The following is a 57,476-nucleotide window of genomic DNA, read 5'->3' as shown; positions in this document are numbered from 1 at the left end:
GTCGGGCGTGATCAGCCCGGCGCCCCCGGCCGAGGCCAGGTCGGCCGCGAAGCGCTCCACCCCGCTGGACCCGCCGCTCCGGGCATTGGCGCGACCGTAGTGCTCGACCGGGTTCCAGTAGGTCATCACCAGCGTGGGCACGCCGGTGGCGGCGACCGCCTCGACCACGCGCAGCACGTCGGTGGCGCGCACCCCCTGCTCGAGGGCCTGCTGGGCGGCGGCCTGCACGGTCGGACCGTCCATCACCGGGTCGGTGTAGGGGAAACCGATCTCGATCACGTCGCAACCAGCGTCGACCATGACCTTGAGGGCCTCGATCGAGCCGTCGACATCGGGGAACCCGGCCGGCAGGTAGCCGACCAACGCTCCGCGGTCCTCACTGCGCGCCTTCTCGAAGGCGGATGCCACGCTCACTGGTCTTCTCCTTCGTCGGCACCCAGCTGGAACCACTCGACGGCGGTCTCCATGTCCTTGTCACCACGACCCGACAGGTTGACCAGGATGGTGGCCGTGGGACCCTTCTCGGCCTTGAGCTCCTCCGCCACCATCAACGCACCGGCCAAGGCATGGGCGGACTCGACGGCGGGGATGATGCCCTCGGTGCGGGAGAGCAGGGCCAACGCGTCCATCGCCTCCGCATCGGTGACCGGCAGGTAGGACGCCCGGCCGACCTCCGCGAGGTGGGAGTGCTGCGGCCCGACACCCGGGTAGTCGAGCCCGGCCGAGATCGAGTGTGACTCGATGGTCTGACCGTCCTCGTCCTGGAGCACGTAGGTGCGGGCACCGTGGAGCACGCCACTGTCGGCGGCGCCGATGGTGGCCGCGTGGCGGCCGGTCTCGACACCTTCTCCCCCGGCCTCGAACCCATAGATCTTCACGTCGTCGTCGAGGAAGGCGGTGAACAGGCCGATGGCGTTGGACCCACCACCGACACACGCGGCAATCGCGTCCGGGAGGACGCCGAACTGGTCGAGGCTCTGCTGCCGGGCCTCGTCGCCGATGCCGCGGCAGAAGTCGCGGACCATGCTCGGGAACGGGTGCGGACCGGCCGCCGTGCCGAAGAGGTACGCCGTGTCGTCGACGCTGGCCACCCAGTCGCGCAGGGCTTCGTTGATGGCGTCCTTGAGCGTCGCCGACCCGGAGTCGACCGGGATCACCTTGGCCCCCAGCAGCTGCATGCGCGCGACGTTGAGTGCCTGGCGACGGGTGTCGACGGCGCCCATGTAGACGGTGCAGTCGAGACCGAAGTAGGCCGCGGCCGTCGCGCTGGCGACACCGTGCTGGCCCGCGCCGGTCTCGGCAATCACCCGACTCTTGCCCATCCGTTTGGTGAGCATCGCCTGGCCGAGCACGTTGCGGATCTTGTGGGCCCCGGTGTGGTTGAGGTCCTCGCGCTTGAGCAGCACGCGTACGCCGACCTGTTCCGAGAGCCGTTCCGCGTGGTAGAGCGGGCTGGGCGTGTTGGCGTAGTCGCGCAGGATCGCCTCGAAGTCGCTGGTGAACTGCGGGTCGGCCATCGCGTCCTGCCAGGCAACGGTCAGCTCGTCCAGGGCGGCGACCAGCGCCTCGGGCATGAAACGCCCACCGAAGTTGCCGAAAAAGCCGCGTTCGTCGGCCTCGAATGACATCAGACTCCTGCTTCCTGCCCGGGCTCGGTGCCCGACGTGTGCGTTGTGGTGCGGACCGCTGACATGGTTCGGACGGCGGCCTCCGGGTCGCCGTCCCTGACCAGCGCCTCGCCGACGAGCACGACTCGGGCCCCCTCGCTGGCGAATCGCTCGACGTCGGCGACGCCGGTGATGCCGGACTCGGCGACCTTCACCCGGTCGTCCGGGATCAGGGCGGCCAGCTTGCCGAAGGTGTCGTCGTGGACCTCGAGCGTCTTGAGGTTGCGCGCGTTCACACCGATCAGCTCTGCGCCAAGGTCGACCGCGCGGCGGGTCTCCTCCTCGTCGTGCACCTCCACCAGCACGGTCAGGCCGAGGCTGCGCGCCTCGGCGTACAGGCGCTCGAGCTCCGGCTGTGGCAGGGCGGCCACGATGAGCAGGGCCAGGTCGGCGCCGGCAGCGCGGGCTTCGTGCAGCTGGTAGCTGGTGACGATGAAGTCCTTGCGCAGGATCGGCGTGTCGACCGCGGCACGCACGGCCACCAGGTCGTCGAGACTGCCGTTGAACCGGCGCTTCTCGGTGAGCACGCTGATCGCGGCGGCCCCTCCGCGCTGGTAGGCGGCCGCGAGGACCGTCGGGTCGGGGATGTCGGCCAGGTCGCCCTTGCTCGGGCTCTTGCGCTTGACCTCTGAGATCACGCTGATCGACTCCGACCGGAAGGCCGGCATCGGGTCACGCGGCGCCGGGGCCTGCTCGGCCAGGCTGCGCACCGCGGCGAAGGGAGTGCGTTCCTCGCGCTCGGCAAGGTCGATGCGGACACCGGCCACGATGTCATCGAGCACGGACATGCAAACACACCTCCAGATAGGGACGGCCCAAGTTTGTCACCCCTGCGGTCAGCGGCCGGAGGGGCCTCTCAGGGAGCGAGCCAGGAGCCTGCTGGAATGTTGCGCAGCACGACGAAGACCAGCATGGCACCGAGGGCAACGGCCAGCACCGGCGCGGAGAGGGACAGTCCCCGCCCCCTGGCCGGGATGCCGGTCCACGCGTCGCGCACCCAGCGGAGCCAGAGCACGACGGCCACCGGGATCGCGAGCACCACCATCAGGTTGCTCGACAACGCACCGACGACGTCGAGGTGGGTGAGGTCGTTGACGGCCCGCAACCCGCCGCACCCCGGGCACTCGAGCCCGAAGAGGTAGTTGAAGGGGCACAGTCCCCAGGAGCCACCGACGTGCGGATCGCGCAGGTGCAGCGCGAGGGTTGCTGCAGTGACTCCGGCAGCCACCAGGAGGGGGCTGCGAAGTCGGGAGGCGCGGTCGGCCTCGCGGGGCTCAGTGAGCGTCGCCAAGGCCCATCTTCGTCATCACCACGAACACCACCGCCGCGATCGGAAGCAGGATGAGGCCAATCCAGAAGATCACCAGGTTCACCGGGGACATCATCAGGCCGATGGATCCGACGAGGAAGCCCACGAGGCCGACGATCACCGCAGTCCAGGCTGCCGGGGTGTTGCCGTGGTTGTCAGACATGCATGCTCCTCTTGTGCCGGGTTCTCGAGGATCAGTGTAGGGACTCGGTCAGAGCGTCGGGTCGTGGCCCTCGTCGATCGCCTTCCAGAGATCGGATTCGCGCGCCCGCTCGACATCGACCGGTCCGGACTTCGCGGCCCCCGGGGCGTCGTACCTGCTGCCCATGGTCGGCCACGAGGGCACGTCGCGTACGGCGACCGCGGCGGCGACCACGGACAGGAGCGTGGCCACGGCGGCGGCCCAGAACCAACCCGTCAGACCGGCGTCGAGCGAGTCGACCGGTGTGGCCACACCCGCCTCCTTGAGACGGTCCTGCAGGCTGTCGGGCAGCGTCCGCGCGCCCTGGACGACCGTGACAGCCAGTCCGAGCGAGCTCGCCAGGGCGAGCCCGGCCACGGCCCGACGTACCCAGCCGCGAGTCACCAGCACGACTCCCCAGCTGGCCAGCAGGACGAGGGACAAGGCTCCGGCCAGAGGCATGTCGAGGGCGAACTGCTCGTTGCTGGCGATCGGTATGTCGAGGGCCTCGGCCGCGTCGGGGAGGACGTACCAGGCCTTGGCGCCGGAAACCGCAGCGAGGGCCGCACTGGCCAGGCCGAGCAGCACGACCGGTCCGAAGGTGGAGCGCTTCCCGCGCCCTGGTCCCGCTCCGCTCACGGCTCCTTCGGGCTCAGTCATCCGACGCTCCCAGCAGGTCGGCGTCGAAGCAGGTGCGATCGCCGGTGTGGCAGGCGGCCCCCACCTGGTCGACCTTCACCAGCAGCGTGTCCCCGTCGCAGTCCAGGCGGACCTCCTTCACCTGCTGGGTGTGGCCCGAGGTGTCGCCCTTGACCCAGTACTCCCGGCGGGAGCGGCTCCAGTAGGTCGCTCGGCCCGTGGAAAGGGTGCGGGCCAGTGCCTCGTCGTCCATCCACCCGAGCATCAACACCTCACCGGTGTCGTGCTGCTGGGCCACGGCGGGCACCAGTCCGTCGGCGGTGCGCTTCAGACGAGCAGCGATGGCAGGGTCGAGGTCGGTCACAACAGAAGAGCCTATCCGTCCCGGTGGGCTCGGACCCTGTCGGTTCGCCGACCTGGTGCCCGTTCGACGTCGCCGGACCCGAGCGGTCGCCACTCCCGCCTGAGGAGGCCGAAGACCCAGGAGTCCGACACGTCGCCGTCGACGACGCAGTCCTCCCGCAACGTGCCTTCCTGAACGAACCCGAGCTTCTCGAGCACCCGTCGCGACGCCAGGTTCCGGGTGTCCGCCTCTGCCTGGACCCGGTTCAGGTCAAGCGTGTCGAACGCCCAGCGCAGCAGGGCAAAGGCTGCTTCAGTGGCGTGGCCGTGGCCCCACGCCGACCGGTTGAGGCAGTAGCCGAGCGAAGCGCTGCGAAATTCAGGGTTCCAGCTGCTCAGGCCGCACCACCCGAGGAACGTGCCGTCACCGGCTGCCTCGATGGCCACCCGTGCGCCCGTGCCCTCGTCCGCCATGCGTCGGCACACCGCGATGAAGTGCTCGGCCCGCGATGGCTCGGTCCACGGCGGTGAGTCCCAGTAGCGCAGCACCAAGGCATCGCTGTGCAACGTGAACAGTGCGCCGGCATCCGTGTCGACGAAGGGACGCAGGGTCAGTCGTCTCGTGCTCAGTGTCGGTGTCGGCAGGCCCATGCCTCCCATCCTGCCCCTTCCGGCCCGACGACCGGCCCCGGCAGGCGTGCTGCTCTAGGGTCGGTGCATGGACGACATCGATCGGTTCAACGAGGATGCGGCGACCTGGGACGACGATCCGGACCATGTCGAGCGCGCACGTTCGGTGGCGGGTCTGGTGCGGCAGACGATCGCCCTCGGCGAGGACACCCATGCCCTCGAGATCGGCGGCGGCACTGGTCTGCTTGCCCGTGCCCTCGTCGATGACCTCGGCACCGTCGTGGTCACCGACGTTGCTCCGGGCATGGTCGAAGCGGCACGAGGGGCGCTCGACGACCCGGCGTACGCAGGGTGGGAGGCACGGGTCTACGACATCGAGCACGACCCCCTGCCCGACGAGCGCTTCGACCTGGTGCTGGGCCAGCTCGCACTGCACCACATGGGTGACGTGGCAACCGTCGTACGCCGGTGTGCCGAGCTGCTGCGCCCGGAGGGGTGGGTCGCCCTGGTGGACCTGGACCACGACCCGAGGGGTGACTTCCACGCGAGCGTGCACGACTTCCACGGACACGACGGATTCGACCGAGGGTCCGTCCTCCAGTGGCTCGAGGAGGCCGGCCTCACGGACGTGGCGGTGATCGACGCGGGCACGGTGACCAAGGAGGTCGGCTCGAGCGAGCAGGAGTTCCCGCTGTTCCTCGCCATCGGTCGGCTCCCCGCGACGTGAGCACAGCCGCACCCAGCCGATGATCGGGGCCCCGGTGGTCGAGGCCCTCGCGACGGTGCCACCGGGAGCGACGACCCTCGGCGCCTACATCAACTTCCCTGCTGGGCCACCCAGGAGGCGTGCAGGCCGGCGTACACCCCGTCGGGATCGAGCAGGAGGGCTGCGTGGGGCCCCCGCTGGACGATGTGCCCGGCGTCGACGACCACCACCTCATCCGCATTCTCTGCGGTGCTCATGCGGTGGGCGATCGTGACCGAGGTGCGCCCCGACATCAGTCTCTCGAGAGCCCGACCGATCTGCATCTCGAGCTGCGGGTCCACGGCACTGGTCGCTTCGTCGAGCACGAGCAGGTCGGGGTCGGCCAGGTGCGCGCGGAGCAGCGCGACGAGTTGGCGCTCACCCGCTGACAGCGACTCACCGCGCTGACCGACCCGTGTGTCGAGCCCGTGGGGCAGGCCGTCGAGCCAGTCGACGAGACCCAGCTCGGACGCCGAGGCCCGGATCTCGGCGTCGGTCGCGTCGAGCCGGCCGTAGCGCGCGTTGGCCCGCAGTGTGTCGTCGAAGAGGAACCCCTCCTGCGGAACCAGCACGACCGAGCTGCGCAGGGACGACTGGCGAATCGAGCGCAGGTCGATGCCGTCGAGCAGGACCTCTCCCCCGGTCGGGTCCATCAACCGGGTGAGCAGCTTGGCGAAGGTGGACTTGCCCGAGCCGGTCTCGCCGACGATCGCGATGCGGGTGCCGGCCTCGATGTGCAGGTCGACCGCATGCAGCACGTCGGGCCCACCCGGGTAGGCGAACGTGACGGCGCGGAACTCCGCGTCGATGGGACCGCGAGGGAGCACGTCACCCTGCTCTCCCGGGTCCACCAGGTCAGCGGGGGTGTCGAGGATGCCGATCACCCGTCGCCAGCCGGCAATGGCGTTCTGGGCGTCGGTGAGGATCTGGGTGCCCATCTGGATCGGCGAGACGAACAACGTGACCAGGAACGCGAAGGCAACCACCTCACCGGCCGTGATGTCTCCGGCAAAGCCCAACCAGATGCCGCCGATGATCACGCCCGCGTTGGCCAGCCCGCCCGAGAGCCCGCCGAGGGAGAACGAGAAGGCGGTGAAGCCCTGCGCCTTGGTGGCCGCCTCCTGGTTGACCCTGATCGCCGTGTCGATGCGCTCCTGGGTGCGGTCCTCGATGGCGTAGGACTTCACCACGGCGGCACCCACGACGGGCTCGCTGATCGCCGAGAGCATCACGCCCACCTGGCGGCGTACGACGCCGTAGGCGTCGGAGAGCTTCTGCTGGAAGAAGCGCAGGGACATCAGCAGCGGCGCGAAGCAGACCCACACCACGATGGTCAGCTGCCACGAGTAGTAGGCCATCAGGATCGTGGCCACGAAGACCTGGCCGAGGGAGACGATCATCATCACGCCACCGAAGACCAGGAACTGGCTCACCGTGTCGACGTCACCGGTCACCCGGGAGACGAGCGATCCGCGACGCTCCGTGTTCTGGGTCAGCAACGGCAGGTCGTGCACGTGGCGGAACGCCTTGGTCCGCAGGGTGGCGAGGCCGCCTTCGGCGGAACGGAAGAGCCGCGTGGTCATCAGGTAGGAGCAGTAGCTGGTCACCGCGATGGCCACCGCTGCGACCAGGCCCATCCGCAGCATGAAGCCGGTGTCAGGACCGTCGGGACCGTTGAGTCCTCGGTCGAGGGTCTGCTGCACCACGATCGGCACGACCAGCTGGCCCACGGTGGACAGGACGGCGAGAAGGAGCGTGCCGGCCAGGCCCTGCTTGAGCTCGGGCGAGATCTGCATGCCGCGCCGGATGGTGGCCATCGCCTTGATGGACTCACCGGAGTCGACGGTGCTGCTCATGCGTCACCTCCGGTCGCGACAGGAGCGACCTCGGCCTCGTACGCGTTGACGAGTCGGGCGTAGTCGGCACTGCGGTCGAGGAGCTCGGCGTGGGTGCCCCGGTCGACCACTCGTCCCCGGTCGAGGTGGACCACCTCGTCTGCCAGGCCGATGGTCGCCTTGCGGTACGCGACCACCACCAAGGTGGTGTCCTGGCCGCCCTCGCGCAGTGCGCGGAGGATCCTGGCCTCGACCTCGGGGTCGACCGCCGACGTGGCGTCGTCGAGAATCATCAACCGAGGCTTGCGCACGAGCGCGCGGGCAAGGGAGAGCCGCTGGCGCTGCCCGCCCGACAGCGAGGTGCCGCGCTCGCCGAGGCGGGTGTCGATGCCGTCGGGGAGCGCAGCCACGAACCCGTCGGCCTGGGCGATCCGCAGGGCAGCCCACACCTCCTCGTCGCTGAGGTCGGCGCCGAGAGTGACGTTGCCACGCACGGTGTCGTCGAACAGGAAGGCGGTCTGTGGCACGACCGAGACAGCTCCGGCCAGCTCACCGGCCGGGAGATCGCGCAGGTCGACACCGTCGACCCTCACCGCACCGCCGTGCGGGTCGACGAGTCGGGTCAGGATGTTGGTCAACGTGCTCTTGCCCGAGGCCGTGGGACCGACCAGGGCCACGGTGCGTCCGGGCCAGACGTCGAAGGTGACGTCTCTCAGCAGGGCCTGCTCGGCGTCGTAGGAGTAGGCGACGGAGTCCACCTCGAGGTGGGCACCGGTGCGTACGTCGGGCAGCGGCGTCGCGCCGTAGACCATCTCGCCGGTGGCCTGCAGCACCGACTCGACCCGCCCGTGGCCCACCACGCTGCGTGGGAACTCCCCCAGCAACCAGCCGATCGAACGGATCGGGAAGGAGACGATGGTGAGCAGGTAGGCGACGGTGACGACCGAGCCCGGCTCGGTGGCGCCGCTCAGGACACGGGAGACCCCGACGCCCAGGACGACGAGCACCCCGATGTTGGGCAGGGCCGAGATGGTGGGGTCGAACATCGCGCGGATGCGTCCTGCCCTGACCAGCACGTCGCGCAGGTCGCGCACCTTGGTGGCGAATCGCTCGGTCTCCTCGCCCTCACGCCCGAGGGTCTTGACCACCATCGCGCCGTCGAACGACTCGTGGGCGATCTCGCTGACCTCGGCGCGCAGCTGTTGTGCGCGCGTCATCAACGGTGACGACGCGCGCTGGTAGGCGACGTTGGCCACGATCACGACCGGGAACACCAGGAGGCCCACCAGGGCGAGGACCAGGTCGGCGGCGAGCATCTGGGCGATCGCGATCGCCATCATCGCGAGGGTGCCGACGGCCATCGGCAGCGGCGCGATCGGGAACCACGCCGCCTCGACGTCGGAGTTGGCGTTGGAGAGGAGCTGCCCGGTCGGGTGGCGCTGGTGCCACTCCATGGGGAGCTTGAGGTACTGCCGGGTGACCGCGCGCCGCGAGTGGGCCTGCATCCGGTATTGCATGATGCCGGCGCCCAGCCGTCGGGCGACGATGCCGACCGCTCGCAGGATCGCGACACCCACGAACAGCGCCAGCACCGCCCACAGGATGCCGGCGTCGATCTCGCCGTTCTCGAACGCGGGGATGATGGCGTGCTCCGTGGACCAGCCGAGGACCCACGCGTCGGCGACCGTCAACGCCCCGAAGAGGATGCTGCCGAGGGTCGAGAGCGTGAAGATCCAGGGCTCGCGCCTGATGGCGACAGCCAGGACCGCGAACCCCTCGCGCATGGTCCCGCGCGGTGCACCCACTCGGCTCACGTCTCCTCACATCCATTCACCTGACAGCGAGGCCAACACTAGGAGGTGGTGCTGACATTCCCGCAGTCCTTCACGTCGAGCCGCCGGCCGACCTGTCACCCGCCCGCGTTGCCCTTCGCCCGGTCCGGTCAGCAGCCAGGTCAACGTATGCCTGCAGCGGCTCCTCGTCACCGAGGAGTGAACGCTGCAGGTCACTCGGGCGGAGGCAGGTCGGCCCTCTCCTTGTCACGGAACAGCGCCGGTGGAGCCTTCGACCGATAGACGTGACCTGTCGGAGTGGTGATCTCGACCTCGTGGTGCCCCGGGCGGGCGTCACTGACCCGGGTGGACCATCCGGGCGCCTCCTTGACCAGGTTGTGGGCCTCACAGAGCCCCTGCCCGTTGCCACGTGTCGAGGTGCCGCCGTCGGCGTAGCGCTCCGGGTGGTCGATGTCTTGAATCGGGCCGTCACACCCGGGGATGCGACAGGTCTGGTCTCGGAGCCGGAAGAACTCCTTGTCGATGGCGGAGTGCTTGCGCCGTCTCGGATCGAGTTCGCTGACCTGGCCGGTCACGGGGTCGGTGAGCAGTCGTCGTACGGTCACCGGCGTCCTCGGGTCGTGGACCCAGTCGCGGGCCAGCCCCGCAGGGATCGGGGTGCCGTCGTCGGTGCGCGCTGACTGGTCGGAGTCGCCGGCGAAGGTCTCCGCCGACATCACCAGGTTGACCTGCACCGGGACGTGCGGATCAGCGACGCGCCCATCCTCAGCTCGGCCAGCCTCGTCGGGCCGGCCAGCCTCGTCGGGCCGGCCAGTCTCGTCGGGCCGGCCGGCCTCGTCGTCACCGCGAGCGGGGTGGCCGGTGATGCGCTGCACGAACAGGTCGGCCATCAGTTGGGAGACCGTGCGCTCGTCACCACGTGCCTTGGCGCTCTCTGCGGCGCTGTTCAGGCTCGCGATCACCGCGACGCCGTCGCGGACGGGCAGCAGGCCGGTGACGTAGGACATCGTGGTCGGCGTGGGCCGGATGGTGACCCGGCGCTGCTGGGCGGCCTTGGCCGCCCTGCGCACCGCGGCCTCGGCGTCGAGCTCCTGGGCGAGGGCCCGGGCGCGGCCGGCAGCGCGGTGCGGGGTCAGCCCGAGCACCTCTGGGTCGTGGATCTGCCCTGTCTTCGTGTCGACCGTCATCGCGCAGAGTCGGCGGTCGACCTCGCCCCGGTCTTCGGCGGACAGGATCGCGGTCTCACGAACCAGCTCGTCGACCATCCACTCGCAGATGCGGCCGGCGCGGAAGAGGTCGTTGGCGTGGGGCATCTCGCGCAGGGCGCGGGCTTGGGCGAGCTGTCGCTGGCCCTGGGAGATCGGGCATCCACGCGCCAGGGCGACCTGGTCACTGATGCCCTTGCCCCTGCTCCTCGACAGCCGCGCGGCACGACCCTCGCGGCCCGCGGCCCGTGCTTCTTCGATCGCGGCATCCTGCTGGGAGAGCTGCGAGCGCTCGAACACGTCGGTGATGCGTGTCTGCGCCGCTGCGGCGGCGGACTTGACCCGCTCGAGCAGGGTGAGCTGGTCGACCCGAGCGGCGTCGTTGCCGGGAATCTCGAGGAGGGTGGGGTCACCGTCGATCTGAGCGAGCAGCTCGACGGTCTGCTGCAGCATCGCGATGGCCGCGTGCTCGCTCACACCGACGACGCCCGGGGCGACGGGTGTGAGGAGAGGAGCGGTCGTCAGCTGCATGGAAATCAGTCAAGCAGGGACCACCGACAACGCGGGTTGAGGCGGGACCTGGGCGGCGACCTGCCCGCATCAGCGAGCGAAGAACGACCCCAGGTCGATCTCGACGCAACCGTGCTCACCGACCACCACATGTCCGGTGCCTCGACGTTCATCCAGCTCCATCGCGATGTCCCAACTGTCACCGGTGTTCTCGAGCACGGTGAAGCTGCGGTTGTCACGGACGACGGTCCACTGGTGCGCGAGGCCAGCAACGGCGTACTCGTGAGACTTGCGCACCGTGTCCTCCGTGCGGGTGCCGGGCGAGAGGACCTCGACCACGATCACCGGGAGACGTCGGGGTCAGCGGACGGGGTGGCCGGCCTCGGCCAGGGAGCCCTTCACGTCGGAGATGCGCAGGGTGCCGAAGTGGAACACGGTGGCCGCGAGGACGGCGTCGGCACCGGCATCCACCGCCGGCGGGAAGTGCTCGACCGCGCCGGCTCCGCCCGAGGCGATCACCGGGATGCTGACCTCACGGCGTACGGCGCGGATCAGCTCGAGGTCGAAGCCGTCCTGGGTTCCGTCGGCATCCATCGCGTTGAGGAGGATCTCACCGGCCCCCAGCTCGGCTCCCCGGGCCGCCCACTCGATCGCGTCGAGGCCGGCGGACTTGCGGCCACCGTGGGTGGTCACCTCGAAGCCTGAGTCGGTTCCCGCTGCCCGGCGAGCGTCCACCGACAGGACCAGGACCTGGTTGCCGAACCGGTCGGCGACCTCGGCGATCAGCTCAGGACGGTGGATGGCAGCGGTGTTCATCGCGACCTTGTCCGCACCGGCGCGCAGCAGCCGGTCGACGTCCTCGACGCTGGAGACGCCCCCACCGACGGTGAGCGGGATGAACACCTCCTCGGCCGTGCGAGAGACGATCTCCATCGTGGTCGCCCGACCCTCGTGGGAGGCGGAGATGTCGAGGAAGGTCAGCTCGTCGGCACCCTCGGCGTCATAGGTGCGTGCCAGCTCCACCGGGTCACCGGCGTCGCGCAGCTCCTTGAAGTTGATGCCCTTCACCACGCGCCCCGCGTCGACGTCGAGGCACGGAATGACGCGTACGGCGAGGGTCACGAGGCGCCCTTGGTGAGGGCGAGGGCCTCCTCGATCGTGAACCGCCCCTCGTAGAGCGCCGTACCGGCGATGGCGCCCTCGACCCCGAGGGGCACCAGGTCCATCAACGCCCGGATGTCGTCGAGGGTGGTCACGCCACCGGAGGCGATCACCGGTCGGTCGGTGCGGGAGCAGACGTCGCGGAGCAGGTCCAGGTTGGGCCCCTGGAGCATGCCGTCCTTGTTGACGTCGGTGACCACGTAGCGCGCGCATCCTTCCGCGTCGAGGCGGGTCAGCGTCTCGTGGAGGTCGCCTCCCTCGCGGGTCCATCCCCGGGCAGCGAGGGTGGTGCCGCGGACGTCGAGCCCGATGGCGACGCGGTCGCCGTACTCCCCGATGGCGCGGGCACACCACTCCGGGCTCTCGAGCGCAGCGGTGCCGATGTTGACCCGGCGACACCCGGCGTCCATCGCCGCCTTGAGTGACTCGTCATCGCGCATGCCGCCGCTCATCTCGACGTCGATGTCGAGCGTGCCGACGATCGTGGCGAGCAGGTCACGGTTGTGGCCGTGTCCGAAGGCGGCATCGAGGTCGACGAGGTGGATCCACTCGGCGCCCGCGCTCTGCCAGCGGAGGGCGGCCTCGACCGGGTCGCCGAAGCGCTTCTCGGAGCCGTCGACGCCCTGCACCAGCTGGACGGCCTGGCCGCCCTTGACGTCCACGGCGGGCAGGAGTTCGAGGTAGTCGCTCATGGCCACGATCCTAGGGGTCGAGGCACGCCACCTCGGCAGCGTCCTGCCCCGTGGTCGTGGGCAACGTCATACGTTGCGGTCGCCCGGGCGACCGGGCCGTATGACGTTGCGGGCCAAGGACTCAGAGTGACAGCACCCAGTTGCGCAGCAGAGCCGCACCGGCGTCGCCGGACTTCTCCGGGTGGAACTGGGTCGCGGTCAACGGTCCGTTCTCGACGGCGGCGACGAACCGGTCGCCACCGTGCTCGGCCCAGGTGACCAACGGGGCACGAGTGCGGTTGTTGGTCTCCAGGGTCCACTCACGCACCCCGTAGGAGTGCACGAAGTAGAACCGCTCACCTTCGACTCCGGCAAACAGCGAGGTGCCCTCGGGGGCTTCCACGGTGTTCCACCCCATGTGGGGCACGACGGGCGCCCGGAGTCGCTCGACGACGCCCGGCCACTCGTCGCAGCCCTCGCTCTCGACGCCGTGCTCCACACCGCGGGAGAACAGGATCTGCATGCCGACACAGATTCCGAGCACAGGTCGACCACCGGCCAACCGGCGGCCGATGACCTCGTGCCCCTTGACCGCGCGCAGCCCGGCCATGCAGGCCGCGAAGGCACCGACGCCGGGGACCAGGAGCCCGTCGGCGTCCTGCGCCGCAGCACGGTCGGAGGTCAACGTCACCGAGGCCCCGGCGCGCTCGACGGCCCGCACGACGGAGCGGAGATTCCCGGACCCGTAGTCGAGCACGGCAACAGTCGGCGGCACCATGATTCAGAGAGCGCCCTTGGTGGAGGGAACCCCGGTCTCACGGGGGTCGATGGCGATCGCGTCACGGAAGGCGCGGGCGAAGGCCTTGAACTGGGTCTCGACGATGTGGTGCGGCTCGCGCCCGGCCAGCACCCGCACGTGCAGCGCGATGTGAGCGTGGAACGAGATCGACTCGAACACGTGGCGGGTGAGTGAGCCGAGGAAGAAGTTGCCGGCCGGGTTGCCGATCAGCACGTGCTCCTGGCCCTCGGGCTCACCGGTGTGCACGCAGTAGGGACGCCCCGAGACGTCGACGACGGCCTGCACCAGCGCCTCGTCGAGGGGCACGGTGGCGTCACCGAAGCGACGGATGCCGACCTTGTCGCCGAGTGCCTCACGGATCGCCTGGCCGAGCACGATCGCGGTGTCCTCGACGGTGTGGTGCGAGTCGATGTGGGTGTCGCCGCTGGCGTGCACGACGAGGTCGACCAGCGAGTGGCGGGCGAACGCCGTGAGCATGTGGTCGTAGAACCCGATCCCGGTGGAGATCTGCGTCTCGCCGGTGCCGTCGAGGTCGAGCTCGACGTGGATCTTGGACTCCTTGGTCTCGCGATCGATCCGTGCGGTCCTGCTCATCCCTGCCCCTCCCTCATGACCCGGCCTTCATGACCTCGGTCAGTGCGTTCTTGAAAGTCGTCATCTCGCCCGGGGTGCCGATCGACACCCGCAGCCATCCGTCGGGGCCCGTCTCGCGGATGAGTACGCCGCGATCGAGCAGGCCCTGCCAGACGGCGTGCCGGTCCTCGAAGGTGCCGAACAACGCGAAGTTCGCGTCGGTCTCGGCAACCCGGAGTCCCTGCTCGCGGAGCCAGCCTACGGTCTCGTCCCGCTCCCGGCGCAGGTCGTCGACCCGGCCGAGCAGCTCCGGCGCGTGGCGCAGGGCAGCCAGCGCGGTCGCCTGGGTGACGGCGGACAGGTGGTAGGGCAGCCGCACGACGCGCACGGCATTGCAGATCTCGGGTGACGCGGCGAAGTAGCCGAGTCGAGCACCGGCGAGCGCGAACGCCTTGCTCATCGTGCGCGAGACCACCAGGTTGCGGTGCTGCGGGAGCAGCTCCAGCGCGCTGGGAGTGCCGGCGCGACGGAACTCGCCGTACGCCTCGTCGACCACGACGATGCCGGAGTGGTCATCGGTGGCCGCCGCCTCGCACAGCATCGACACGGCCTCCGGAGGCAACGCGGTGCCGGTCGGGTTGTTCGGCGACGGGAGGAGCACCACGTGGGGTCGGTGCTCGCGAATCAGCTCGCGCGCGGCATCGAGGTCGAGCGAGAAGTCGGTCTCCCGCCGACCCACGACCCAGTTGGTCATCGCGTCACGGGCGTACTCGGGATACATCGAGTACGTCGGTGCGAAGCTCAACGCAGTGCGTCCGGGACCCCCGAAGGCCTGGAGCAGCTGCAGCATCACCTCGTTGGAACCGTTGGCGGCCCACAGCTGATCCGCGGTGAGTCCGAGTCCACCGTCGGTGTTCAGGTAGTCGGCCAGGGCGGTTCTCAGGTCGGTGAACTCGCGGTCCGGGTAGCGGTTGAGGTCGACCGCCGCCTCCGCCACCGATGCGGCGATGTCTGCGACCACCTCGGCCGAGGGGCCGTAGGGGTTCTCGTTGACGTTGAGCTGGACGGGTACGTCGAGCTGCGGGGCGCCGTAGGGCGCAATCCCTCGCAGCTCCTCGCGCAGGGGTGGCCAGGCCGACGCCTCGAGCGAGGTCCTCTCGGCGGTCATCGTCGGTCGAACCTCACACGTACGGCGGCACCGTGGCCGGGCAGGTCCTCGGCCTCGGCCAGGGTGACCACGTGGTCGGCCACTGCCTGCAAGGCCTCGCGGGAGTAGTCCACGACGTGCACTGCCTTGCGGAACGCACGGACCGACAGGCCCGACGAGTGGCAGGCACAGCCGGCGGTCGGCAGCACGTGGTTGGAGCCGGCGCAGTAGTCCCCGAGCGACACGGGCGCGTAGGAGCCGACGAAGATCGCCCCGGCGTTGAACACCCGGGAGGCCCAGGTGGCGGCGTCCGTGGTGTGGATCTCGAGGTGCTCGGCGGCGTAGGCGTTGACCACGGCCAGGCCCTGCTCGAGGTCGTCGACCAGGACGATGCCGGACTGCTGGCTCGAGAGCGCGGTGCGGATCCGCTCGACGTGGCGGGTCACCGAGACCTGCTTGTCGAGCTCGGACTCCACATCGACAGCGAGCTGCTCCGACGGCGTGACCAGGACCGCGGCGGCGAGCGGGTCGTGCTCGGCCTGGCTGATCAGGTCGGCTGCCACGAACGACGCATCCGCTGTGTCATCGGCGAGGATGGCGATCTCGGTCGGCCCGGCCTCGGAGTCGATCCCGACGACTCCCTTGAGCAGGCGCTTGGCGGAGACGGTGTAGATGTTGCCGGGCCCGGTGACCAGGTCGACACGCCGGCAGGGACCCGCGCCGTGGGCGAACATGGCGATCGCCTGGGCGCCGCCGACGGCGTACACCTCCTCGATGCCGAGCAGCTCGCAGGCGGCCAGGATCGTGGGGTGCGGCAGACCGCCGAACTCCTTCTGCGGCGACGACGTCAGCGCGATCGAGGACACCCCGGCCGCCTGGGCCGGCACCACGTTCATCACGACCGAGGAGACCAACGGCGCCACGCCACCGGGCACGTAGAGCCCCACGCGTTGCACGGGGACGTAGCGGTGGGTGACCGTCGCACCGTCGCCGAGCGAGGTGACCACGTCGTCCTCGAGCTCGGCCTCGCACGTGGCGCGAAGCCGACTGATCGACTCCTCCAGCCCGGCGCGGACGCGTGGATCGAGCTCGGCCAAGGCGTGGCGCAGCGCCTCCCTCGGCACCGTCACGTCAGTCTGCTCCACGCCGTCGAACTTCGCGGTGTACTCGACGATGGCATCGAGGCCGCGATCGCGGACGTCGTCGCAGATCGGCCGGACCACGTGCAACGCGGCCTCCACGTCGAAGTCGGCGCGCGGAACCGCGCTCCGCTCGACGGGCGCTCCAGCGCGGCCACGGAGATCGATGCGACGAATCATGTCGCCGAGTCTAGTTGTCGCCGGCGCGCGCCCTCACCCGGTTTCGGTTGGCGGAAGCCTGGGGCCGTGCACGGACGACCCGCGACCGCCCCTCGGAGGACCTCGGTTGGCCGCACCTCCTGCCGCTAGTGTGGAGAAATGACCGAGAGGCTGCCGCTGTTCCCCCTCAACACGGTGCTCTTTCCCGGCATCTCCGTCCCGCTGCGGGTCTTCGAGGACCGCTACCGTGCGCTCGTCCATGAGCTGATGCGGATCGAGGACCCGGCCGAGCGGTTGTTCGGGTCGTGCGCCATCCGCGAGGGGTTCGAGGTCGGCGAGCGCGGTGGTCAGTCCTTGCACCGGGTCGGCTGCGTGCTGCAGCTGACCGAGGTCGAGTCGCACCCCGACGGCACCTTCGACATCGTCGCGGTCGGACGAGGGCGGCTGCGGTTGGAGTCGCTCGAGACCACCGGTGAGTTCCTGGCCGGCCAGGTGGACCTCGTCGACGAGCCCGCCGGGCCCGGCCCCCGGGCGGACGAGACGGCGACGGTCGCTCGGGGCACCTTCGAGACCTATCGCACGGTGCTGTCCCGGATCCGGGGTGAGGACGTGCTCACCGGGGACCTCCCCCAGGACCCGACCTTCCTGTCCTGGACGATGTCGGCCACCTGCCTGCTCACCATGCGTGATCGACAGATGCTCCTCGAGGCCGACGACGCCGTCATCCGTCTGGCCATGCTGACCGAGATGATGCGCGAGGAGATCCGGGCCATGGTGGTCCTGCCGTCCCTGCCGGCGACCGAGGTGTCGCGCACCGGCTGGTCACCCAACTGAGACGCGCCATGGCGAGGAAGAAGCCCGGCGGTACGCCGGCAACCGTGGCCCTGACCCGAGCCGGGGTCGACTTCACGCTGCACACCTATGCGCACGACCCACGGGCGACCAGCTTCGGCCACGAGGCCGCCGAGGCGCTGGGAGTCGAGGCAGACCGAGTCTTCAAGACGTTGGTCGCCGACGCCCAGGGCACCCTGGTGGTGGGCATCGTGCCGGTCACCCGACAGCTGGACCTCAAGGCACTGGCGCGCAGTGTGGGGGCGAGCAGAGCCGCCATGGCCGAGCAGTCGACCGCCGAGCGTGCCACCGGCTACGTGGTCGGTGGCATCTCACCGATCGGCCAGAAGCGAGACCATCCCACGGTGCTCGACGAGTCGGCCCTGGCCCACCCGAGTGTCTTCGTCTCGGGAGGTCGCCGGGGCCTCGACATCGAGCTCTCCCCGACCGACCTGGTGGCGCTGGTCGGTGCTCGGGTCGAGCGCATCGCTCGACCCGAGCACTGAGCTCACTCGGTGGTGATCTTGATCAACGCGTGCACCTCGTCGCCGTCGGTCCACGAGCTGATGCCCATGGCCTCGAGGGGCTCGGCGTTGTCGAGCACCTCGGCCGGGGCCTCTGCCGTGCGCAGGACCTCGAGCAACCAGTCCCCGGCGTCGAAGTTCGCGAAGAGGATGGCAGAGGAGTCCTCGGCCTCGGGGACGACGGACTGGAACGTGTCGTCGCCGCCGAGGTCACCCCCGTCGGCGAGCAGGTCCAGGTAGGCCTGGCTCGGCGAGACGAGGACATAGCCGTCGTGCTCCTCCGAGGTCAGCAGCTCGACGTCGGAACCGAGGTCCTCGCTCATCCGGGCGCGCATCTTGTCGAGGGTTGCCTCGATCTCGTCAGGGTCTCCCTTGACCTTGAACGCCACCGGAAGCTCGGTGGGCCCGCCCTCGACGACCTGGTCGGGGTCGAAGTTGCTGTCGAGGGCCAGCACGAACGACTCGCCGAACAAGGTCTCGAGGTCCTCGGGCAGCGACAGCCCCGTCTCGGCCTCCGCATCGGCGATCGCCTCGTCGAAGGACTCCATGGTCTGATCCTCGATGATCGGTCGCAGCTGCTCGAACAGTGCTTCTCCCCAGCCGTCGGCCATGCCTGCGCCGAGGGCGACCGCGGTGCTGTCCGGCAACGTGGACAAGGTGTCGTCCCCGCGGTCGCCACTGATCAGCTTGCTGCTGGCGGTGTTCATCTGGCCGGTGGCGAACTCGATCTCGAGGTTTCCATCGTTGAAGCGGACGGTGCCGGCACCGCCCTTGAAGTCCTCGAGCGCGCTGACCAGCTCGTCACTGTCGCCACCGACCTCGGAGTCCACGGCATCGGTCAGCGGCGAGAACTCCGCCAGCTGGTCGCCCGCCTCGGACGACGCGTAGACACTGATGACACCCGGATCCCCGGCCGCGTCGGTCCACTTCTGGTACTGCTCGTCGTCCTGGAGACTGGCGTCCTTCGCGTCGTCGACGACCGTCTGGGCGATGTCCTCGGTCTCGGCCAGCACCACCCAGTCACCGTTGAACGCGTAGCCACCGATGTCCTCGCTCTCACCGGTGGCATCGTTGCCGCAGTTGACGATCTTGTTCAGTCCGTCCTCGGCCTTGTCCTGGTTCTTGACCTGCACGACCAGCACCGGGTCCGGGTGCTCGTTCCCCTGGTCGATCACGGCGACCGCCGCTCGGTCACCGAGCCACGGCTCGATGTCGTCGTCGTAGTCGAGCTCGGTGCAGGCACCTGAGTCCTGGATCGACTCGAAGATCTTCTTGCGTACGTCGTCATCGGCCTCGAGGCCGGTGCCCTCCTTGAAGGCCGGGAACTTGCGCAGCGTCCTGAGCGCCTCGATCTTCTGCTCACCCGACGGATCGAGGTCGACCGAGAGGTAGGCCAGGGTGTCGTCGGGGAGGGCCTCAGCCGGCTGTGGTCCCTGGTTGAAGAACGCCATCCACGCCCACACGCCACCGCCGACCAGGACCACGCCACCGGCCAGGAGCCCGATCAGGAGGCCGCGTCGACCACCGCGCCCTGAGCGAGGTTCGCTCGGCATCGCGCCACCCGGTCCGGCACCGAGATGCTCGGACACCGGCGCCGAGCCGTGATGTGCGGCGTACCGGGGGTCGTACTGGCCCGGCCCTCCCTGTGCCTGGAACGGCGGTCCCTGGATCGGGCCGGTCGGGCCCGGGTCGTAGGGACCCGCGCCCTGGGGACCCGGGCCATGGGGGCCGGTCTGGCCCTGCTGAGGGCTGCCGCCGGGCTGCTGCCAGGGTGCACCAGAGTTGTCCTGGCCGAAGCCGGGCTGGCCGTAGGGGTCAGGAGTGCCACCGGCCCCCGGTGGTGGATTCTGAGAAGACACGTGGTTCCCCCGTCTTGATGGTCGTGCTCACGTCTGGTGGCGCTCAGGCTACCCGTTGGACTGGGGGTCAAACTGCGCTTCGCCGTTCTCCACGGAGGAAGTCGCTGCGGATGTGTGCGGACGTCGACGATCCCGGCGACGCGTGAAGCACGTCAGCACGACCACCGAGCCGAGGGCGGCTCCTCCGGGGAACGAGGTCAGCACCGTCACCCACGGGGCGTGCAGGTCGCCCTTGACCTTCGCGAAGTCGTCAGCCCGTCGGGCGGCCTCGGCTGCCGAGTCCGGTCCCAGGGCCTTGCCGACGGCCAGCATCACTCCCCCGGCCGCCAGTGAACCCACCACCACGGCGAGCAGGGTCCAGACCTCGTCCCTCTCGAAGACGAACGTCGAGACGAGGCTGATCAGCACGCCGGCGACCACCGCGACCAGGAAGTAGAGACCGACGCCGCGGAAGTCCTTGTCGTCCTCGAAGCGCGGCACGTGGCCGTAGACGACGCCCTCGGGGGCCGGCGCCCACAGCTGGTGCCACAGCCAGCCGCAGAACAGCCCGGCCAGCACGAAGGCGCCGATCACGATCAGCACGTCGCGCAGAATGGCGGTGGTGCGCTCACTGGCCAAGGCAACCCGGTCCCAGGAGCTGCTTGAGGTCGGCGAAGAGCGCGCCGCTCGGGGTGACCCGCAGCCGGTCGTCGAGGCGCATCACTGTCGTCCCGGCGCGGGCGAGCAGCTTCAGCTGCACCTCGGACATCCCCGGGTGCGTGCGCAGGACTTCCTTGAGCTGCTCCACGACCGGCGCGGTGCAGCGGGTCGCCGGCAGGCTGATCACCACGGGCCCGCTGGGGCCGTCGTTGAGGTCCGGCATGCTGACTTCCTGCCCGTGGATCTCGGGCTGGTCCTTCTGCCGGGAGAGCCTGCCCTTCACGGTCAGGATCGCGTCTTCGGTCAGGTAGGTCGAGGCCAGCTGGTAGGAGCTCGGGAAGAAGAGCACGTCGATCGCACCGTCGAGGTCCTCCAGGGTGACCATCGCCCACGTGTCACCCCGTTTCGTGATCTTGCGTTGCACGGCGGTGACCAGTCCGGAGACCGTGATGGGCGAGCCGTCGGAGCGGTCCTCGTCGAGCATCAACGCACCGATCGAGCAGTCAGCGCTCTGGGAGAGCACATGCTCGAGGCCGAGCAGCGGGTGGTCCGAGACATAGAGGCCGAGCATGTCGCGCTCGTGGCTGAGCAGCGTCATCTTGTCCCAGTCGTCGATGTCGGGGATCGTCACCGAGATCCCGAATCCCGAGGATTCAGCGCCATCGAGGCCATCCATCTGGGCGAACAGCGAGTCCTGGCCGATCGCCTCGTTGCGCTTGATGTCGACGTACTGGTCGACGGCGGTCTCGTGGATCGCCACCAGGGCCCGACGCTTGTGCTTCATGTCGTCGAAGGCGCCGGCCTTCACCAGCGACTCGATGACCCGCTTGTTGCAGACCAGCGCGGGCACCTTCTCCATGAAGTCGTTGAAGTCGGTGTAGCGGCCCTTCTCCTGACGGGCTGTGACGATGCCGTCGACGACATTGCCGCCGACGTTGCGGACCGCGGTCAGGCCGAAGCGGATGTCGTTGCCGACCGGGGTGAAGTTGGAGGCCGACTCGTTGACGTCGGGAGGCAGGACCTGGATCTTCATCCGACGGCACTCGTTGAGATAGATCGCCATCTTGTCCTTGTCGTCCTTGACGGACGTGAGGAGCGCGGCCATGTACTCGGCCGGGTAGTTGGCCTTGAGGTAGGCGGTGTAGTAGGACACCACGCCGTAGGCTGCCGAGTGCGCCTTGTTGAACGCGTAGTCGGAGAACGGCAGCAGGATCTGCCACAGCGTGTTGATCGCGTCCATCGAGTAGCCGCGTTCCTTCATGCCGCCGGAGAAGCCGATGAACTGCTTGTCGAGCTCCTCCTTCTTCTTCTTGCCCATCGCCCGACGCAGGATGTCGGCCTGACCGAGCGAGTAGCCGGCCAGCTTCTGGGCGATCGCCATCACCTGCTCCTGATAGACGATCAGGCCGTAGGTCTCACCGAGGACGTCCTCGAGTGCCTCCGCGAGCTCGGCGTGGATCGGTTCCACCGGCTCACGTCCGGTCTTGCGGCGTGCGTACTTGTTGTGGGAGTCGGCCCCCATCGGGCCGGGGCGATAGAGGGCGCCGACGGCCGAGATGTCCTCGAAGGTGTCCGGCCGCATCGAACGCAGCAGGGAGCGCATCGGGCCACCATCGAGCTGGAAGACGCCGAGCGTGTCACCGCGCTGCAGGAGCTCGTAGGTCTTCGGGTCGGTGAGCTCGAGGTCCTCGAGGACCAGGTCCTCGCCGCGGTTGGCCTTGATGTTCTTCACCGCGTCGTCGAGGACGGTGAGGTTGCGCAGGCCGAGGAAGTCCATCTTGATCAGGCCCAGCGACTCGCACGTCGGGTAGTCGAACTGGGTGATCATCGCGCCGTCGGCAGGGCGCTTGAGCATCGGGATGATGTCGACCAGCGGCTCGCTGGACATGATCACGCCGGCCGCGTGGACTCCCCACTGACGCTTGAGGCCCTCGATGCCGATGGCGGTGTCGACAACGGTCTTGACGTCCTGGTCGCCCTCGTAGAGGGCCCGGAACTCGCCTCCCTCGCCGTAGCGCTTGTGGTCGGGCTTGAAGATGTCCTGGAGGGGGACGTCCTTGCCCATCACGGCCGCCGGCATCGCCTTGGTGATGCGGTCACCCATCGCGAAGGGGTAGCCGAGGATGCGCGACGAGTCCTTGACGGCCTGCTTCGCCTTGATCGTGCCGTAGGTGATGATGTAGGAGACCCGGTCGTCGCCGTACTTCTCGGTGACGTACTTGATGACCTCGCTGCGCCGACGCTCGTCGAAGTCGATGTCGAAGTCGGGCATCGAGACACGGTCGGGGTTGAGGAACCGCTCGAAGATCAGGCCGTGCTGGAGCGGGTCGAGGTCGGTGATGCGCATCGCGTAGGCGACCATCGACCCGGCACCCGAGCCGCGACCCGGCCCGACGCGGATGCCGTTGTCCTTGGCCCAGTTGATGAAGTCGGCGACGACGAGGAAGTAGCCGGGGAACCCCATCTGGGTGATCACGCCGAGCTCGAACTCCGCCTGCTTGCGGACGTCGTCGGGCACCCCGTTCGGGTAGCGGAACTTCAGGCCGGTCTCGACCTCCTTGACCAGCCAGGAATCCTCGTTCTCCCCGGGAGGACAGGGGAAGCGCGGCATGAAGGTGCCGTTGCCCTCGGTGAACTCGACGTTGCACCGCTCCGCGATCAGCAGCGTGTTGTCGCAGGCTTCGCGGAGCTGGTACTTGCCCTCCCACAGCTCGCGCATCTCGGCCGGCGACTTGATGTAGTAGCCGTCGCCGCTGAACGCGAACCGCTGGCCGGGCCCGTCGCCGGCCGGAATGGTCATCGTCGAGCCGGAGTTGATGCAGAGCAGGTGCTCCTGCGACTTGGCGTCCTCCCGGCGGACGTAGTGCGAGTCGTTGGTCGCGATCGGCGGGATGCCGAGGTCCTTGCCCAGCTTGAGCAGGCCGTCGCGGACCCGGTTCTCGATGGTCAGGCCGTGGTCCATCAGCTCGAGGAAGTAGTTCTCCTTGCCGAGGATGTCTTGGAAGTCGCCGGCCACCTTGCGAGCCTCGTCGTACTTGCCGTAGCGCAGGTGCACCTGGATCTCACCGGAGGGACACCCGGTGGTGCCGATGATGCCCTTGCCGTGCTGGGCGAGCAGCTCGCGGTCCATGCGAGGTTGCTTGAAGAAGCCGTCACGCCAGGCGCCGGTGGTGAGCCGGAACAGGTTGTGCATGCCCTCGGTGGACTCCGAGAGCAGCGTCATGTGGGTGTAGGCACCCCGTGCGGAGACGTCGTCGGAGCCTCCGTCGTAGAAGTTGACGCCCTTGCGCTCGAAGCGGGAGATGTTGGGCGTGAAGTAGGCCTCGATGCCGATGATCGGCTTGACACCGGCTGCCTTCGCCTTCCGGTAGAAGTCGTAGGCCCCGTAGACGTTGCCGTGGTCGGTCATCGCGATCGCCGGCATGCCCAGCTCGGCCGTCCGCTCCGCCATGTCCCCGAGTCGTGCGGCTCCGTCCAGCATGGAGTACTCGGTGTGCACGTGCAGGTGCACGAAGGAGTCGGACGTCATCGGTGAAGCGTCTCCCAAGAGCTAGGTGCGGGCAGGCTGGACGGTGCTGAGGCGAGTGGCCTGGCGCCGATCAAGGGGAAGAGCGCCAGCCTACGTGACCGGTCCGGTCGATCCTGACACGACGCACGGACAGTCGTTCGCAAGGGCCGCTCAGGGAGCGTCCTCGACGGCAGCGGCCAACGATTCGGCAATGATCACATCGACGATCCGACCCATCCGCACCACGCCCAGGGCTGGCGCCAGACGGGCCATCCGCTCGGCGATCTCCTGCTCGCGCGAGGCATCGCGTCCGGCCGTGCCACCGACGGGCTTGCGTTCCTGCACGGCGGCCGTCAGAGCCGCCCGACGGGCCAGCAGCAGGCCGAGGTCGTGGTCGACGTGGTCGATCTGGCCGCGCAGGTAGTCGAGTGGCTCCTCCCCCGGCCACGCCATCCGGATGTCCGGAGAACGTTCCTCGTTGTCCGCGCCGTCGGTGCATTCGAGCTCGATGAGCCCGTGTCGGCGGTAGAACTCCCGGGCGGGGGCGTTGGTCTCGAAGACCCACAGCGCGAATCCCTGCGGGCGTCGGCTGCGCGCCACCTCGAGCAGCGCTGACCCGACACCTGAGCGCTGGGCGCTCGGCTCGACGTACAGGGATTCCAGCCAGCCCTCGGTGAGCGCCAGAAATCCGACGGGACGGTCGGCCTCGGCCACCCACACCTCGCGCTCGTCAAGGTTCCACGAGACGACCCAGGCTCGGATCTGCGCCGAGGTGTGCACGGGCGGAGGCATCTGCGGAACCGCGGCCCCCCGGGCACGTTCATAGAGGGTGGCGATCGCCGGCAGGTCATCATCGGTGGCGGGACGCAGGCTCAGCTCGGACGACATGCGTCCAGTCTCTCAACCCAGAGCGCGGCCGTGCTCCTCCTGTCTCATCCCGCGCGGGTCACCGGACGGACCGGACCGGCCGAGGCTCAGTGGGCGCCGCGAATGGTGTCGAGGGCTGCAGCAAGGTCGTCGGGATACTCCGACTCGTAGGTGACGTAGTCGCCGGACTCGGGGTGCTCGAAGCCGAGCTTCACCGCGTGCAGCCACTGCCGCTCCAGGCCCACCCGCTTGGTCAGGCTCGGATCCGCACCGTAGGTCAGGTCGCCCACGCACGGGTGCTTCAACGCGGCCATGTGCACCCGGATCTGGTGGGTGCGGCCGGTCTCCAGGTGCACCTCCAGCAGGCTGGCGAACCGGTGCGCCTCGAGGAGCTCGTAGTGGGTGACGCTGTGCTTGCCGTCGGCCATCACGGCGAACTTCCAGTCCGACTTCGGGTGCCGCCCGATGGGCGCGTCGATGGTGCCGGTCAACGGGTCGGGGTGCCCCTGCACCAGGGCGTGGTAGGTCTTGTCGACCGTGCGCTGACGAAAGGCGTTCTTGAGCACCGAGTAGGCGTGCTCGGACTTGCAGATGACCATCACGCCCGAGGTCCCGACATCGAGGCGTTGCACGATGCCCTGGCGCTCGGAGGCGCCACTGGTGGCGATGCGGTAGCCCGCACCGGCCAGGTGGCCGACGACGGTGGGACCGGACCAACCGGGGCTGGGGTGCACGGCGACTCCGACGGGCTTGTCGATCACCACGATGGCGTCGTCGTCGTGGATGATCTTGATGCCTTCGACGATCTCGGCGCGCACCTCGAGTGGATCCGCCATGCGAGGGAACACCACGTCCAGCATCGCCCCGGGGTGCACGCGGTCGGACTTGCCGACACCGGCACCGTCCAGCTGGACGTGGCCCTCGAGGATCAGCTCCGCCGCCCGGGTGCGGGAGACGCCGAACATCCGGGCGATGGCGGTGTCGACGCGCTCACCCGCGAGGCCCTCGGGGACGAACACGGTGCGTTGGTCAGTCATGGAGGGTTCCGTCGAGTCGCCGGCCACGGATCACCATCACGATGATGGAGACGGCAGCCAGGTTGATCAGGATGTCGGCGACGTTGAAGATCGGCCAGTTGGGCAGCTCCAGGAAGTCGACCACGTGGCCGTGCATCGGTCCGGGAGCGCGGGTCAGCCGGTCCGCGAGGTTGCCACCGACACCGCCCAGCAGGAAGCCGAAGGCGACCGCCCAGCCGACACTGCGCAGTCGGAACGACAGGACGACGACCAGGCACAGCGCGAAGATCGCGAAGAGGGTCAGCGCCCACGTGAATCCGGTGCCCGTGCTGAACGCCGCGCCCGGGTTGAACGTCAACCGGAACCCGAACCACGTGCCGAGCACATCCACGCGACCGCGGTCGGCCAGCGAGTCGACAGCCCAGTTCTTGGAGAACAGGTCGATCAGGAAACCGGTGAGACCGAGGCCCCAGAAGATCTGGAGGCAGCGGGGTCGACGGGTGGGCACATCCGGCTCTTGGGCCGGTGAATCGCTGGAGCTCAGCGACGTTCCTCGCGCTGCTTGCATGACATGCACAGTGTCGCACGCGGGAAGGCCATCAACCGCATCTTGCCGATGGGGTTGCCGCACGACTCGCACACCCCGTAGGTGCCGTCGTCGATGCGCTCCAGTGCACGCTCGATCTGCGCCAGCATGTCGCGGGCATTGTTGACCACGATCAGCTCCTGGTCACGCTCGAAGCTGGTGGCGCCCATGTCGGCCTGGTCGTGGCCGGCTCCATCGCCTGCGTCCTTCATCAGCCCGGCCAGCTCCTCCTCCTGCTCGAGGAGCTCCTGACGCAGACGGTCGGCGTGGTCGTTCAACTCGGTCAGGACCTCGTTGAGCTCGGCCTTGGTCCACTTGGACTCGTCCTCGCGCACGGCCAGCGAGGACGGCGCCGCCTTCTTGGTGGCCTTCTTCGTCGCCGCCTTCTTGGCCGCCTTCTTCGATGCCTTCGGCACCGGCACGCTCGACTTCACCGGCGTCTCCTTCGTGGACGAGGCCGCTGCAGCCTTCTTGGTCGCGGTCTTCTTGGTGGCAGCCTGCTTGGCGGCGGTCTTCTTCGCGGGAGCGGTCTTCTTCGCGGAAGCCGTCTTCTTGGCAGCAGCCTTCTCCGCGGGCGCAGCCTTCGCGGGGGCCTTCTTGGCCGGAGCCTTCTTCACGGGTGCCTTCTTCGCAACGGCCTTCTTGGCAGCAGCGTCCTTCGCGGGCGCAGCCTTCGCGGGGGCCTTCTTGGCCGCCACCTTGGGCGCCGCCTTCTTCGCGCCGGACTTCTTCGCGGGAGCAGCCTTGGCGGGCGCCTTCGTGGCCGCCGCCCCCTCGGGGGCGGACTTCCTCGCAGCAGACTTCTTCGCCGTTGCCTTCTGCGCAGGGGCAGCCTTGGTGGCCGTCTTGGGGGCTGTCTTCTTCGGCCCGTCGGACCCGGCCTTGGCGTCAGGGGCCGTCCTCGACTTTCGCGACATGACCTTCTTCGCGACTGCCGCAGCTCCAGCCAACGACCTCTTCGTGCTGCGTGCCATGGAAAACAGGCCTCCTCGTGGCCGAACCACTTGTGGCGGTCGCCACATTCAAGTGGTCGGAGGCTAGTCGACTCTCAGGCACTACTCAAACCGGCACGCACGACGGGGATCGGCGATAAATGAACACCGGCCGGATCCCCTGTGGGATCCGGCCGGTGACCGTCGTTCATGAGGGCAGCTCAGCCCTCGTCCTCGCCGAGGATCGAGCGCAGGCGCTTCGGCGGCTGGGTCGCCGACTCACCGGTGACCTGACCCGCTTCGGGCGTCGAGTCCAGGGACTCGAGCTGCTGGGTGAAGTAGCTCTTGAGCCGGGAGCGGTACTCGCGCTCGAACGAGCGGAGGTTCTCCACCTCGCCGTTGAGCTTGTCGCGCTCCTTCTCGAGGTCACCGAACATCTGCTGGCGACGCTCGGCCGTCTCGGAGTCGAGCATCTGCGAACGGCTGCGGGCGTCGGACTCGAGCCGGTCGGCCTTGACCTTCGACTCGGACTCCAGGCGCTCGGCCTTCGTCCGGGCCTCGCCCACGATCTTGTCGGCCTCGTTCTTGGCATCGTCGACGAGCTCGTCGGCGTTGCGAGTGGCGATCTCCAGCAGGCGCGCGGCAGCGTTGGACGCCTGGGCGACCGTCTCGACACGCAGGGTCTCGGGGGCCGCGGCCGGGGCAGCGGCGACCGGCGCGGGGGCCGGAGTCGGGGCCGGAGCCGGGGTCGGCTCGGGCGTCGGCTTCTTCTCCTCGATGGGAGCAGCAGCGGCGACGGGCGCGCCGGACTGGGCTGCGGAGAGCTTGGACCGAAGGTCTTCGTTCTCCTTGGTGAGCCGTGCGAGCTCGGCCTCCACCTCGTCGAGGAACTGGTCGACCTCATTCATGTCGTAGCCCTCACGGAGCCGGACAGGAGTAAAGCGCTTGTTGCTCACGTCCTCAGGCGTCAGCGGCATGAACTCACCCATTCGTTGTAGACAGCGGAAGTTCTTTCTTTCGAACAATAGCGCTTGCAGCGCAAGTTCAGTTAGGCGACCAACATTGGTCCCCGTCACGTCCGTGACCCTCAGGCGGAGAGAAGCACCATCGAGTTCAGACGAAGTAGAAGGTACGTGCCGACCAGCACGATCAGGAAACTGAGATCCAGGGCGATGCTGCCCAGCCGCAGTGGCGGGATGACCCGTCGCAGCGCCTTGATCGGCGGATCAGTCACGGAGTAGACCAGTTCGAGGAAGACCAGGAGCGGGCCACGGGGCGACCACGAGCGGGCGAAGACCTGAACCCAGTCGAAGACGAAGCGAATCCACAGGAGGGCCAGGAAGAACCACAGGATCCCATGGATGACGAGACCGACAATGTGCACGTGACAGGTCAGCTCTGGTTGAAGAAGCCGCCCTCAGCGATGCGCTCCTTGTCCTCAGCGGCAACGGTGACGTTGGGGGGCGAGAGAAGGAACACCTTGCTGGTCACGCGCTCGATGCTGCCGCGGGTGGCGAACACCAGGCCCGCAGCGAAGTCGACCAGCCGCTTGGCGTCGTTGTCGTCCATCTCGGAGAGGTTCATGATCACCGGAACTCCGTCACGGAAGTTCTCGCCGATGGTGCGCGCCTCGTTGTAGGTGCGCGGGTGGAGGGTCGTGATGCGGGACAACTCTGCGACAACTTCCTGGGTCGGAACCGGCTGGGGGCGCCGGCGATCGGAGATGCTGGCGACCGGGGCAGGACGGGACACCTCCCGCGCCTCGCGTGCGGGCCGGGTCGGTTCGTCGGCGTACTCGTCGTAGCCGTCGTCGGGGTACCGGCCAGTGTCCTCGAGCAGGCCGAGGTACTCACCGATCTTGCGCATCGAGCCGCTCATGAGTATTTCCTCCGGAAACTTCAGCACTCCGAGGCGGAGCACTTCTTGTTGTTGTTGTGGACACTACTTGATCGTGGGGCGCTCACCGAGCACCCCACGACCGACGCGAACGTGTGTCGCGCCGTGGAGAATCGCGGCTTCGAGATCACCACTCATCCCCGCGGAGATCACCCCGGCGTCGGGGTGGTCGTCCCGGAATCGCTCGGCGATTCCGGTCAGTCGTTCGAAGGCGTCGTTCGGGTCGGCCCCCAAGGGCGCCACCGCCATCAGTCCGCGCAGCACCAGGTCGTCGGTGCCGGCCACCTTCTGGGCCAGTGACCCGAGGTCGTCGGGGTGGACTCCCGACCTCCCCTCGGCCTGCTCGGGCGGGTCGAGGCTCACTTGCAGGAGTACGTCGAGCGGGCGTCCGCGCTGCGCTGCCCCGCGGGCCAGGCCATTGACCAGCTTGGGCCGGTCGACCGATTCGACCATGTCGGCATAGGCTGCGACCGCGGCCGCCTTGTTGGACTGCAGGCCCCCGATGTAGTGCCAGCGGACGTCGAGGTCGGCACACTCAGCACTCTTCTCGAGCGCCTCCTGGTGTCGGTTCTCGCCGACCTCGGTGACGCCCAGCCCGGCGAGGATGCGCACGTCGGAGGCGGGGAAGAACTTGGTGACCACGGTGAGGGTGACGTCGTCCTCAGGACGGCCGCTGGCCCGACAGGCCTCCGCGATGCGTGCGCGGACGTGCTCGAGATTGGCGGCGACCTCTGCCCGGCGCTCCGCACTCATGGCGAGATCCTGATCAGGCCACCGAGCCGACCCGCGGACGACCCCTCACGGCGATGGGACCAGAGGTCGTCGTCCTCGAGCGTGCATCGTCGGATCTCGTCGACACTGACTCCGGCGGCCCGCAGCTGCGCACGGACACCGGCACCGATGTCGACAGCGGGAGTCCCCCACGAGGTCACGGCGAAGGCCTCGGGAACCTCCGCGGAGACCTCCTCGCGCATCTGCTCCGGCACCTCGTAGCAGGAACCACACACGTGCGGCCCGACCCAGGCCTGCAGGTCACCGGCTCCGAGGTCGCGCATGGTGGCGATGGCCGCCGGTACGACGCCTGCGACCAGCCCCGGCCGACCGGCGTGGACCGCGGCGATCACGGAGTGGTCCGTGGCTGCCAGCAGCACCGGGACACAGTCGGCCACCCGCACCAGGAGGGTCACCCCGGTCCGGCGCGTCACCACGCCGTCGGCCACGATCTCCGCGCCATCGGTCTCGTCGACCACGCACACCTGCGCGCCGTGCACCTGACGCATGCCGATCGGCAGTGCATCCGGGGCCTCGGGAGTGAACTCACGGGCCAGCAGGGCCAGGACATCGTCGGCGGTGGCATCGCCACGCACCGGCCCGGCCAAGGAGAGATCCAGCTCCCCGGCCGGAGCGTGGCGATCGGTGAAGGCGATGTCGAGGGCCGGCTGGCCTTCGACATCACCCTCGCGGACGTCGCGGAACGCGAACACGTTGGGAAACCGCTCCCGTCACTTCAAGAAGTCGGGGATGTCCAGGTCGTCGTCGTCGAACTGGACCTGACGCGGCTGGCGCTGCGGGGTCGACGGCTGCTGCGCCTGCTGACCCTGACCACCCTGCGAGTGGCCCTGCTGCTGGCCACCCTGCTGCGGGCCACCCTGCTGCTGGCCACCCTGCTGCGGGGCGGACTGCTGGCGCGGCTGGCCGACGGGCTGGGCCGGCGGACGCTGCGACGGCGTCTGCTGGGCCGGGGCCTGCTGCGACTGCTGCGGAGCGGACGCACGCTGGTTGGCCAGCGCCTGAGCGGCGTTGCGGGTCTCGGCCTGCGTCTGCTGCGGCTCCTGACGACGCAACACGGTGCCCTCGTCGCGGCGCTTCGGCATGCCTCCGTCGAAGCCAGCCGCGATGACGGTGACCCGCACCTCGTCACCGAGCGCGTCGTCGATGGTGGCACCGAAGATGATGTTGGCCTCGGCGTGCACGGACTCGGCGACCAGGGCGGCCGCTTCGTTGATCTCGAAGAGGCCGAGGTCGGAACCGCCGGCGATCGAGAGCAGGACGCCGTGGGCACCGTCGATGCTCGCTTCGAGGAGCGGGCTCGAGACCGCCATCTCGGCGGCGGCCACGGAGCGGTCCTCGCCACGGGCGGAGCCGATGCCCATCAGGGCGGACCCGGCGTTGGACATCACGGACTTCACGTCGGCGAAGTCGAGGTTGATCAGGCCCGGCGTGGTGATCAGGTCGGTGATGCCCGAGACGCCCTGCAGCAGGACCTGGTCGGCCTGCTTGAAGGCGTCGAGCATGGAGACGTTGCGGTCACTGATCGAGAGCAACCGGTCGTTCGGGATGACGATGAGGGTGTCGACCTCTTCGCGCAGCTGCGCGATGCCCTCTTCGGCGGAGTTGGCGCGACGGCGCCCCTCGAAGGCGAACGGGCGGGTGACCACACCGATGGTCAGCGCGCCGAGCGAGCGCGCGATGCGGGCCACGACGGGAGCACCACCGGTGCCGGTGCCACCACCTTCGCCGGCGGTGACGAACACCATGTCGGCACCCTTGAGGACCTCTTCGATCTCGTCGGCGTGGTCCTCGGCTGCCTTGCCCCCAACCTCGGGGTTGGCGCCGGCACCGAGGCCGCGAGTGAGCTCGCGCCCGATGTCGAGCTTGACGTCTGCGTCGCTCATCAGGAGCGCTTGGGCATCGGTGTTGATCGCGATGAACTCGACGCCCTTGAGTCCGACCTCGATCATCCGGTTGACGGCGTTGACGCCACCCCCACCGATACCTACGACCTTGATGATGGCCAGGTAGTTCTGTGCTGCTGCCACGGCGGCTGTGCCTCTCCCTGATCGGTGTCGCCCGCACCCCGGGAAGGATGTCGAGCCTGTCTGTGCGAAATGGTGCTGCGTATTGCTGGTGCTGCGAATTGCTGGAGCTGCGACACCGGCCCGCAAGGGCCGACGGTGCTGCGGGTGCTGCGTGGGGGAAGTCCGATCAGCCGACCGAAACCTTAACCCTGAAGTGGAGGGTTATAGTTATGTCAACCTCTCGTTGTCGAAGACACTAGACAGGCCGAAGCGAAGATTCACGCCAGACACGCCCCGACACGCCAGAAATTCGATAGTCCCAAACGCCTCGCATGCTGCGGAGCCGATTCGACAGGCGAGGCGTTGGGGACTATCCGGATGGAGGCGAGATGCGCTGGGCCCGACGCTGGGCCCGGCGCTGGCCCGACGCTGGGCGGGACGCTGGGGCAGAACCTGGGCGGCAGGTTCAGCGCGTGGTGGGCTGGTTAGGCACCGAGACGTCGTAGATCCGAGCCTTGCGCTTGATCAGCTGCGCGATCACGGCGGACTTGTCGTCGGAGCGCTCCGCGCTCCCCCACAGGATCCTGCGCCCGTCGCGGAGCACCAGGGAGATCTGGTCGATGGTGCGCAGCTCGACGTGCTCGACCTTGCGGGCGATCGCCGGTGGCAGGCTCGCCACCACGTTGGCCCCCTCGGTGACCGCCTCGTCCTCGGTGTCGTCGTCGATCTTGATCAACGGCAGGTTGGTCGGCAGCGATCGATAGCTGCGGAACGAGAACCCGGTCGAGTCGATGCCACGCCACGTGCCGCCTCGCTCGACCACGGCCACGGCCACCCGTTCCTCGACCTTCACCAGGATCCGGTCGGGCCACTCACGCGACACGTCTGCGGACTTCACCTCGGGCAGGCTCTCGACCCGCTCGCGAATGGCCGCGACGTCTGCCCTGGCCAACGGTTCAGCCGGCACGTCGGCGGCGTCGACCACACGCTGCTCGCTGAGCAGCGACGTGCCCTCGACGTCGACCCCCTTCACCGACAGCGCCGAGGAGAAGTAGACGAGCCACCCGCCGACGACGGCGGCGACCAGCAGCACCACCACGATCACGACGACGCGCAGCTGCAGCCACCGTCGCGCCCACTGCCGGCGCACGAAGCGCCGGCGGCTCCGCTCCTCCTCGTCGAACTCCGTGCGTCGCAAACGCTCAAGCACCTGCGGACTCCTCCCGGGCCGCGAGCAGGGCCAGGAGGGCGGGACCCACCTCGGTGACGTCGCCGGCACCGAGCGTGAGCACGAGGTCACCGGGGCGGGCGACACCGGCGAGAAGCTCGGGAGCGTCAGCACGGTCGGCAACGAAGTGGACCCGGTCGGCAGGAAGAGGCACGGCGTCGGCCACGAGGCGACCCGTCACGCTTGGATCCGGGTCCTCGCGCGCGACGTAGACGTCGAGCACGGCGACCTCGTCGGCTGCGCCGAGCGCCTCCCCCATCGCGGTGCCGAAGATCCGGGTGCGCGAGACCAGGTGGGGTTGGTAGCAGACGACCAGGCGTCCCTCGCCGGCCACCGCGCGGGCGGCCTGGAGGTCTCCGGCGATCTCCACCGGGTGGTGGGCATAGCTGTCGTAGACGCGTACGCCGCCCGCCTCGCCCTTGGCCTCCATGCGCCGACGCGAGCCGGTGAACCCGGCCAGCCCGGCTGCCAGTGCCTCGAAACGGAACCCCAGTCGCAGTCCGAGTGCCAGCGCCGCCAGCGCGTCGAGGACGTAGTGGCGGCCGGGAATCTGCAACGTGACGTCACCGAGCACCTCGTCCCCCTGCACCACCGTGAAGCGGGAGGTGGCGCCCTCGAAGACGAGGTCGGTGGCACGCAGGTCAGCGGTGGGTGACTCCCCCACCCCGATCACCGCGCGACTCGTCGCGCGAGCGGCTGCGGCCAGCTCCGCCGCGCCGGGATCGTCGACCACACACACCAGGAAGCCGTCGGGATCGAGGGTGTCCACGAACTCGACGAACGCGGCCCGGTAGGCCTCCTCGGTCCCCCACACGTCGAGATGGTCGGCCTCGACGTTGGTGACGATGCCGGCGTGGGGCGAGTAGACCAGGAACGCGCCGTCGCTCTCGTCGGCCTCGGCGACGAACAGGTCACCGGCGCCGTCGTGGGCGTTGCTGCCGGTCTGCACCAGCACCGCACCGATGGCGTACGTCGGGTCAGCGGCGGCCTCGAGCAGGGCCATGGTCAGCAGTGAGGTGGTGGTGGTCTTGCCGTGGGTGCCCGCGACCGCGAGCACCTTCTTGTCCGCCATCACCGCGGCCAGGCCGGCCGAGCGGGGCAGCATCCGGAGGCCACGTCGGCGGGCTTCGAGCACCTCGGGGTTGTCCTCGCGGGCTGCCGTGGTGACCACCACGGTGTCGGCATCGCCGACGTGTTCTGCGGCGTAGCCGAGGTTGCAGGTGACCCCGAGTGCCCGGAGCGCCGGCAGGAAGGGCGTGTCGTTGTCGTCACTACCGGTGACGACCAGACCGCGTTGGGCCATGATCTTGGCGATCGCGGACAACGCAGCGCCACCGATGCCGATGAAGTGCACACGGCCGAGCTGGTCGGCCGGCAGGAGGGTGTCGGGGATCGGGATCTTCACCGGGCTGCCTCCAGGATCATCCGCGCCAGCCTCTCGTCGGCATCGAGCGGGATGATCGACTCCGCCGCTGAACCCATCGCTGCCAGTCGATCCGGGTCGGTGAGCAGGTCCGGCACCATCGTCGCGATCCACTCGGGGGTCAGCGCCCGGTCACTGACCAGCAGGCCTCCGCCGGCCTCGACCACCGGCCGGGCGTTGAGTGCCTGCTCGCCGTTGCCGATCGGCAGCGGCACGAAGATCGCCGGCAGGCCGACACCGGAGACCTCGGTGACCGTGTTGCTGCCGGCCCGGCACAGCACCGCGTCGACGGCGGCGTACGCGAGGTCCATGCGGTCGACGTAGTTGAGCACCACGTAGGGCACCGACGTGCTCGGCGCCGCCAGGGAGTGCTTGGGCCCGACGATGTGCAGCACCTGCACGCCGGCGGCCTCGAAGGCGCCCGCCGCGGCGGCAACCGAGTCGTTGAGGGAGGCAGCGCCCTGCGACCCACCGGTGACCATCAGCGTGGGTCGCTCGGGGTCGAGGCCGAAGGTGGCCCGCGCCTCGGCGCGCAGGGAGGCGCGGTCGAGCGTGGAGATCATCCGGCGGATCGGCAGGCCGACGTACGTCGCGTTGCGCAGGTCGGTGTCGGGGAACGAGGTGGCCACGTGCCTGGTCATCCGGGCGCCGAGCCGGTTGGCGATGCCGGGCAGGGCGTTGCCCTCGTGCACCACGATCGGGACGTGCCTCGTGCGCGCCGCGAGATAGGCGGGCACCGAGACGTAGCCACCGAAGCCGACCACGACGTCGGGGTGCACACGGTCGACCACGTCCAGTGCGGCAGCGCGAGCGCCCCGCAGCTTGCCCGGCGTGCGGAGCAGCTCCGCGGAGGGCCGGCGCGGCAGGGGGACCCGCGGCACGAACTCGAGGGGAAGTCCCGCCTCCGGGACCAGCCTCGCCTCGAGCCCCTCACGCGTGCCCAAGCAGGTGATCTCGGTGGCGGGGTCGAGCCGTCGCAACGCGTCAGCGGTCGCGAGCATGGGTGACGTGTGACCGGCAGATCCACCGCCGGCAAGAAGGACGCGCATCATTTTCCTCGACGAGTTGTGCCGGCCGACAGCCCGGCAGAACGGCTACGTTTGCGCGCCGCCAAGGCCTTGGCGGCCTCCGGCTCGGAGCGGGCGAACCCGATCAACAGGCCCAGGGCCATCAGGGACGGCAACAGCGCAGACCCACCATAGGAGACGAGTGGCAGCGGGATGCCGACCACGGGCAGCATCGCCAGCACCATGCCCACGTTGATGATCATCTGTCCCAGGAGCCACACGGTGATGCCGAACGACGTGTAGCGCACGAACGGGTCGGCGGTGTTGGTGGCGACCCGGATCGCGGCGTAGGCGATGGTCAGGAACAGGGCCAGCACCAGGAGGGTGCCCACCAGCCCGAGCTCCTCGCCGAGGACGGCGAAGATGAAGTCGGTGTGGGCCTCGGGCAGGTCACCCCACTTCTGCTGGCTGGCGCCGATGCCCTGGCCGAACCAACCGCCCGTGGCCAGGGCGTAGAGCCCGTGGGCGGGTTGCCACCCGGCGTCGTGGTACTCCTTGAACGGGTCGACGAAGCTGAGCAGCCGGCCACGGCGTTCCTCGTTGGTGGTGGCCAGGTAGAAGGCGCCCACGCCGATGACCGACATCGCGAGCGCGAAGAGCTTGCCGGGGGCACCGACCACCCAGAGCATGGCCAGCCCGATGGCGAAGAGCACCAGGGCGGTGCCGAGGTCCCTCTGCAGGAGGACCAGCCCGGCCACGATCGCCATCCCTGGCACCACCGGCACCAGGACGTGGTGCAGCTCGTCGAGGCGGCGCTGCTTGTTGGCATAGACGTGGGCAGCCCACAGGATCACGGCCAGCTTGGCGATCTCGGAGGGCTGGATCGCGATCGGCCCCACCGCCAACCAGTTGGTCTGGCCGTTGCGGGTCAGGCCGAGGGGGGTGCGGGTCAGGGCCAGCAGCGCCATGGAGACGAGCAGGGCCGGCCACACCAGGCGACGGATCAGGCGCTGGGGCAACCGTGAGGCGAGGAAGGCCAGCGGAAGGCCGATCACCACCCACATCAGCTGGCGCTTGACGATCGAGTAGGAGTCGCCGTTCTCCTCGTAGGAGTAGACGCTCGATGCCGACAGCACCATGATCAGCCCGATGGTCAACAACAGTGCCGACGCACCGAGAAGGAGGTAGTAGGAGGTCAACGGCCGGTCGAGGGCGCCGCGCAGGGCGGCCAGGCGATCGCTCACCCGGGCCAGCCGGACGGGCACCCGGGAGCGGCTCGGCGCACCGGCTCCCGATTCCCGCTCGGCGGTCGTACTGGCCACGTGCCCTCCCCTCACTGACTGGGCTCAATCCTGGTCTGCGATGTGGCGGTGAACCGCCTCGGCGAATCTGTCACCTCGTTCGCCGTAGTTGGCGAACATGTCCATGGACGCACAGCCCGGCGCCAGCAGCACCGTGTCGCCCGGCCGGGCCAGACGACTGGCAGCTGCCACCACCTCGTCCATCGGTGAGGCCTGCGCACCAGTCTCCCCGGCACCTATGTCGATGAGGGGCACATCCGGTGCGTGTCGCGAAAGCGCGTCGGCGATCACATGTCGGTCGGCGCCGATGAGCACGACGCCGCGCAGGCGGCCGGTGACCAGCTGGACCAGCTCGTCGAAGCGAGCCCCCTTGGCCAGTCCCCCGGCGATCCACACGACGGGATCGAAGGCCCTCAGCGAGGACGTCGCGGCGTGCGGGTTCGTGGCCTTGGAGTCATCGATCCAGGTCACGCCCTCGTGCACGGCGACCTCGGCGATGCGGTGCCCGTCGGGGCGGAAGGCGCGCAGGCCGTCGCGGACGGCCGCCTGCGAGACTCCGTGGGCGCGGGCCAGCGCGGCGGCGGCCAGGGCGTTGGCGACGAAGTGTGGTGCCGGGGAGGCGAGGTCGGCGATCGTGCACAGCTCAGCGGCACTGCTCTCGCGCTGCTCGATGAAGGCACGGTCGACCAGCATGTCCTCGACGACCCCGACCATGCCCACGCTGGGCATGCCGAGGGTGAACCCGATGGCACGGGCGCCCTCCTCCACCTCGGCCTCGCGGACCAGCTCTTCGGTGGCGGGGTCGGCCGCGTTGTAGACGCAGGCCCGCTGGACGTTCTCGTAGATCCGGCCCTTGTCCGCGGCGTAGTCAGCCATCGCGGTCTCGCCGGAGTACCAGTCGAGGTGGTCCTCGGCGAGGTTGAGCACGACGGCCGACTCCGCGCTCATGGTCGAGGTGTAGTGGAGCTGGAAGCTGGACAGCTCGACCGCGAACACGTCGTACGGCTCGGGATCCATCACTGCCTCGACGATGGGCAGGCCGACGTTGCCGACAGCGACGCTTCGCAGCCCGGCAGCACGCAGGATCGAGTCGAGCATCTGGACGGTCGTGGTCTTGCCGTTGGTGCCGGTGACGGCCAGCCAGGGCGCTGCCTTCTCGGGGTCGCGCAGGCGCCAGGCCAGCTCGACCTCCCCCCAGATCGGTACGCCGCGCTCCCGGGCCTGGGCGAGCAGCGGCGCGTCGGGGCGCCAGCCGGGCGAGGTGATCAGGACGTCGGTGCCGCCGGGGAGCGTGGCGGTGCTGCCGGGTCCGAGCCGGATGTCGCCACCCAGGCTGCGCAGCAGCTCAGCCTTCTCCTCCTTGCCGTCGGACGTCTCGTCCAACGCGATCACGGACGCGCCGAGGAAGAGCAGGTTGTCGGCGGCCGCGAAGCCGGAGACGCCGAACCCGGCGACCACGGCGTGGACGCCGTCCCACGAGGTGTGGCGACCGAGGTCGTCGAGATTCACGTCCCGGCCACCCATTCGGCGTAGAAGATGCCCAGTCCGGTGGCCACGCACAGACCGGTGATGATCCAGAACCGGATCACCACGGTCACCTGCTCCCAGCCGAGCATCTCGAAGTGGTGGTGCAGCGGTGTCATCCGGAAGATCCGTTTGCCGGTGCCGGTGAATCTTCGGGTGGCCTTGAAGTAGGTCACCTGCATCATCACCGAGAGCGTCACCATGACGAAGAGCCCGCCGAGGATCACCAGCAACAGCTCGGTGCGCGTGAGGATGGCGAGCCCCGCCAGCCCGGCTCCCAGCGCGAGGGAGCCGGTGTCGCCCATGAAGATCTGGGCCGGGGAGGCATTCCACCACAGGAACCCGAAGCAGGCCCCGGTGATGGCTGAGGCGACGATGGCCAGGTCGTAGGGGTCGCGGACCTCGTAGCAGCGACCGTAGGTGATGTCGGCCTGACCGCACCACTGGTTGTTCTGCCAGATGTTCACCAGCGTGTAGGCACCGAAGACCATCATCGAGGCGCCCGCGGCGAGCCCGTCCAGGCCGTCAGTGAGGTTCACCGCGTTGCTGGTGCCGGTGACGATCACCCAGATCAACAGCACGACGAGGACGCTGGGCAACACCCACGAGTCGAGGTCACGGATGAAGGAGATGTGGTTGGAGGCGGGGGTGCGGCCGCGCTCGTCCTCGAGCCACGGGGACAGCGCGAGCACACCGAACACGACCGCGATCACCGTCTGGCCGATGATCTTTGCCTTGCTGCGCAGCCCGAGGTTGCGCTGCTTGTAGATCTTGATGAAGTCGTCCAGGAACCCGACCAGGCCGATTCCCACGAACAGGAACAGCAGCAGCAGCGCCGAGGCGGTGGGCAGGTCCTGGGTGACCAGCTTGGCGAAGGCATAGCCGACCACGCTGGCCAGGATGATCACCGTGCCACCCATGGTCGGCGTGCCACGCTTGGTGTGGTGGGTGGTGGGTCCGTCCTCGCGGATCTCCTGGCCGTAGCCCTTCGCGGAGAGCAGCCTGATCGCGTAGCGGGTGCCGAGCAGGGACAGCAACAACGACAACCCGCCGCTGAGCAGGATCGCTCTCATCCCTGGGTCTCCTCCGCGTGATCGGGCTGCCGCCCGGAACTGATCAACTCCTGCGCCACACGCTCGAGGCCGGCGGCCCGTGATGCCTTGACCAGCACGACGTCACCCGAGCGGATGTTCTCGCGCAACCATGCCAGAGCCTCCGCCCGATCGGCGACGCACACGGCCGTGCCGCGCCCAACTGTGATGTTCGCCGCGCCCTCCGCGATCTCCCGGGCATCGTCACCGACCACGAGGAGTACGTCGACCCCGGAGGCCAGCGCATGTTCGCCGAGGGCACGGTGGTCGGCGTCGGACTCGGGACCGAGCTCCTTCATCACGCCCAGGACCGCGATCGACCGGGCCGCACGCTTGCCACTGATGGCGAGCAGGGCGCTGATCGCAGCGCGCATCGACTCCGGGTTGGCGTTGTAGGCGTCGTTGACCACGACCGTGCCGTCGCTCAGCTCGTCGAGCTCCATCCGCCAGCGGGACAGGCTGGTGGCCGACGCGAGTGCTCGGGCGATCGTGTCCGCGGGCAGGCCCACGCCCACGGCCAGCGCCGCAGCAGCGGCGGCGTTGAGGAGCTGGTGCTGACCGGACTGCACGAGGGTGACCTGGTGCGACTCCCCGGCGATGTGGAACCTGGCCGAGGCGCGGTCCAGGTCGTCGTAGGTCACGTCGCTCCACGTCACGTCCGACCCCGGGGCGAGCCCGAAGCGCAGCACCCTGGCGCGGGTGCGTCGGTCCATCAGCGCCGCGAAGTCGTCGTCGGCATTGATCACCGCCACCCCGTGCTCCGGCAGTGCCTCGAGGATCTCGCCCTTGGCAGCAGCGATGGCCTCTCGTGAACCGAACTCACCGATGTGGGCGGTTCCGACGTTCAGCACGGAGGCGACCAGGGGCGGTGCGATCTCGCACAGGTAGGCAATGTGGCCGATGCCCCGTGCTCCCATCTCGACGACCAGGAAACGGGTGTCGACGGTGGCGCGCAGGACGGTGAGCGGGACGCCGATCTCGTTGTTCAGGTTCGCCGCAGTGGCAACGGTCGGCCCTGCTGCCGACAACACCTGGGCGAGGTAGTCCTTGGTGCCGGTCTTGCCCTGGCTTCCGGTCAGCGCCAGCAGGGACAGGTCGGGCAGCCTGTCGACGACGTGACGGGACAGGCGGCCCAGCGCGGCGACGGGGTCGTCGACCACGACGGTCGGCACCCCGGTGGGTCGGGAACCCAGCACTCCTGCCGCGCCACCGGCCACGGCACCGGAGGCGTAGTCGTGTCCGTCCACACGATCGCCGGGGATCGCGACGAAGAGCCCGGATGGCTCGACGGCGCGGCTGTCGACGAAGGCCGGACCGGTGACCAGGACCTCCGGGTCACCGTCGACGCTGCCACCCACTGCGGCCGCGATCTCGGCCAGGGACATCGCGATCACCGAGCAGCCTCCTCGCGCACCACCACGCGGTCGTCGAAGGGGTGGACCACGCCGTCGACCTCCTGCCCGGTCTCGTGTCCCTTGCCGGCAACCAGCACGATGTCACCGAACGATGCCCGCGCCAGCGCCTCGCGGATCGCGTCGCGTCGGTTGCCCACCTCGATCACCTCGGCGTGACCACCGCGGGCACCGGCCAGCACCTCGGCCCGGATCGCCCCGGGGTCCTCGGTGCGCGGGTTGTCGTCGGTGACGATCACCAGGTCGGCAAGCCGGGCCGCGATCTCGCCCATCACCGGGCGCTTGCCGGTGTCACGGTCTCCACCGGCGCCGATCACGACGACCAGTCGGCCGTCAGTGAGTGGTCGCAGCGTGGTGAGTGCGGCCTCGACGGCGTCGGGCTTGTGGGCATAGTCGACCACGACGCTGAAGCCGCCGGGCACGGGCACCTGCTCCAGGCGTCCGGGCACGCCGGATCCGCGGGCCAGCGACCCGGCGACGGCCTCGACGTCGTAGCCGGCCTCCGCGCACGCCGCGATCGCCGAGAGTGCGTTGGCCACGTTGAAGTCACCGGGGATCGGGACGGAGGTGCGCACCTGCACTCCCCCCGGGCCGACCACGGTGAACGCGGACCCGTCGGGAGCCAGGTCGACGTCCGTCACGTGCCAGTCGGCCGTGGAGTCGTGGAGCGCGAAGGTGCGCATCGGGATCGACGCCTCGGCGAGCAGTCGGCGACCGAACTCGTCGTCGACGTTGACCAGTCCGAGGCGGGCCCGCTCGGGCGTGAACAGCGACGCCTTCGCGGCGAAGTAGTGCTCCACGTCCTTGTGGAAGTCGAGGTGGTCCCGGCCGAGGTTGGTGAAGACCGCCACGTCGAAGACCACCCCGTCGACGCGGCCCATCACCAACGCGTGGCTCGACACCTCCATCGCACAGGCTTGCACGCCACGCTCCAACATCATCGCGAACAGGCCGTGCAGGTCGGGTGCCTCGGGCGTGGTGAGCGTTGTCGGGATGTCCTCGCCGTCCACACGGGTGCCGACCGTGCCGATCACGGCCGCGTGCACCCTGGCCCCGGCCAGCGCCTCCTCGGCCAGCCGCGTGGTGGTCGTCTTCCCCTGGGTGCCGGTCACCGCGATCATCCGCATGTGCTCGGTGGGGTGGCCGTGCAGCCGCGCCGCGAGTCGGCCCAGGCGGGGACGCAGGTCGTCGACGACCATTACCGGGATGCCCAGGCCCGCCGTCAGGCCCCCGCCGGCGGAGTCCGTGAGCACGGCGACGGCACCGGCCTCGACGGCCGCGAGGGCGTACGACGCCCCGTGGGCACGCGCGCCCGCCAACCCGACGTACAGGTCCCCCGGCAGCACGCGGTGGGAGCTCAGGGTGATGCCGGTGACCTCGGGGTCCCCGGCAGGACTCTCGACGCCCAGCCAGTCGGCCACCACCGAGAGCCGGGTCGACCGAGGTCGCACGGGACGCGTCGCGCGCAGCTGCTTGTCACTCACCACGGCGCGAGGCTATCGCGCAGGTGCACGGGGATCGCGACGTCACCGCCGCAGGTCACCACTCGACCGGCAACGTGGTGGCCGGTGCGCCGGTGGGCGGCACGCCGTACTTGCGGAGCAGGTAGGTCATGATCTTGCGGAAGACCGGCCCACCGGCGGCGCCACCGCCCATGCCGTTCTTCGGGTTCTGGATGACCACGTAGACCGTGAACTTCGGGTTGTCGGCGGGGGCGAAGCCGGCGAACGAGACGGTGAAGGTGCCGTCGTAGCACCCACACTCACTGCCGACTCGCTGGGCGGTCCCGGTCTTGCCGGCGACCCGGTAGCCCTCGATCGCGGCACCCGGGGCGATGCCGTCGACCGGGTCGGTGACCAGCTCCATCATCTCCGCGGTCTGGCGCGCTGCCGACTCACTGACCACGCGGCGACTGGTGGTGGTCGCGGAGCCGACCTCCTGACCGCCGTCGGTGACTGCCTCGCCCTTGATGATGCTGGGGTCGACCCGGACACCGCCGTTGGCGATCGTGTTGATCGCCGCGGCCATCTGCACCGCGTTGACGCTGAGCCCCTGGCCGAAGGCGATGTTGTCCTGGGTCAGCTGCGACCACGTGGCGGGGTCGGGGAGCTTTCCGGCGCTCTCACCACGCACCCCGATGTTGGTGCGCCGGCCGAGGCCGAACGCCTGGAGATAGGCACCGAGCTCGGTGGACCGGAACTCGCGCGTGGCCAGGACGGTGCCGACGTTGGACGACTTGGCCAGTGCCCCGGCTGCGGTGAGGTGGATGTCGCCGTGGTCCCAGTAGTCGTGGATCGGCATGCCCTGGCTGTCGATGACACCGGGCACCTTCAACCGGGTCCGCGGGGTGATCTTGCCGGCGTCGATCAACGAGGCGAAGGTGAGCACCTTCTCGACGGAGCCGGGCTCGTAGGGGTCGCTGGTCGCACGCGACCCGAGGTCCTCCTTGGGCGAACGCAGCGGCTCGTTGGCGTTGAAGCTCGGATACTCGGCATCCGCCAGGATCTCGCCGGTCTCGGTGTTCACCACGATCGCCGTGCCGGAGTCGCCCTGGGCGGCACGTACGCCGGCACGCAGCACCCGCTGCGCATACCACTGGACGTCGCGCTCGATGGTCAGCTGCAGGTCCTTGCCGTTGACCGGCTTGACCGTGTTGTTGGTGCCGAGCGGGATCCGGTTCCCACCACCCACCTCGTAGGTGGTCTCACCGTCGACGCCCGCGAGCTGCTCGTCGAAGGTGCGCTCGAACCCGGCCAGCGGTGCGTCCTCCCCCACGAACCCGATCAGGTTGGCCGCGACGTCGTCGGCCGGGTAGTCACGCATCGGGTCGCGCCGTGTGCTCAAGCCGCTGTAGCCCTGCTCCTCGAGGGCATCGAGCACCCTGTTGGCCACGGTGGAGGGGACACGACGGGCGATGTACTGGAACCGGGTGTCGTCGCGACGCAGGCGGTCGAGGGTCGCGAAGTAGTCGAGGTCGAGCTCCTCGGCCAGGAAGGTCGCGATCTCACTGGAGTCGTCCTTGGTCATCTGCGGGTCGGCCACGATCATCAGGCCGTCCACCGAGCTGGCCAGCTCGACACCGTTGCGGTCCACGATGGCGCCGCGCTCGGCGGGCAGCTCGACCGTGTCGGTGCCCTCCTTGGCCGCCCGGGCGGCGTACGCGTTGGGGTCGAGTCCCTGCAGCTGCACCAGGCGCACCCCGAAGACGGAGAGCACCATCGCGATCACGATGAAGCCGAAGCGCAGCCGGAAGAGCGCCGATCCACGAGTCGCACGGACTCCACGGGACTGGTTCCTGAGGCTCAACGGGGGCTCCGGTCTCCCTGGTTGTTCGTGGACGACTCATTCCTACCCGAGCCGTTCTGCTTCTTTGCCTCGGCGCGCCGCTCGGACCTGGTCCCGGCCGGGATCCGGACCGGGATCTGCTCCGGCGTCAGCGACTTGGGTCGTTCGGCCGCCGGCGGACGGACGTCGGTGCGATCCGCGGGCGTGGCCGGGGTCGCCGCGCCGAGCACCTTGCCGTCGGTGATCCGCAGGAAGGCCGGGTGCGCGGACGGCACCATGCCGAGCGACTGCGCCTGCTCGGCCACCCGCTGCGGGTTGCGCAGCTCCTCCAGCTCCATCTGCAGGGTCTGCTGCCGCGAGGTGAGCTCGCTGGCCCGCTGCTCGAGCTCGGTGGCGGCGAACGAGTTCTGCTGCATGTGGGTGTTGAACATCAGGAGCCCGACGACACCGGCGAGCAGCAGGGCACTGACCAGGGTCACGAAGGGGACCCGCGGGGCACTGGGGCTCAGCCGCGGGACCACCCGGAGCCGGGCCCGCTCGACCGCAGCCTCGGCGATGCGCTGGACCCGGACACGGCTCTGGGGAAGAGGGGTGCTCATGCGGAGGCTCCTGTGGGTCGAAGGCGTTCGATGGCTCGCAGGCGGACCGATGCGGCCCGCGGGTTGTCGGTGAGCTCGGGCTCGACCGCCTTCTCCGCGCCACGGGTGACGGTGCGGAACTTCGGCTCGTGCCCCTCGGGGATGAACGGCATGTCGGCGGGCACATCGGTGCGGGTCGCGGCGGTGAAGGCCTGCTTGACCAACCGGTCCTCGAGCGAGTGGTAGGACTCGACGACGACCCTGCCGCCGACCCCGATCGCCTCGATCGCCGCCGGGATGGCCCGGCGGAGCACGGCGAGCTCGTCGTTAACCTCCATGCGCAGTGCCTGGAAGGTGCGCTTGGCCGGGTGCCCACCAGTGCGACGCGCAGGCGCCGGGATGGCGGCGTACAGGAGCTCGACCAGGCGGCCGGAGCTGGTGAACGGCTCGCTCTCGCGCTCCTTCACGATGAACTGGGCGATCCGGCGGGCGAACTTCTCCTCGCCGTAGTCCCGGAGGACCCGCGTCAGCTCCGCCACCGAGTAGCTGTTCAGCACGTCGGCCGCGGTCGGCCCCGTGGTGTCGTCCATCCGCATGTCGAGCGGGGCATCCTGGGCATAGGCGAATCCGCGCTCACGCACGTCGAGCTGCATCGACGAGACGCCGAGGTCGAAGAGCACCGCGTCGACGGAGGCAACGCCCTGGTCCTCGAGCACCGCAGGGATCTCGTCGTAGACGGCGTGCACCCCGAGGAACCGGTCGCCGTACGTCGCCAACCGCTCCCCCGCCATCCGCAGGGCGTTGGGGTCGCGGTCGATGCCGATCACCCGGGCCTGCGGGCAGGCCCGGAGCACGGCTTCGCTGTGACCACCGAGGCCGAGCGTGGCGTCGATGGCGACGGCGCCGGACCGGTCGAGGGAAGGCGCCATGAGAGCAACGACCCGGTCGAGGAGGACCGGGACGTGGCGTGGGCTGCTCATCTGGATCCTGACCTACCGACCGAGTGCCATCAGGAGGAGGAGCACCACGGTGGTGGCCACGGAGGCGCCCGCAGAGAAGACCATGACGGCGACTGCGTCGCGAGCCTGCTCACGCACGCGCGGTGTCGTGTGCGGACTGCCGCTGACACTCATGCTCATGCTCTCGACCCCTGCTCATGGACTGTGGACTGCTGTCACGGAGAGGAGCCACTGGGCCGCCCTCCGTTGGACGGATTCGCCGGACCAGGTCCCTGCCCGCTCCCCTCGAAGGGGGAAGTTGCCGTCTGGAATCGGGGAAGTGACCCCAGATGACAGTCAGGGAGCGGGCTCGAGACCTCGTCCTGCGAATCAACTGTTCTGTTCTGTGCTGCTGTGCTGCTGTGCTGCTGTGCTGTGGCACCGGTTCCGGTCGACACCGTCAGATGCCCGGGAAGACCTCGTCGCTGAGCTCGGAGAACTTCTGTTCCTGTTCCTCGGAGTAGGTCTGCCACGACGCCGGGTCCCAGATCTCGATCCGGTTCATCGCGCCGATCACCATCACGTCCTTGGTGAGGGACGCGTAGTCCCTCAACACCGACGGAATGCTGATCCGCCCCTGCTTGTCAGGCAGTTCCTGTGACGCCGCCGCGAACAACATGCGGACGTAGTCACGAGCTCCCTTGTTGGTGACAGGCGCCTCGCGGAGCCGGTCGGTCAAGCGTCCGAAGTCCTCCATCGACCACACGGTGAGGCAGCGCTCCTGCCCACGGGTGACCACGAGGCCTTCGGCCAGGTCCTCTCTGAACTTTGCCGGGAGGAACAGGCGGCCCTTCTCGTCGAGCTTGGGCGTGTAGGTGCCGAAAAACATCCGGCACCACCCCTGTCAGGTCCAACTATCCTCCACTTCGCACCACTCTACTCCACTCTCATCCACCGTCAACCATCCTGAGCGCGTTTCTCGGCGGGATCTCACGGCTCTCGTCCGGTGGTGCCGCCGGGTGGCGTCGTGCCGCTGCACCCGCTCGCGCTCTTGTTTGCGCAGGTCAGCCCGCATTTGGCAACCGCAGGAGCTGGGGCGGTGGAGCGCTGGTGGGGACGACTCCACGCCGTGGTGGAGGAAAGTGGTGCAGAAGGTGGGGCCTCTCCGGCCGGACAGGGGGCCCACCGTCCTTCGAGCAGCTCCGCGCGGGCGCCAGGTCACGAACGAGTTCCGATGGCGCGCCGGTTCTCCCCTCGCAACCACCCATGCGGTTGACTGAGCGCGTGGACGGGGGCGCCCAGTCCGAGCGCACCTACAGGAATGAGGACGTGGAGGCACGCCGTGGCGGTGGAAGTGGCCGATGTGCAGGACGTGGCGAGGGTTGCCGCGCGGGTGCGCGACAACATCAATGCCGTCATCGAGGGCAAGACAGAGGTGGTCACCACCGCCATCACCGTCATGCTCGCCGAGGGTCACCTGCTCATCGAGGACATCCCCGGAGTCGGCAAGACCATGCTCAGCAAGGCGCTCGCCCGCTCGATCGACTCCACCGTCAAGCGCATCCAGTTCACGCCCGACCTGTTGCCGTCCGACGTGACCGGCGTCAGCATCTTCAACCAGAACACGCGTGAGTTCGAGTTCCGGCCCGGTGGCGTCTTCGCCAACATCGTGGTCGGCGACGAGATCAACCGCGCCTCCCCCAAGACCCAGTCCGCGCTCCTGGAGTGCATGGAGGAGCACCAGGTCACCGTCGACGGCAACACCTGGCGGCTGGAGTCACCCTTCATGGTGATCGCCACCCAGAACCCGATCGAGATGGAGGGCACCTACGCGCTGCCCGAGGCCCAGCGCGACCGCTTCATGGCCAGGGTCTCGATGGGCTACCCCGTCACCTCTGCCGAGATCGCCATGCTCGCCTCCCACTCCGCGCAGAATCCCCTCGACGACCTCAAACCGGTCACCGACGCCGCCGAGGTCCGGAGCTTGATCTCCATCGTCAACCGGGTGCACACCGCGGACGCGGTGCTCCGCTACGCCGTGGCCCTCACCACCGCCACCCGCAACACCGCCGACCTCAATCTCGGCGCCTCGCCGAGGGCCTCCCTCCACCTGGTTCGCGCGGCCAAGGCGTACGCCGCCATCAACGGGCGCAACTACGTCCTGCCCGACGACGTGCTGTCGATCAGCCGCCCCGTGCTCGCCCATCGGCTGCTGCCGAGCGCCGAGGCCGCCATGAGCAGCCGTTCGACGGCCGCGGTGCTCGATGCGATCGTCAACAGCGTGCCCGTTCCGAACGCCTGAGAAGCCGGCAGCCGGGAGCAGCACATGCGCAAGGGAATGGCTGGCCTGACCAGCAGGGGGCGGGCCTTCTTGGCAGCCGGGGTGACCGCGGTCGTGTGTGCCGTGGTGATCGGCCAGCAGTCGTTGACCCGGGTCGGCATCCTGTTGGTCACTCTCCCACTGGTCACCGCCTGGTTGGTGGGGCGCAGCCGCTACCAGCTCTCCTTGGTTCGTTCGGTCGCCCCACAGCTGGTCGTGGCCGGGCAAACGGCGCAGGTGACCCTCGACCTGACCAACGAGGGCCGCACGCCGACCGGAATGCTCCTCCTCGAGGACCACGTCCCCTTCGTGCTGGGCACCCGACCACGCTTCGTGCTCGACGGGCTCAGGCCGGGTGCGCAGCGCCACGTCACCTACCAGATCCGCTCCGACATCCGCGGGCGCTTCGACATCGGTCCGATGTCCGTGCGGGTCAGCGATCCCTTCGGGCTGGTCGAGCTCGGTCGAGCCTTCCAGGCCACGGTCCCGGTGACCGTGACCCCACGCACCGTGCCGCTCCCGGCGATCCCGTTGACGGGCGCCTGGACCGGGTCCGGTGACAACCGTCCGCGCGCCTTTGCCAGCGGCAGCGCCGAAGACGTGACGGTTCGTGAGTACCGCCGCGGTGACGACCTGCGCAGGGTGCACTGGCGCAGCAGCGCGCGCGTCGGCGAGCTGATGGTGCGCCGTGAGGAGCAACCGTGGCAGTCGAGGGCCACCGTCTTCGTCGACAACCGGATCCTCGCGCACCGCGGCCAGGGCGTGGCCTCCTCGCTCGAGACTGCCGTGTCGATCGCCGCCTCGATCGCGATCCACCTCACCCAGCGCGGATTCACCGTGCGTCTGGTCACAGCCGAGGGCGAGGACCCGAACACCGCGTGGCACGACCGCAGCTCGGCCCAGAACGCCGGCCCGTTGCTGGAGGCACTGGCCGTGATCGAACCGATCCACCGTGCCCACCTGGCCACCGACTGGCTCGGTGAGCACGGCCACAACAGTCTGTTGGTCTGCGTGCTGGGTGCCCTCAGCGACCACGACCAGGCGGTGCTGCGTCGTATGCGGCTCCACGACTCGAACCCGATGGCGATCGCCCTCGACGTCGATGCGTGGGCGCGCGGATCCCAGCGCCAGGAGCCGTCGGGCGGCGCCGCAGCGTGGCTCAGCGCTCTCGGGTGGCGCGCCGTGACGGGTCAACCCAACGCGCAGCTGGCCCCTCTCTGGCAGGAGCTGGGCCGGCTCTCGGCCAACGGCGGCGGTCTCCGCCTCGAGGCGTTCCCCGGCATGGGCCCCTTGACCGAGCACGGTGGGACCGCATGACCGGGCACAGGAACGGTCCCGGACCGATCCTCCTGGTCCTGGCCACGGCGATGACCTCGTGGTTCACGCTGTCGTCGTGGGGCGGCTTCGTGGAGACCAACGCGATCTACATGGTGCCGTTGCTGTCCGGGATCCTGTGCGTGAGCCTGGTCGGCCAGCTCAGCAGGTGGGCGCGCTTCCACGTCGTCGTCATCGCCGCCGCGCAGCTGCTCACGGCGTTCCTCTTCCTCAACTTCCTCCACGGCAACTCCCCGCTCCCGACGCCGTCGTCGATCACTGCGACCACGCAGGCGTTCGTGGATGCGCTCGAGGTTTCGACGCGCTATGCCGCGCCGATCCCCACGGAGGTCAAGGAGGTGGCCCCCCTCCTGGTCTTCGGCGGGCTGCTGTGCCACCTCTTCGTGGACCTGATCGCCGTCACCCTCAACCGGGTCCCGGTGGCCGGCCTGCCCCTGTTGATCGTCTACACGCTTCCGGTCAGCATCCTCGATCGCCCCGTGCACTGGGCTCCGTTCGTCCTGGGGGTGAGCGGTTTCCTGCTCATGCTGGTGCTCCAGGAGAACAGCCGGATCTCTCGCTGGGGCCGGCAGTTCGGTGCCACCGACACCGGCCCGTTCAAGTCGACGATGAAGCTCACCGACGCACGACGGCATCCGGTCGCGGTCGGCGCGACCGCGGTCACCCTGGCCCTGTTTATCCCGTTGCTCATCCCGACCCTCGACCTCGGCGTGCTGGGTGGCGAGGGCTCAGGTGGGCCCGGCGACCGAGAGGTCAAGATCACCAACCCGATGACCGACCTGCGCCGCGACCTCATACGCGGTGAGGACGTCCCCCTGCTCGAGGTCAGCACCGACGGCCCCGCCCCTGAGTACGTCCGGTTGACGGTGCTCACCAAGTTCACCGACGCCGCGTGGAGCCCCGGGAAGCGGAAGCTGCCCGAGAGCCAGGCTGCCGACGGAGCCATTCCCAACCCGATCGGCCTCACCGGGGCCTACCCCACGACGACCCGGGACTGGAAGATCTCGATCACCGACGAGCTTGACTCGCTGTGGCTGCCGACCCCCATGAGGGTCACGTCGGTGAACGCCAGCTCCGACTGGCGCTACGACATCAACACGCTCGACTTCCACTCGGCCGACGACGACGTGAACACCGCGGGCATGGACTACTCACTCACCGAGCTGATCCCCCAGCTGAACGGGGACGGCCTCGCCAGCGCCCCTCCGCCGCCCTCCGTCATTGCCGACGACTACACCGCGCTTCCCGACATGCCGCAGGAGGTGGTCGACATCGCCAGGGAGGTGACGGGTGGACAGGCCTCCGACTACGAGAAGGCCCAAGCCCTCCAGGACTACTTCCGTGGTCCGGAGTTCGAGTACTCCCTCACCCCCGACCCGGGCAACGGCAACAACGCCCTCGTGGAGTTCCTGCAGGACAAGGAGGGCTACTGCGAGCAGTTCTCCTCGGCGATGGCCGTGATGGCACGCATCCTCGGCATCCCGGCACGGGTCGCCGTCGGACTCCACTACTCCGACGACGACTCCGACGCCACCGACGGATACGAGTTCACCTCCCACGACCTGCATGCCTGGCCCGAGCTCTACTTCGAAGGGGCCGGCTGGGTGATCTTCGAGCCCACCCCGTCCACGCACATCCCCGGCGTACCCGGCTACACCAACGACCAGGTCGAGGACGACGGTCCCGACGCGCAGCCGACGGCCCCGCAGACCTCGGCGTCTCCCCAGGACCGACCGACCAAGCCCCGGGCGACGCAGGCACCGGAGGAGCAGGCCACCGCCGACAAGGACCAGGACGACGACTTCTCGTTGGTGCCGTTCCTGTGGGGTGGTGGCGCGCTGCTCGTGGTGGTGGCGCTGGTCCTCACGCCGAGGTCGCTGCGACGCGCGCGCACCAACCGTCGCTGGCGCGTCGGGGACCCGGCGGAGGCCGCATGGGCGGAGCTGCGTGACGTGACCGTCGACCTCGGCCGGGCGTGGCCCGCGGGACGCTCACCACGCGCCACTGGTCAGCGACTGCTGGAGTTCTTCGGCCCAGCGGCTGGCACCGAGTCGTCGCAACGGCCTCGCACCGGCCCCGAGGTGAACCCCGAGGCAACAGCAGCGCTGCACACGTTGGTCGGCATCCTGGAGCGCTCCCGCTACTCCGATTCCGCCGATCCCTCACGCGAGGGAGAGATCCGCCAGCTCGTGGACAGCTGCGTTGCGGCGCTTCGTGGCGGAGCGACCGCGCAGGGTCGTCGGCGTGCCACGTGGTGGCCACGGTCGGTGCTGTCGGCGGGCTCACGCACCGCGGCCCGGGCCTCAGGTGGCGCACGACGCGCCTCGGCCGGGGACCCACTGGACCAGATCTCCTGAGCTGACCGCAGGAGCCTTCAGCTCTTCCGGGCACCCGGGGAAGGTGGAGCTCCCCGACCGAGATCCCGGCCGGGACGTGGACCTTTCGGCCGGGAGGACGGCCAGGGCTGCTGCGGGCCGGGGCACACGTCACCGGCGCACCACGAATCGGTGATCCGTGGCGTCAGGACCGGGTGAAGGTCAGAAGCCGCCGTTGTCGCGACGGTTGCGCCAACGCTCCTCGAGACGCTCCATGAAGGGAGCCGAGGAAGTCGATCGACGCATCTTGGGGCGGTGGACCCTGCCACCGTCGACGACGCCGAGGCCGTGGTGGCGGGTCTCCTTGACGTCGCCCTCCTGGACCGGCTTGGCGCGACCGCGCACCGTGGACAGGCCATAGGTGGCGGACACGAGCATGATCACGAAACCGATCACGCCCACCGGGATCATGCGGAAGACCGCACCCGACATCAGCACCGCGATGCCGATGACGAAGACCACTCCGGCAAGGATGGCACGACGTCGAGCCGCCTGCTTGAAGGACGTGCCCCGCAAGGTCGAGGCAAACTTGGGGTCCTCTTCGACGAGGGCACGCTCCATCTGCTCGAGCAGACGAAGTTCCTCTTCCGAGAGTGGCACGTTTCCTCCCTTGGGTCGCGGCACGGACCGATGGTCCTGGCTCAAGTCTAGGCAGCCCCGGCCCAAGGTGGTAGTCGGTGACCAAAATTGCTTGACATCATTTGAGCAGGCTGGCCGGTCGCACCGCCGCCGTCCCGAACCGCCGGGTTGCCCGGTCGACCGCGCGGTCCGCCTCGGCCCAACCCTGCTCGCGCTCACCGAGCAGCAGCTGCCGGTGCACGGTGCGGCGGGGAACCAGGCCCTCGACACGTACGCCGACCAGACGGACCCTGGCGCGCTGCAGACCGAGCGCGTCGTACAACCGGGTGGCGGTGCGGTGGATCTCCTGGGTCACGTCGGTCGCCTCGGGCAGTGTCTTCGAACGGGTGATGGTGGTGAAGTCGGCAAAGCGCACCCGCAGGGTGACCGTCCGTCCGGCGACCTGGGCACTGCGCATCCGGCCGCTCACCCTGGCCGCGAGCCGCAGCACCTCGCGCAGGATCACCTCCCGGTCGTCGGTGTCCTGCGCGAAGGTCTCGTCGGCGCCCATGCTCTTGTCGGGTTCCTGGGTGTGTCGCCGCGGGGTGAGCGTGCGGCGGTCACTGCCCCAGGCGAGCTCGTGCAGCTGGCTGCCCAGTGCAACACCGACTGCCCGTTGCAAGGTCCGCAACGGGGTGTTGGCGACGTCGCCGACCGAGTGCAGGCCGAGGCGATGCAGCATCTCCGCGGTCTTCTCCCCCACGCCCCACAGCTCCCCCACATCGAGTGGGTGCAGGAAGGAGGTGACCTTGTGCGGTGGCACCACGACGATCCCGTCCGGCTTGGCCCGTCGGCTGGCCAGCTTGGCCACCGAGACGGAGGCCGCGACCCCGACCGAGCACGTGATGCGTTGCTCGTCGTGGATCCGGGCGCGGAGCATCTCGGCGATCTCCACCGGCGACCCGAGGCGCCTGGTGGCCCCACTGACGTCGAGGAAGGCCTCGTCGAGCGACATCGCCTCGACCATCGGGGTGATCTGCCGAAAGGTCTCCATCACCGAGGAGGACACCGTGCTGAACGCATCGAAGTCGGGGGTGATCACCGTCGCCTGCGGACAGGCACGCCTGGCACGGGTCATCGGCATCGCCGAACGTACGCCGTGTTCTCGGGCCGGGTAGTTCGCTGACAGCACCACGCCACGGTGGCCACCACCGACGATGACCGGCACCTCGGCCAGGTCCGGTCGGTCGCGGATCATCACCGACGCGTAGAACGCGTCCATGTCGACGTGGAGCAGGTGACAACCACGCGCCGGGTCCCTCATCGGAACCACCGGGCCTGGGCCAGGAGCCCCCGCGTGGCGGCCGAGGGAGAGGTGGAGTGGGGCTCAGCGAGTGGCGAGCACGTGGACCTGGGTCGCGAGCGGCAGGTACTCGGGTCGGGAGGCCACTGCCTGCTCGAGCTCGACCAGCGCCTGGGTGGCACCCGGCTCGAGGTCGAGCAGGGACCCGGGCACCAGGTCGGCGAAGACCCGGATGCCGTGCACCGACACGGTGCTGAAGCCGGCCCCGTCGAGCAACCCGGTGATCTCGTCGCTGGTGAATCGGTGACCCGCCTTGCCGACGGCCTCACCGGAGAGGATGGCCTTGGCCTGTCCGAAGTGACCGGCCATCGCCCGGGCCACCACGGCTGCATGCCGCTGGGCGACCAGGAGGCTGAGGGATCCGCCGGGGCGGAGCACCCGAGCCAGCGTGGCCAACGCGTCAGCGGGGTCATCGACGACCTCGAGGACCCCGTGGCACAGGACCACGTCGAAGCTGGCCTCGTCGACGGCATCGAGCAGGCTGGACAGCTCTCCCTGCTGACCGGTGACCCGGTCGGCGACGCCGAACTCCTGGGCCCGACGACCGAGGGCAGCAAGGGCGTCAGGACTGGGGTCGACCACGGAGACCCGGTGGCCCTGCTCGGCGACGCGCACGGCGAAGCCGCCGGTGCCACCGCCGATGTCGAGCACGTCACTGGGCTCCGCGAGGACGTCACGCAGGGAGTCCCAGACGACAGCGGTGCGGGCAGCGCCCCGGCGTTCACTGGCAGACATGGCACCCAGACTAGTGGCCGGGCCCGCGAGCCCGGCACAGGCTGTGACAACCGTGGCGTGTTGGCGGTCGATCTCATCCGGCGCTCCCGGGACTGCGGTGCCACAACGTCCGGGCAGCCACGATGTCGGAGCCACGCGACGTCGGTCCTCCGGCTGGCTTGATGTCGGCGTACGGCGACATCCGGAACCCACTGGTGTGCACCAGCACCCGTTTGGGCGCGGAGCTCTCGAAGCCACCGGGCACCTCGGCCATCAGCTCACGCACTGCCTCGACTCCCCCGGCCCGCCACACGGCGTACAGCTCGGGGAGCTCCCAGCAGCCGGTGGCGCGCACGGACACTCCTCGACGGCCGGTGCGTCGCAGCTCCCCACGCACCACCAGCAACCAGGAGTGGAAGACGGTGGCCGCGTAGGGCCCCTGGGCGTCTTCGAAGAAGGTGGCGTCGACCGGCCCGGTGGAGTCGTCGAGGGTCAGGAAGATGACCCGACGGCCGGAACGGATCGGCGGCGTCTGGGTGGCCACCTTGACCCCGGCGACCAGCAGCTCGGAGCGACTGCGTTGGGTGAGGAGGTCCTTGCTGCGCACCACGCCGAGGTCGTCGAGGAAGTCGGCGTAGTTGTCGACCACGTGGGCAGTGACGTCGAGCCCGAGGATCTCCAGCTCGGCCCGCATCCGCTCGTGCACGTCCATCTCGGGCAACCCACTGGCCTCCCCGTCACCCGGCTCGTCACCGAGGTCGAGGGTGAGCTGGACGCTGGTGACCGGACGCGGCGCCCTGGTCGCCCGGGACTGGGCGGCGGCCTTGGCCCACACCCCGGCCGAGGCGAGTGCATGACGCTCCGCGACCGGCGACTCCTCCCGCACCAGCGGATCGCTGCTGCTGCGCTCGGCCGCCTGCTCGGCGCGTTCCTGGGCTGGGGTCCTCGCGGACGGGGCCAGTCCCTTGGAGGCCAGGCCACGTCCCCGCGTCGACGAGCGCGCCACCGACCGGGCCAGCCGATCGAGCTCGGCGACCTGCAGCAGCAGGTCGCGCCGAGTCACCGAACCCCGACGGCGTACGTCGTGGGGGGACCCGATCCGATAGACGGAGTCGAAGGCACCGGTCAGCACCAGGCGCTCGCACACCGGCCGGGAGACATGGGCGCGGTGCCAGAGGTCGCTCAGGGAATGGAACGGACGCGCGCTGACGATGCGCTCGACCTCACCCTCGTTGATGCCCTTGACCTCGGAGAGCGCGAGGCGGATGCCGTAGCCATCATCGACGCGTTCGACGGTGAATGCCTTCTCGCTGTGGTTCACGTCGAGCCCGAGCACGGTGATGCCGAACTGGCGGGCGTCGTCGAGGATCAGCCGCTTGGGGTACATGCCGGGGTCGTGGGTGAGCACACCGGAGAGGAAGTGCGCCGGCCAGTGCGCCTTGAGCCAGGCGGACTGGTAGGTCGGCAGCGCGAACGCGGCGGCGTGGGCCTTGCAGAACCCGAACGAGGCGAAGGCCTCGAGGATCTTCCAGATCTGTTCGGCGACCCGCGTGCTGTAGCCCAGCCCCAAGCACCGCGGGAAGAACCAGGTCTTCGTGTCGGCCATGCCCTCGGTGTCGCCCAGCGCCCGCCGCTTCTCGTCGGCCTCGGCGTAGGTCACCCCGGCGAACTGGGCGATGATCTCGATGACCTGCTCGTGGAAGACCACGACGCCGTGGGTCTGCCCGAGGATCGGCTTGAGGTCGTCGTGCAGGTAGGAGGGCATCTTCCAGCCCTGCTTGGCATTGAGGTACGGCGTGATCATGTCGCTCTTGACCGGCCCGGGCCGGAACAGCGAGATGTCGGTGATGATGTCGGAGAAGCTGTCGATGCCGGACTTGCCGACCAGCTCCCGTTGGCCGGGCGACTCGATCTGGAAGACCCCCAGCGTCTTGGAGTCACTGATCATCTCGAAGGTGGTGGCGTCGTCGAAGGGCACCTCGGCCTCGCTGTCGAGGTCGATGTCGACGTCGTCGACCCGCTTGATCTCGGTGAGTGCGTGGGCCATCGCCGACTGCATGCGGATGCCGAGCACGTCGAGCTTGAGCAGGCCGAGGTCTTCGACGTCGTCCTTGTCGAACTGGCTCATCGGGTAGCCGGCCCAGCTGGCCTCCACCGGGGTACGGTCGAGCAGGGTCGTGTCGGAGAGCAGCACGCCGCAGGGGTGCATGGCGATGTGTCGGGGCAGCCCGTCGAGCCGCTCGACCAGGCCGAAGAACATGTCGAGCCTCTGCTCGCCCAGGCCACTGGCGCGGAGCTCGGGCAGGTCGCGCAGCGCCATCCGGGCGTCCCTTGCGCGGATGTGGGGGAAGGCCTTGGCGATCGCATCGGTCTCGCCGGGCGGCATGCCGAGGGCGGCCCCGACGTCGCGCACCGCGTGGCGCACCCGATAGGTCTCCATCATCGAGACCGCCACGCACCGCTCCCCGCCATAGGTGTCGAGGATGGCGTCGTAGACCTCGAGCCGTCGCGCGGACTCCACGTCGACGTCGATGTCGGGCAGGTCCTGGCGCAGCGGTGAGAGGAACCGCTCCATCAGCAGGCCGTGTCGGATCGGGTCGACGCCGGAGACGCCGAGCAGGTAGTTGACCAGGCTGCCGGCGCCCGAACCTCGCGCGGCCACCCGGACCTTCATCTCCCGGATCAGGTCGACCACGTCGCCCACGGTGAGGAAGTACGACGCGTAGCCGAGCTCGCGGATCACCTCCAGCTCGTCGTCGAGCCGCTTCCAGATGCGTTGTCGAGGAGCGTTTCCGTAGCGCCACCCGATCGCCCCCTCGCACCGCTGGCGCAGCGCCGCATCGGCGGCCTGGTTCCGAGACGCGTCGTCCGTCCCGCCGCTACCGCGTCGGTTCGGACCGACGCTCCTCAACCTTCGTTCGTGATCGCGAGGAGCGAGCGAGCTCGTGCCTCGCGCGAACTCGAACTCCGGGAAGTGGATCTCCCCCAGGCCCAGGTCAGCCTTCGGGTCGATCACACATCGATCCGCGATCTTCCGGGTCTGGGCCAGCAGCTCCTGGCCGG

General features: G+C 69.2%; 54 protein-coding genes (2 of these 54 cut by a window edge). 6 read left to right on the top strand and 48 right to left on the bottom strand.

Annotated elements, in window-relative coordinates:
• The 8 genes from trpA to ncot_RS07080 form a co-directional block, all read right to left on the bottom strand.
• A protein-coding gene (gene trpA, locus ncot_RS07115; RefSeq protein ID WP_168616977.1) for a tryptophan synthase subunit alpha crosses the window boundary here: on the bottom strand, positions 1-414 show its start. It extends 417 nt beyond the left edge of the window; only the first 414 of its 831 coding nucleotides appear in the window; it begins with the start codon at positions 412-414; its stop codon lies off the left edge, out of view.
• Positions 411-1,628, bottom strand: a complete 1,218-nt coding sequence (gene trpB, locus ncot_RS07110) for a tryptophan synthase subunit beta (protein WP_168616976.1) — start codon at positions 1,626-1,628, stop codon at positions 411-413. The genes trpA and trpB overlap by 4 nt, the downstream gene beginning before the upstream one ends.
• Positions 1,628-2,455 carry an indole-3-glycerol phosphate synthase TrpC gene (gene trpC / locus ncot_RS07105; protein WP_168616975.1) on the bottom strand — a complete coding sequence of 276 codons (828 nt, stop codon included), beginning with the start codon at positions 2,453-2,455 and terminating at the stop codon, positions 1,628-1,630. The genes trpB and trpC overlap by 1 nt, the downstream gene beginning before the upstream one ends.
• A gap of 68 nt (positions 2,456-2,523) precedes the next feature.
• Positions 2,524-2,958 (bottom strand): DUF2752 domain-containing protein, encoded by a 435-nt coding sequence (locus tag ncot_RS07100; RefSeq protein ID WP_168616974.1) that lies wholly within the window; start codon positions 2,956-2,958, stop codon positions 2,524-2,526.
• Complete coding sequence (locus ncot_RS07095; protein ID WP_168616973.1) at positions 2,942-3,139, bottom strand: HGxxPAAW family protein; 198 nt, start codon at positions 3,137-3,139, stop codon at positions 2,942-2,944. Before ncot_RS07095 ends, ncot_RS07100 begins: the two co-directional genes overlap by 17 nt.
• 48 nt (positions 3,140-3,187) lie before the next feature.
• Entirely contained in the window at positions 3,188-3,817 is a 630-nt protein-coding gene (locus ncot_RS07090; protein WP_168616972.1) for a Trp biosynthesis-associated membrane protein, read from the bottom strand.
• Complete coding sequence (gene hisI, locus ncot_RS07085) at positions 3,810-4,160, bottom strand: phosphoribosyl-AMP cyclohydrolase (protein ID WP_206065194.1); 351 nt, start codon at positions 4,158-4,160, stop codon at positions 3,810-3,812. Before hisI ends, ncot_RS07090 begins: the two co-directional genes overlap by 8 nt.
• An 11-nt stretch (positions 4,161-4,171) precedes the next feature.
• Complete coding sequence (locus ncot_RS07080; protein ID WP_168616971.1) at positions 4,172-4,789, bottom strand: GNAT family protein; 618 nt, start codon at positions 4,787-4,789, stop codon at positions 4,172-4,174.
• 67 nt (positions 4,790-4,856) lie between these two features.
• Between ncot_RS07080 and ncot_RS07075 the strand changes: the two genes are divergently transcribed.
• Positions 4,857-5,495, top strand: a complete 639-nt coding sequence (locus ncot_RS07075; RefSeq protein WP_168616970.1) for a class I SAM-dependent methyltransferase — start codon at positions 4,857-4,859, stop codon at positions 5,493-5,495.
• Between the two features lie 89 nt (positions 5,496-5,584).
• Here the strand turns inward: ncot_RS07075 and ncot_RS07070 are convergent, their stop codons facing one another.
• From ncot_RS07070 to hisD, 10 genes are all read right to left on the bottom strand, one after another.
• A complete protein-coding gene (locus ncot_RS07070) occupies positions 5,585-7,369 on the bottom strand; it encodes an ABC transporter ATP-binding protein (RefSeq protein WP_168616969.1) in 1,785 nt (594 codons plus the stop codon).
• Positions 7,366-9,153, bottom strand: coding sequence for an ABC transporter ATP-binding protein (locus tag ncot_RS07065; protein WP_346766636.1), 1,788 nt, complete (start codon positions 9,151-9,153; stop codon positions 7,366-7,368). The genes ncot_RS07070 and ncot_RS07065 overlap by 4 nt, the downstream gene beginning before the upstream one ends.
• A 200-nt stretch (positions 9,154-9,353) precedes the next feature.
• The gene (locus ncot_RS07060; RefSeq protein WP_168616968.1) at positions 9,354-10,877 is read right to left on the bottom strand and encodes an HNH endonuclease signature motif containing protein; all 1,524 of its coding nucleotides are present in this window, start codon (positions 10,875-10,877) and stop codon (positions 9,354-9,356) included.
• 69 nt (positions 10,878-10,946) lie between these two features.
• Complete coding sequence (locus ncot_RS07055) at positions 10,947-11,201, bottom strand: Uma2 family endonuclease (protein WP_168616967.1); 255 nt, start codon at positions 11,199-11,201, stop codon at positions 10,947-10,949.
• 15 nt (positions 11,202-11,216) lie between these two features.
• Complete coding sequence (hisF, locus tag ncot_RS07050) at positions 11,217-11,978, bottom strand: imidazole glycerol phosphate synthase subunit HisF (protein WP_168616966.1); 762 nt, start codon at positions 11,976-11,978, stop codon at positions 11,217-11,219.
• Positions 11,975-12,709, bottom strand: coding sequence for a bifunctional 1-(5-phosphoribosyl)-5-((5-phosphoribosylamino)methylideneamino)imidazole-4-carboxamide isomerase/phosphoribosylanthranilate isomerase PriA (gene priA / locus ncot_RS07045; RefSeq protein WP_168616965.1), 735 nt, complete (start codon positions 12,707-12,709; stop codon positions 11,975-11,977). The genes hisF and priA overlap by 4 nt, the downstream gene beginning before the upstream one ends.
• Before the next feature lie 121 nt (positions 12,710-12,830).
• Positions 12,831-13,466, bottom strand: a complete 636-nt coding sequence (gene hisH / locus ncot_RS07040) for an imidazole glycerol phosphate synthase subunit HisH (RefSeq protein WP_206065191.1) — start codon at positions 13,464-13,466, stop codon at positions 12,831-12,833.
• Positions 13,467-13,469: 3 nt separating this feature from the next.
• Positions 13,470-14,081 carry an imidazoleglycerol-phosphate dehydratase HisB gene (gene hisB, locus ncot_RS07035; RefSeq protein ID WP_168616964.1) on the bottom strand — a complete coding sequence of 204 codons (612 nt, stop codon included), beginning with the start codon at positions 14,079-14,081 and terminating at the stop codon, positions 13,470-13,472.
• A 13-nt stretch (positions 14,082-14,094) separates the two neighbouring features.
• Positions 14,095-15,228, bottom strand: coding sequence for a histidinol-phosphate transaminase (locus ncot_RS07030; RefSeq protein ID WP_168616963.1), 1,134 nt, complete (start codon positions 15,226-15,228; stop codon positions 14,095-14,097).
• Positions 15,225-16,526: a histidinol dehydrogenase gene (gene hisD / locus ncot_RS07025; protein WP_168616962.1), complete on the bottom strand. Its 1,302-nt coding sequence runs from the start codon at positions 16,524-16,526 to the stop codon at positions 15,225-15,227. Before hisD ends, ncot_RS07030 begins: the two co-directional genes overlap by 4 nt.
• 138 nt (positions 16,527-16,664) lie before the next feature.
• Between hisD and ncot_RS07020 the strand changes: the two genes are divergently transcribed.
• On the top strand, positions 16,665-17,339 hold the full coding sequence (locus tag ncot_RS07020) for an LON peptidase substrate-binding domain-containing protein (RefSeq protein ID WP_168616961.1): 675 nt from the start codon (positions 16,665-16,667) through the stop codon (positions 17,337-17,339).
• A gap of 8 nt (positions 17,340-17,347) precedes the next feature.
• Entirely contained in the window at positions 17,348-17,842 is a 495-nt protein-coding gene (gene ybaK, locus ncot_RS07015) for a Cys-tRNA(Pro) deacylase (RefSeq protein WP_168616960.1), read from the top strand.
• A gap of 2 nt (positions 17,843-17,844) precedes the next feature.
• Here ybaK and ncot_RS07010 read toward each other — a convergent pair whose 3' ends face one another.
• The 26 genes from ncot_RS07010 to mraZ form a co-directional block, all read right to left on the bottom strand.
• Positions 17,845-19,719, bottom strand: coding sequence for a DUF3352 domain-containing protein (locus ncot_RS07010; RefSeq protein ID WP_168616959.1), 1,875 nt, complete (start codon positions 19,717-19,719; stop codon positions 17,845-17,847).
• 48 nt (positions 19,720-19,767) lie between these two features.
• A complete protein-coding gene (locus ncot_RS07005; protein WP_168616958.1) occupies positions 19,768-20,301 on the bottom strand; it encodes a hypothetical protein in 534 nt (177 codons plus the stop codon).
• 25 nt (positions 20,302-20,326) lie between these two features.
• The gene (gene dnaE, locus ncot_RS07000; protein WP_168616957.1) at positions 20,327-23,887 is read right to left on the bottom strand and encodes a DNA polymerase III subunit alpha; all 3,561 of its coding nucleotides are present in this window, start codon (positions 23,885-23,887) and stop codon (positions 20,327-20,329) included.
• 150 nt (positions 23,888-24,037) lie between these two features.
• A complete protein-coding gene (locus ncot_RS06995) occupies positions 24,038-24,754 on the bottom strand; it encodes a GNAT family N-acetyltransferase (RefSeq protein ID WP_168616956.1) in 717 nt (238 codons plus the stop codon).
• An 86-nt stretch (positions 24,755-24,840) separates the two neighbouring features.
• Positions 24,841-25,770: an RluA family pseudouridine synthase gene (locus tag ncot_RS06990; RefSeq protein WP_168616955.1), complete on the bottom strand. Its 930-nt coding sequence runs from the start codon at positions 25,768-25,770 to the stop codon at positions 24,841-24,843.
• A complete protein-coding gene (locus tag ncot_RS06985; RefSeq protein ID WP_240938117.1) occupies positions 25,763-26,257 on the bottom strand; it encodes a signal peptidase II in 495 nt (164 codons plus the stop codon). Before ncot_RS06985 ends, ncot_RS06990 begins: the two co-directional genes overlap by 8 nt.
• A 32-nt stretch (positions 26,258-26,289) precedes the next feature.
• Positions 26,290-27,309: a TraR/DksA C4-type zinc finger protein gene (locus ncot_RS19855; RefSeq protein WP_346766635.1), complete on the bottom strand. Its 1,020-nt coding sequence runs from the start codon at positions 27,307-27,309 to the stop codon at positions 26,290-26,292.
• A gap of 179 nt (positions 27,310-27,488) precedes the next feature.
• Positions 27,489-28,256 carry a DivIVA domain-containing protein gene (locus ncot_RS06975; protein ID WP_168616953.1) on the bottom strand — a complete coding sequence of 256 codons (768 nt, stop codon included), beginning with the start codon at positions 28,254-28,256 and terminating at the stop codon, positions 27,489-27,491.
• A 98-nt stretch (positions 28,257-28,354) separates the two neighbouring features.
• Entirely contained in the window at positions 28,355-28,651 is a 297-nt protein-coding gene (locus ncot_RS06970; protein WP_168616952.1) for a YggT family protein, read from the bottom strand.
• Between the two features lie 8 nt (positions 28,652-28,659).
• The gene (locus tag ncot_RS06965) at positions 28,660-29,145 is read right to left on the bottom strand and encodes a cell division protein SepF (RefSeq protein WP_168616951.1); all 486 of its coding nucleotides are present in this window, start codon (positions 29,143-29,145) and stop codon (positions 28,660-28,662) included.
• Positions 29,146-29,208: 63 nt separating this feature from the next.
• Positions 29,209-29,916 carry a YggS family pyridoxal phosphate-dependent enzyme gene (locus tag ncot_RS06960; protein WP_168616950.1) on the bottom strand — a complete coding sequence of 236 codons (708 nt, stop codon included), beginning with the start codon at positions 29,914-29,916 and terminating at the stop codon, positions 29,209-29,211.
• Complete coding sequence (locus ncot_RS06955; RefSeq protein ID WP_168616949.1) at positions 29,913-30,647, bottom strand: polyphenol oxidase family protein; 735 nt, start codon at positions 30,645-30,647, stop codon at positions 29,913-29,915. Before ncot_RS06955 ends, ncot_RS06960 begins: the two co-directional genes overlap by 4 nt.
• A gap of 18 nt (positions 30,648-30,665) precedes the next feature.
• On the bottom strand, positions 30,666-31,982 hold the full coding sequence (ftsZ, locus tag ncot_RS06950; protein WP_168616948.1) for a cell division protein FtsZ: 1,317 nt from the start codon (positions 31,980-31,982) through the stop codon (positions 30,666-30,668).
• 445 nt (positions 31,983-32,427) lie between these two features.
• Positions 32,428-33,171, bottom strand: a complete 744-nt coding sequence (locus tag ncot_RS06945) for an FtsQ-type POTRA domain-containing protein (protein ID WP_240938116.1) — start codon at positions 33,169-33,171, stop codon at positions 32,428-32,430.
• Positions 33,164-34,594 carry a UDP-N-acetylmuramate--L-alanine ligase gene (murC, locus tag ncot_RS06940; protein WP_168616947.1) on the bottom strand — a complete coding sequence of 477 codons (1,431 nt, stop codon included), beginning with the start codon at positions 34,592-34,594 and terminating at the stop codon, positions 33,164-33,166. The genes ncot_RS06945 and murC overlap by 8 nt, the downstream gene beginning before the upstream one ends.
• Entirely contained in the window at positions 34,591-35,661 is a 1,071-nt protein-coding gene (gene murG, locus ncot_RS06935; protein ID WP_168619211.1) for an undecaprenyldiphospho-muramoylpentapeptide beta-N-acetylglucosaminyltransferase, read from the bottom strand. The genes murC and murG overlap by 4 nt, the downstream gene beginning before the upstream one ends.
• Entirely contained in the window at positions 35,661-36,941 is a 1,281-nt protein-coding gene (ftsW, locus tag ncot_RS06930) for a putative lipid II flippase FtsW (protein ID WP_168616946.1), read from the bottom strand. The genes murG and ftsW overlap by 1 nt, the downstream gene beginning before the upstream one ends.
• 24 nt (positions 36,942-36,965) lie before the next feature.
• A complete protein-coding gene (gene murD, locus ncot_RS06925; RefSeq protein ID WP_168616945.1) occupies positions 36,966-38,444 on the bottom strand; it encodes a UDP-N-acetylmuramoyl-L-alanine--D-glutamate ligase in 1,479 nt (492 codons plus the stop codon).
• The gene (gene mraY, locus ncot_RS06920) at positions 38,426-39,517 is read right to left on the bottom strand and encodes a phospho-N-acetylmuramoyl-pentapeptide-transferase (RefSeq protein WP_168616944.1); all 1,092 of its coding nucleotides are present in this window, start codon (positions 39,515-39,517) and stop codon (positions 38,426-38,428) included. Before mraY ends, murD begins: the two co-directional genes overlap by 19 nt.
• Positions 39,514-40,920, bottom strand: coding sequence for a UDP-N-acetylmuramoyl-tripeptide--D-alanyl-D-alanine ligase (gene murF / locus ncot_RS06915; protein ID WP_346766642.1), 1,407 nt, complete (start codon positions 40,918-40,920; stop codon positions 39,514-39,516). The genes mraY and murF overlap by 4 nt, the downstream gene beginning before the upstream one ends.
• Before the next feature lie 5 nt (positions 40,921-40,925).
• Entirely contained in the window at positions 40,926-42,368 is a 1,443-nt protein-coding gene (locus ncot_RS06910; RefSeq protein WP_346766641.1) for a UDP-N-acetylmuramoyl-L-alanyl-D-glutamate--2,6-diaminopimelate ligase, read from the bottom strand.
• Positions 42,369-42,486: 118 nt separating this feature from the next.
• Entirely contained in the window at positions 42,487-44,253 is a 1,767-nt protein-coding gene (locus tag ncot_RS06905) for a penicillin-binding protein 2 (protein ID WP_240938115.1), read from the bottom strand.
• Complete coding sequence (locus ncot_RS06900) at positions 44,250-44,831, bottom strand: cell division protein FtsL (RefSeq protein ID WP_168616941.1); 582 nt, start codon at positions 44,829-44,831, stop codon at positions 44,250-44,252. Before ncot_RS06900 ends, ncot_RS06905 begins: the two co-directional genes overlap by 4 nt.
• Positions 44,828-45,790 (bottom strand): 16S rRNA (cytosine(1402)-N(4))-methyltransferase RsmH, encoded by a 963-nt coding sequence (gene rsmH, locus ncot_RS06895; protein WP_168616940.1) that lies wholly within the window; start codon positions 45,788-45,790, stop codon positions 44,828-44,830. The genes ncot_RS06900 and rsmH overlap by 4 nt, the downstream gene beginning before the upstream one ends.
• Before the next feature lie 12 nt (positions 45,791-45,802).
• Positions 45,803-45,949 carry a hypothetical protein gene (locus tag ncot_RS06890; RefSeq protein ID WP_168616939.1) on the bottom strand — a complete coding sequence of 49 codons (147 nt, stop codon included), beginning with the start codon at positions 45,947-45,949 and terminating at the stop codon, positions 45,803-45,805.
• Between the two features lie 259 nt (positions 45,950-46,208).
• Complete coding sequence (gene mraZ / locus ncot_RS06885) at positions 46,209-46,637, bottom strand: division/cell wall cluster transcriptional repressor MraZ (RefSeq protein WP_168616938.1); 429 nt, start codon at positions 46,635-46,637, stop codon at positions 46,209-46,211.
• A gap of 453 nt (positions 46,638-47,090) precedes the next feature.
• Between mraZ and ncot_RS06880 the strand changes: the two genes are divergently transcribed.
• From ncot_RS06880 to ncot_RS06870, 3 genes are read left to right on the top strand one after another with little or no spacing between them, the layout of a single operon-like run.
• Positions 47,091-48,050 (top strand): MoxR family ATPase, encoded by a 960-nt coding sequence (locus tag ncot_RS06880; protein WP_240938114.1) that lies wholly within the window; start codon positions 47,091-47,093, stop codon positions 48,048-48,050.
• 24 nt (positions 48,051-48,074) lie between these two features.
• Entirely contained in the window at positions 48,075-49,385 is a 1,311-nt protein-coding gene (locus ncot_RS06875) for a DUF58 domain-containing protein (protein WP_168616936.1), read from the top strand.
• Positions 49,382-51,760: a DUF3488 and transglutaminase-like domain-containing protein gene (locus ncot_RS06870; RefSeq protein ID WP_168616935.1), complete on the top strand. Its 2,379-nt coding sequence runs from the start codon at positions 49,382-49,384 to the stop codon at positions 51,758-51,760. The genes ncot_RS06875 and ncot_RS06870 overlap by 4 nt, the downstream gene beginning before the upstream one ends.
• Before the next feature lie 180 nt (positions 51,761-51,940).
• Here ncot_RS06870 and ncot_RS06865 read toward each other — a convergent pair whose 3' ends face one another.
• From ncot_RS06865 to ncot_RS06850, 4 genes are all read right to left on the bottom strand, one after another.
• The gene (locus tag ncot_RS06865) at positions 51,941-52,378 is read right to left on the bottom strand and encodes a DUF3040 domain-containing protein (RefSeq protein WP_168616934.1); all 438 of its coding nucleotides are present in this window, start codon (positions 52,376-52,378) and stop codon (positions 51,941-51,943) included.
• A gap of 97 nt (positions 52,379-52,475) precedes the next feature.
• A complete protein-coding gene (gene dinB, locus ncot_RS06860) occupies positions 52,476-53,660 on the bottom strand; it encodes a DNA polymerase IV (protein WP_168616933.1) in 1,185 nt (394 codons plus the stop codon).
• 63 nt (positions 53,661-53,723) lie between these two features.
• Positions 53,724-54,434 carry a methyltransferase domain-containing protein gene (locus ncot_RS06855; RefSeq protein ID WP_168616932.1) on the bottom strand — a complete coding sequence of 237 codons (711 nt, stop codon included), beginning with the start codon at positions 54,432-54,434 and terminating at the stop codon, positions 53,724-53,726.
• 73 nt (positions 54,435-54,507) lie between these two features.
• Positions 54,508-57,476, bottom strand: the 3' portion of a protein-coding gene (locus ncot_RS06850) for a DNA polymerase III subunit alpha (RefSeq protein WP_168616931.1). It continues 913 nt past the right edge of the window; 2,969 of the gene's 3,882 nt are visible here — the last part of the coding sequence; its start codon lies off the right edge, out of view; the stop codon is at positions 54,508-54,510.

The sequence above is a fragment of the Nocardioides sp. JQ2195 genome, assembly GCF_012272695.1.
Taxonomy (GTDB): domain Bacteria; phylum Actinomycetota; class Actinomycetes; order Propionibacteriales; family Nocardioidaceae; genus Nocardioides.
This window is presented reverse-complemented; position numbering and strand designations above follow the sequence as displayed.

What these genes read in the sequence shown, in the direction of transcription:
- murG (WP_168619211.1), bottom strand. Translation starts at nt 35,661, where the DNA reads ATGCGCGTCCTTCTTGCCGGCGGTGGATCTGCCGGTCACACGTCACCC.
- rsmH (WP_168616940.1), bottom strand. Translation starts at nt 45,790, where the DNA reads ATGAGCAGCCCACGCCACGTCCCGGTCCTCCTCGACCGGGTCGTTGCT.
- ncot_RS07070 (WP_168616969.1), bottom strand. Translation starts at nt 7,369, where the DNA reads ATGAGCAGCACCGTCGACTCCGGTGAGTCCATCAAGGCGATGGCCACC.
- ncot_RS06890 (WP_168616939.1), bottom strand. Translation starts at nt 45,949, where the DNA reads ATGAGCATGAGTGTCAGCGGCAGTCCGCACACGACACCGCGCGTGCGT.
- ncot_RS06870 (WP_168616935.1), top strand. Translation starts at nt 49,382, where the DNA reads ATGACCGGGCACAGGAACGGTCCCGGACCGATCCTCCTGGTCCTGGCC.
- priA (WP_168616965.1), bottom strand. Translation starts at nt 12,709, where the DNA reads ATGAGCGACTACCTCGAACTCCTGCCCGCCGTGGACGTCAAGGGCGGC.
- ncot_RS06855 (WP_168616932.1), bottom strand. Translation starts at nt 54,434, where the DNA reads ATGTCTGCCAGTGAACGCCGGGGCGCTGCCCGCACCGCTGTCGTCTGG.
- ncot_RS06960 (WP_168616950.1), bottom strand. Translation starts at nt 29,916, where the DNA reads ATGAGTGCGGAGCGCCGGGCAGAGGTCGCCGCCAATCTCGAGCACGTC.
- ncot_RS06995 (WP_168616956.1), bottom strand. Translation starts at nt 24,754, where the DNA reads ATGTCGTCCGAGCTGAGCCTGCGTCCCGCCACCGATGATGACCTGCCG.
- dnaE (WP_168616957.1), bottom strand. Translation starts at nt 23,887, where the DNA reads ATGACGTCCGACTCCTTCGTGCACCTGCACGTGCACACCGAGTACTCC.
- ncot_RS06875 (WP_168616936.1), top strand. Translation starts at nt 48,075, where the DNA reads ATGCGCAAGGGAATGGCTGGCCTGACCAGCAGGGGGCGGGCCTTCTTG.
- murF (WP_346766642.1), bottom strand. Translation starts at nt 40,920, where the DNA reads ATGTCCCTGGCCGAGATCGCGGCCGCAGTGGGTGGCAGCGTCGACGGT.
- mraY (WP_168616944.1), bottom strand. Translation starts at nt 39,517, where the DNA reads ATGAGAGCGATCCTGCTCAGCGGCGGGTTGTCGTTGTTGCTGTCCCTG.
- ncot_RS07060 (WP_168616968.1), bottom strand. Translation starts at nt 10,877, where the DNA reads ATGCAGCTGACGACCGCTCCTCTCCTCACACCCGTCGCCCCGGGCGTC.
- ncot_RS07090 (WP_168616972.1), bottom strand. Translation starts at nt 3,817, where the DNA reads ATGACTGAGCCCGAAGGAGCCGTGAGCGGAGCGGGACCAGGGCGCGGG.
- ncot_RS07030 (WP_168616963.1), bottom strand. Translation starts at nt 15,228, where the DNA reads ATGACCGCCGAGAGGACCTCGCTCGAGGCGTCGGCCTGGCCACCCCTG.
- ncot_RS06900 (WP_168616941.1), bottom strand. Translation starts at nt 44,831, where the DNA reads ATGAGCACCCCTCTTCCCCAGAGCCGTGTCCGGGTCCAGCGCATCGCC.
- trpB (WP_168616976.1), bottom strand. Translation starts at nt 1,628, where the DNA reads ATGTCATTCGAGGCCGACGAACGCGGCTTTTTCGGCAACTTCGGTGGG.
- ncot_RS07095 (WP_168616973.1), bottom strand. Translation starts at nt 3,139, where the DNA reads ATGTCTGACAACCACGGCAACACCCCGGCAGCCTGGACTGCGGTGATC.
- mraZ (WP_168616938.1), bottom strand. Translation starts at nt 46,637, where the DNA reads ATGTTTTTCGGCACCTACACGCCCAAGCTCGACGAGAAGGGCCGCCTG.
- ncot_RS07080 (WP_168616971.1), bottom strand. Translation starts at nt 4,789, where the DNA reads ATGGGCCTGCCGACACCGACACTGAGCACGAGACGACTGACCCTGCGT.
- ybaK (WP_168616960.1), top strand. Translation starts at nt 17,348, where the DNA reads ATGGCGAGGAAGAAGCCCGGCGGTACGCCGGCAACCGTGGCCCTGACC.
- hisD (WP_168616962.1), bottom strand. Translation starts at nt 16,526, where the DNA reads ATGATTCGTCGCATCGATCTCCGTGGCCGCGCTGGAGCGCCCGTCGAG.
- ncot_RS07075 (WP_168616970.1), top strand. Translation starts at nt 4,857, where the DNA reads ATGGACGACATCGATCGGTTCAACGAGGATGCGGCGACCTGGGACGAC.
- ncot_RS06975 (WP_168616953.1), bottom strand. Translation starts at nt 28,256, where the DNA reads ATGGGTGAGTTCATGCCGCTGACGCCTGAGGACGTGAGCAACAAGCGC.
- hisB (WP_168616964.1), bottom strand. Translation starts at nt 14,081, where the DNA reads ATGAGCAGGACCGCACGGATCGATCGCGAGACCAAGGAGTCCAAGATC.
- ncot_RS07020 (WP_168616961.1), top strand. Translation starts at nt 16,665, where the DNA reads ATGACCGAGAGGCTGCCGCTGTTCCCCCTCAACACGGTGCTCTTTCCC.
- dinB (WP_168616933.1), bottom strand. Translation starts at nt 53,660, where the DNA reads ATGAGGGACCCGGCGCGTGGTTGTCACCTGCTCCACGTCGACATGGAC.
- ncot_RS06965 (WP_168616951.1), bottom strand. Translation starts at nt 29,145, where the DNA reads ATGAGCGGCTCGATGCGCAAGATCGGTGAGTACCTCGGCCTGCTCGAG.
- trpC (WP_168616975.1), bottom strand. Translation starts at nt 2,455, where the DNA reads ATGTCCGTGCTCGATGACATCGTGGCCGGTGTCCGCATCGACCTTGCC.
- hisH (WP_206065191.1), bottom strand. Translation starts at nt 13,466, where the DNA reads ATGGTGCCGCCGACTGTTGCCGTGCTCGACTACGGGTCCGGGAATCTC.
- murD (WP_168616945.1), bottom strand. Translation starts at nt 38,444, where the DNA reads ATGGGTGGCCGGGACGTGAATCTCGACGACCTCGGTCGCCACACCTCG.
- ncot_RS19855 (WP_346766635.1), bottom strand. Translation starts at nt 27,309, where the DNA reads ATGGCACGCAGCACGAAGAGGTCGTTGGCTGGAGCTGCGGCAGTCGCG.
- ncot_RS06990 (WP_168616955.1), bottom strand. Translation starts at nt 25,770, where the DNA reads ATGACTGACCAACGCACCGTGTTCGTCCCCGAGGGCCTCGCGGGTGAG.